We start from the raw sequence: 42661 nt of genomic DNA, 5'->3' as shown, positions 1-42661 counted from the left end.
GCCGGCGAGGAAGCGGCAGGCACCTCGCGATCCCGGATCCTGCACCGGGTCGGCCGCACGCCCCGGAGGCCATCCCGGCCGCGCGTCCGCCGCGCCGCCGGGGACCGCGGTCCCATGGCGGGGCTTCCCCCGCCTCGCAGACCTCGCGGAAGGCGCCCGCCTTGCAACGCCGCAGGCGCACACTTGTGGGCAACTTCAAGAGGGCGAGGGCTCCATCGCCTTGGCGGCGAGGGCGATGAACTGGTGGTATTCCTCTTCGTCGAGCCCGGGCAGGATCTCGCGCTGCAGGTCGAGCACGACCGGCAGGACCGCGGCGAGCACCGCCTCGCCCTGCTCCGTCAGGGTGAGCGCCTTGGCCCGGCGGTCCCGGGGATTGGGCACGCGAGCGACGAGCCCCTTCTGCGCCAGGCGGTCGGCCACCGCGCCTATCGTCGCCTTGTCCTTGGCTACCGCCTCGGCCAGCCCGGCCTGGTCGATCCCCGGATGGCCGGCCAGCGCATCGAGCGCGGCGAACTGGACCGGCGTCAGGTCATGCCCGGCCTCCTGCACCCGCTGGGTGAAGACCTGGGTGGATATCTGGTGCAGCCGCCGGATCAGATGTCCGGGCATCTCTGCGCTTGCCCGCATCGTGCGCTCCTTCTTGCCTGGCGGATCCGGCATAGCGCAGCCGCCGCTTGGTGGAAATGGGCGTCATGCCCGGCTTCCCGTCCGGGCCGGGGGCAGGACCAGATCAGGGCGCCGGGGCGAGCCGGGCCAGGAGCGCGTCCTCCTCCAGCCCGGGGAGCGATCCCGCCAGCCGGCCGCGCGGGGCCTCCAGCCGCGCCGCGGCGAAGGCCCGGGCGATCCCGCCGGCGCATGGCGCAGCAGCACCGAAGCCGAAAGCAGCAGGGCTGTGTGCTCGGCGAAGGCCCGGGCGTCGGCTTCGCCCGGCAGGTCAGGCCAGTCCCGCACCCAGCCGTCCAGCGCCGCCCGATAGCCCGGGTCGAGCGCCCGCCCGGCCTCCAACTCCGCCCGGAGCTGCGCCGCCGCCAGCGGCACCCTGGCCAGCGTGCGCAGGATGTGGAGGCAGATGACGTTGCCCGAGCCTTCCCGGATGCCGTTCAGCGGCGCCTCGCGCCAAAGCATCGGCAAGGGCCCGTCCTCGACATAGCCGCTGCCGCCCAGTACCTCCATCGCCTCGCTGACCACCAGGGGACACAGCTTGTTCGACAGGGACTTCGCGAGCGCCACGCCGATCCGGGCGAAGGCGCGGTCCTGCTCCGCCGTGCCGTCGAAGACGCGCCACATGCAGCCCGAGTGCAAGGCTTCCCTCCAGGTCGAGCGCCAGATCGGCCAGCACCCGGCGCATCAGCGGCTGGTCGATCAGCCGCCGCTGGAAGGTGCTGCGGTGGACTGTCCAGTGATGTGCCTCCGCCAGCGCGGCGCGCGCCAGCCCGGCCGGGGCCATCGCGGTGTCAAGCCGCGTGTGGTGGATCATCTCGATGATCGCCTGCAACCCGCGCCCCTCCCCGCCGACCATCCAGGCCAGCGCGGTCGTACTCGATTTCACAAGAGGCGTTGGAGCGGTTGCCGCGCTTGTCCTTAAGCCGCTGGATGCGGATGCCGTTGCGCGCCCCCTCCAGCCAGCGCGGCACCAGGAAGCAGCTCAGCCCGCGGGGCGCCCGGGCCAGAGCCAAGAAAACGTCCGACATCGGCGCGGGGCAGAACCACTTGTGCCCGGTCAGCCGCCAGGCGGGGCCGTCGCGCACGGCCAGCGTCTCGTTCGTCCGCACGTCGGAGCCGCCCTGTCTCTCGGTCAGCGCCATGCCCAGCGTCGCGCCCGCCTTTTCCGCCAGCGGCGCCACCGCCGGATCATGGCGGCGCGACATCAGCTTGGCGCGCCAGTCCTCCAGCCCCTCGGCCCCGGCCAGTGCCGGGATGGCCGCACAGGTCATGGTCATCGGACAGCGATGGCCGGGCTCCGCCTGGCTTGCCATGTAGATCGTCGCGGCACGGGCCAGATGTCCGCCGGGCGTGCCTTCCCAGGGCAGGGCGGCATAGCCCGCGCCCTGCGACAGTGCCATGAACCGGTGATGGGCCGGGTGGAAGCGCACCTCGTCGATACGCCGGCCCGCGCGGTCGAACTGTGCCAGTTCCGGCGGATGGCGATGGGCATCGCGGCAGGCGACGGCCATTTCGGCCGTGCCGAGCGCCCGGCCATGTGCTGACAGCGCCGCCCGGTGCGTTTCCCTTGCGCCCTCGAGATGGCCCGACAGAGCCGCATCGGAGCCGAAGAGGTCGATATCTCCGCGCGGCGGTGGCTGGTTCGCGACCCGGTGGGTGCCGAGCGCGCTTTCCCCGGGAAGCCGGGTCACGCCGCACCCTCCGGGCACGGAGGGAGGGGGCCGGTCGCTCCGACAGTGCGGGCGGAGGCAGCGCTTCTGGGCGGGGAGATGCGGGTTCCGCCGTCCGGCACGTAGGATTCCGTGCCTGTCTGGCGCGGCCTTTCCGCTTCGGCGGTCAGGCTCTGGCGGCGGGGAGGGAGCAGCATCACGGGGGGCGCCAATCCGCAATCGATGTCTATCTGCATCGCCGGTTCGGGGTACGCCTGGGCCGCGCTGTCATGGCAGGCCCTGCGCCTCTGCAAATGCCCCCGCGACTTCAGGCGAGGCATCGAGGTTCTGCCGTGCGGCAATGCAACAGCGGTTTCGGCGCCTCCGGCCGTGCTGGGCCGGCCTCAGGGCAGTCCCGCGCTTGTGCCGCCCCTCTTCCTTGCCGGTGGCGCGCACGCCGCGGCTGATGATTGCCGCCACGCGCCAAGGGGCGCTGCTTGGGATGGCTGCGCACGGGGCGGGCGGAAGATGGCAAAATGTTCCGATACCGGAGCTTCGGTCACGTCGCGCCTGTCCGCGGCCAAGTCCCGGGTGCGCGGCTGGCCGGGGACGCGCCCCGACAGCTCGGCGTGGCGCCGGCCGAGGCGCACCGGCTGCGCGAGTGCGCCGCGCCTGAACCGGAAAGCGGCCGCGGTCGGCATCCGCACGTCCATCTCGATGGCCGCTCTCCAGCGGGGCGCCTTGCAGGCCGAGGCTTTCCTGCTGCTGCCGCGGGCGGCACGGGCCGGACGGGCATCCCCGAGGGCGACAGCGAAGCGGACCACGGCATCGGCGAGCGGCGGGTCCGTCTCCGGTCGGTCTCCCACAGTTGCCAAGGGCAGCCGGCAGCCGGAACGCGGCAGGCGGCGCCAGTTCGGGCCGAGCGCGCGGCGGGTCTCGGCGATGAACCGGGCCAGGCTGTTCAGGGTTGCAGCGGGTTCATCCCGGATTGCGGCAGCCAATTGCGGGGCCTTCGGCGGACGTCAAAGCTCTGCCGGCAGCCGCCCGGTCCGGACGCCCGGGCGATGTTCTCCGCCCGTGCCGAGGCACGGAAGGCCGTCATCGCTGTCGCAGGCAGCGGGATCGATCATGGCGTCGCACCCTCCTCCTCAGGGGCGGCCGGGCGAGCTTGGGGGCTCAGGGCTCCGGCAGGAATGGCCGCGCGGCGGGGTCCCGGTCGGAGTCTAGGGAAAGGGCCTTGGCCGCTCCACGGAAACCTGCCGGCAGGCCCTGCGCCGGGTTCAGTTGCTGCCGTCCGCGAAGATGCCGGACAGCGTGCTGGGCGCAGGGCTGCGGCTGCCGAAATCGACCTCGTTCTCGATATGGCGCAGATGGTCAGCGAGCAGCGCGCAGGCCCGCCCGGCATCGCCCTCCTCGAGCGCGTCGACGATCTCGCCGTGCTCGCCGGAGGCGCAGAGCTGCGCCCGTCGCGACCCGTAGCAGCCGAGGATCAGCGAGCTGCGCAGCGTCAGTTCCCCGAGGTATTTCGCCAGCACGCCGTTGCCGCCGATTTCGGCCAGCATCATGTGGAAGCGCCGCGACAGCTGCAGTGCCTGGGCGCGGCTCGCGGTGCCCGCAGCGGCCTCTTCGGCCAGATGCGCCCGCAGCCGCGCGATGTCGGCCTTGCCCGCCCGGGCCGCGGCCCTGCGGCAGATCGTGTCCTCGACGGCGCGGCGCGCCTCGAAGACCTCGCGGGCCTCGGTTTCTCCGGGCATCGACACGAAGGCGCCGCGGTTGCGCACCAGCTCGATCACGCCGTAGCCGGTGAGCATCGCCAGGGCGCGGCGGATCGGCGCGCGGTTGCAGGAAAAGACCTCGGCCAGCTCCTGCTCGCCCAGCTTGGTGCCGGCGGGGAGCTTCTGGTGCGCGATGGCGTCGAGGACGTGCTGGATGATCTTCTGTTCGGTCGTAAGCGGCATCGGTACTGGTTTGCTGGTCCGGCGAAAGGGAGTGGAATGAAACTGCGGTTCGAAATTGGGTGCTGCGCCGCGGGCGCGGCGCGGGAGGCAGCAGGCGGGCGGAAGGGCTGAACCCGGCCGCCCGCCTGCGGGCTATTCGATGCTGTCCTCCATCTGGTGGAGCAGGCCGTATCCCGGCGCCAGTCCGGCGCCCGGCGGGAAATCCCCGCCGAAGCCGCGGCCCGCGACCGCGGCATCGCCGTCCATGTCCGCTGCCTCGTAGATGACCTGGCCCTCCTTGATCGTGGCCAGCACCTCGAGCTGTGCGAGGCTTTCCGGCGGGATCGCCGCCGGGTCCGCCGACAGAACGATCAGATCCGCCAGCTTGCCCGGGGCGATCGAGCCCTTGGCGTCCTCCTCGAAATGCTGCCAGGCGGGCCAGATGGTCATCGCCTTGAGCGCGGTCATGACGTCGACCCGCTGGTCGGGGCCGAGGATGTCGCCCGAGCGGGTCCGCCGGGTCACGGTCGCGCTGAGCACCCGCATGCTGTCGGGCAGCGCCACCGGCGCGTCGTGATGGGTGCCGAAGATCATGCCCCGCTGCCGCACCCAGCCGGTGGGCGAGATGTTGTCGGCGTTCACCGGCCCGACCGTGTGGTCGCGGTGCCAGTCGCCCCAGTAGAAGGTGTGCATCGGGAAGAGCGAGGGAAAGATGTCCAGCGCCTTGATCATGTCGACCTGGTCCTCGCGCAGGAACTGGCCGTGGATCAGCACCGGGCGGCGGTCGGCCGGGTCATGGGTTTCCTCCGCCGCCTTGACGGCGGCAAGCAGCATGTCCGAGGCGCCCTCGCCATTGGCATGGGTCAGGATCTGTATGTTGTTGTCGAAGGCCCAGTTCACGGCATCTGCGACCTGCTCCATGTCGGCGGCGGAATAGCCCTTGTACCCCGGGGGATAGTCTCCGACCGGATCGTAATAGGGCCGGTCGCGAAGGGCGGTGAAGCCCTGCGGAGAACCGTCGATGGTCAGCTTTGCGCCCGCCACGCGGACATGGCCCTCGTAGCTGTCCGACACGTTGTCGAGGATCGCCTGCCGGTCGATCAGGACGTCGGGATAGACCGCGACATCGATCGGAAAGAGCCCCTGGGCGCCTGCCGCCTGCGCGGCGGCCAGCACCGCGGGCGAAGCGCGGCCCTCCTGCGCGGTGGTGTAGCCGTAGCTCGCCCAGAGCTTCGATCCCGCTTCGGCAAAGGCCATCATCGCATCGGCGCCGAGCTTGGAGAACAGCCCGCCCGCGCCCAGGTAGAAGGCGTTCTCCTCCAGCACGCCGTTCGGGCTGCCGTCGGGCGCGCGGCGGATCACTCCGCCGGCCGGATCGGGCGTGTCGGCCGCGAAGCCCGCGCGCTGCAGCGCGACGCTGTTCATCGAGGCAAGATGGCCGGACTGGTGGATGATCAGCACCGGAACCTCGGCGGAGACCTTGTCCAGATCCTCGCGCGTCGGATGGCGCTGTTCGGCCAGCTGCGACTGGTCGTAGCCGAAGCCGACGATGAGATCGATCTTGGCGACCTCCTCCGCATGCTCCTCCGCCCAGCCGGACAGCGTGGCCGCCAGCCCGGCGATGTCGGTGACATCCCCGTCGGGCGGCGCCAGCAGGTTGGCCGAGAGCGCCTGCAGCCCGCCGAGTATGACATGGCCGTGGCTGTCGAAGAATCCCGGCAGCAGCGCGCGCCCGCCGAGATCGATCATCCGGGTGGTATCGCCGCGATGCGCCATCACCGCCTCTTCGGTGCCGACGGCGAGGATGCGCCCGTCCAGCACGGCGACGGCCTCGGCCCGCGGCTGGCTGTCCTCCATGGTCAGCACCGGGCCGCCCGACAGGATCGTGTCGGCGGTCTCCTGCGCCGCGGCTGGCAGGGACAGGGCGGCAGATGACAGCAGCAGGGCCAGAAGGCCGGGGCGGGACACAGGCTGGGGTGTCATGCGGTTTTCTCCGTCGAACGATGTGCGCAGTGCCGGCTCCGGCGTCCGCCGACCGTTCCGATGGACGGCAGTGGCGGGGAATATCTGGAGTGCCGTGCAGTGCGCTATCCGACATTAGGAGTTCCGGGAAATTGCGCAACCCGGCCGTGTAGGGCGACGGCAAAAGGACCGCCGGCAGGGCCGCGGTCCTTCAGGGGGGCGTGCCCCGGGCGGCGCGCCTCAGGCGGCGCCATGCACCGGGAACGGATGCCAGGGACCAGGTTCTTCGGCCGGGGCGTCGGCGTCCTGTGCGGCCGCCGACGGGGCAGGCTTTGCCGCTGCTGCGGGCGGCGCCGGATCGACGAGCTTCAGCACGCCGTCCTCGGGGCGGCGCCGGTGCTCGACGGCAATGCTGGCCTGGAGGAACTGGAGGACGTTTTGCATGGTCGTCTCCCTTTCTGCAGGGCTGTGCATCCGCCTCCCTGCCACCAGTATATGGGGTCGAAACCGCTTGTTTTCAATGCTGTGGCATGAATGCCGCATGGATTCTCCGGGGGCGCGCCCGGCTCAGTAGCCGAGCCGTCCGGGAAGCCAGGTGACGACGCCCGGCACCAGCATGCACAGGAGCAGAACCGCATACATTGCCGCGATGAAGGGCCAGCTTTCGCGCACCAGATCGCCCATCTTCACCCCGGTGATCCCGGTCACCACGAAGAGCACGACGCCCACCGGAGGGGTCAGCATGCCGATCACCAGGTTCAGCACGAAGAGGAAGCCGAAATGCAGCGGGTCGATGCCGTATTGCAGCGCGATCGGGTGGAACAGCGGCACCAGCATGATGTAGGCGGCGTTCGATTCCAGGAACATCCCCACAACCAGAAGCATCACCGCGACGAGGCAGAGGAAGAGGAACGGGCTCTCGGTCAGTCCCTGCATCAGCGCGGCCAGCTTCATCGGCAGCATGTCGATGGTGAAGAGGAAGGTCACCGTCGAGGCGAAGGCGATCATCGCGCCGACCACGGCCGAGGTCTTGGCGGCGGTCAGCAGCACATGCGGCAGGTCGGCGACGGTCAGCTTTCGGGTCACGAAGAAGCCCAGGACCAGCGCGTAGCAGACGCCGATCGCCGCGCCCTCGGTCGGGGTGAAGGCGCCGATCACGATGCCGCCGATCACCACCACAGGCATCAGGAAGACGAGGAAGCTGCGGCGCAGCTCGTGCAGGATGCGGGACAGGCTGACCGGCTCGCCCGCCAGCGGATAGTTGCGGCGCTTCGCGATGACCCGGCAGAGCAGCATGAACAGCGCGAAGAGGATCAGCCCCGGCACCACGCCCGACATGAACATCCCGCCGACCGAGACGCTGGACCCGGCCATGAAGGCATAGACGATCATGGCGCCCGAGGGCGGGATGATCGGGCCCAGATTGGCCGCCGCCGCGACGATGCCGGTGGAGAAGCCCAGCCCGTACTGCTTTCTCAGCGAGGGGACGAGCGTGGAGGACAGCGCCGAGGCATCCGCGACGGCGGCGCCCGAGACCGAGGCAAGCCCCGCGCCGGAGATCACGGCGACCTGTGCCAGACCGCCATGGACGCGGCCGATGAAGGCATTGGCGAAATCGACCAGCCGCTCCATGATCCCGCCCTTCAGCATCAGTTCGCCCGCGATCATGAAGAGCGGGATAGACATCAGCGGGAAGGAATTGACCGAATTCATCAGCCGCGGCGGCAGCACCAGCAGGTCGAAGCCCGACAGCCAAAGCCCCGCCAGCGCCGAGACGCCCAGCGAGAAGGCAAGCGGCATCCCCAGAAAGGCGAGGACGAGGAAACACACGATGACGAAAAGGCTCATTGCGCAGGGTCCCGGGGGTTGAGGGCAAGGTCGATCAGATGCAGCGCGCCATGGGCGGCGCCCAGGATGACCGGCAGGAAGAACACGCTGGATGTCAGGTCGACCGAGCCCAGCCGCTCGGACCAGGTCATCTGCGCGACCCGGACGGAGGTGACGCAGACCACAGCCAGCATCAGCGCCGCGAGCCCGTTCATGACGCGCGCCAGAAGCCGCTGGATCCGCGGCGGAAAGCGGCGGACCAGAAGCTCGATGCCGACATGGCTGCCGTCGCGGATGCCCAGCGGGATGGCCAGGAAGATCGTCCAGACGAAGGCGATGCGGCTGGCCTCGTCGGCCCAGTCGAAGGAGCCGTTGAAGACGTAGCGCATCACCACCTGGGCGGAGACCACGGCGACCATCAGGGCGGCCCCCGCCATCACGAGAAGGCGCGCGCCCTGGTCGGCGCGCGCGAGGATCCTGGAGAGGGCGGGAGCCATCGGCTTACATGCCGATCTTGGCGGTTTCCGCGTCGAGCAGCTCGACCAGCTCCGGGTCGAGGCGCGCCTTGGTCTCGGCTGCCACGCCCGCGGTGGCGTCGCGCAGCGCCTGGGCGAATTCCGGCGAGACCGGGCTGTAGGTCATGCCGGCGTCCTCCAGCTTGGCGAGGCCCGCCGCATCCTGCTCGGCGGCCAGCTCGCGCTGGTAGGCAATCGCGGTGGCCATGGCCTCGCGCACCATCGCCTGCTTGTCCGCGTCGAGCTTGTCGAACCACTTCTTGTTGGAGACGACCGAGATGAAATCGAAGAAATGCCCGGTGTTGGAGATGTATTTCTGCACCTCGGCATAGCCTGCCACGTTGATGATCGCGAAGGGGTTCTCCTGGCCGTCGATCACGCCCTGCTCCAGCGCGGAATAGAGCTCCTTGACGTCCATCGCGACCGGGTTGGCGCCGAGCGCGCGGAAAGTGGCCAGGTGGGTCTCGTTCGGCTGCAGGCGGATCTTCAGCCCGGCGATGTCCCCGACCGACTCGACCGGGTGCTTGGAGTTGGTCAGCTGGCGGAAGCCCAGCTCCATGTAGCCCATCGAGGTCATGCCCTCGCCGGCCAGCTTCGCGTCCAGCGCCGCGCCCACCGGGCCGTCGACGATGGCGAAGGCGGTCTCGCGGTCGGGGAACTGGAAGGGCAGGCCGATGATCTCCAGCTCCGGCACGGTGCGGGTGAGGTAGGCGGTGCCGACCCACATCATCTCGATCGCGCCGATCTTGACGGCCTGGACGTTCTCGGCGGCGCCGCCGAGCTGCTGGGCGGGGAAGATGTTGACGTCGATCTCGCCGCCGGAGAGCCGCTCCAGCTCTTCCTCGAACTTCGCCATGGCCAGCGAGGAGGAATGTTCGGTGGCGAAGTTGCCGGCCACGCGGATCGTGTCCTTGGCCTGGGCGGAGGCTGCGGCGAGGGCGAGCACGGAGGTGGCGACAAGGGTCTTTGCGAAGGTCATTGGGCTTGCTCCCTGGGAGTGTTGGACGGGGTTGCGGTCTTGTTGGCGGCAGCGGCGCCGAAGGCTTCGGCGGCGCGGGACCGGATCACCGAGGCGATCTCGGCCAGGGTGGAGGCATGTTCCTCCAGAGGCGTGGCCCGGAGGCGGCGTTCGAAGATGTCGAACAAGGCTCCGAGGTCGGGAATGCGGTGCAGCGCGAGGATGAAGGGATGGCCGAAGCGCGCGGCATAGGCGGCGTTGAGGCGGCCGAGCCGCGCGGCATCGGCGGCCGACAGCGACAGCAGGCCCAGGCGGCCCTGTTCGCAGGTGGATTCCGCGGTCATGCTGCCTTCGGCGGCTTCCCGCCCGGCCAGCGCCGGATGGGCGCGGAACAGCGCGATGCGGGTCTCGCGGGAACTGGACAGGATCGCCTCCACCAGCGCGCGGGCCAGTGCCTCGTCGCTCTCGAAGGGACGGGCGCCAAGTGCTGCCTCGGCCACCCAGGGCGAGCGCTCGGCCAGCGGCGCGATCATCGCGAGCGCCTCTGCGCGCGGCGCGTCATTGAGGATGTCGAGGGCGGTGGTCATGTCGGTTTCCTTGCTTGCTGAAAGGACCTTAGCCCGCGATGACCATTGCCATCCATGACATTGTGAGCAATTATCCATTCTGGAAATTAGGATGGAATGGGACATGGCGCTGCATCTGGTTCCGAAGGCGCTTCTCTATGTCGAGGCGGTGGCGGAGCACGGCTCCATCCAGGCGGCCTCGCGCGCGACCGGCATCGCGGCTTCGGCCATCGACCGGCAGGTCAAGCTGCTGGAGGACCGGCTGGGCGTGCTGCTGTTCGACCGCCAGACGCGCGGCATGGCGCTGTCCGCGGCAGGCGAGATGTTCGTGCTGCTGGCGCAGCGCTGGCGCGCGGACGAGGCGCGGATCGTCTCGGACGTGAAGCAGATGCAGGGGGTGGATCTGGGCCATATCCGGCTGGCGACGATGGACAGCCTGGTCAACGGGCTGGTGCCGCGCTTCCTGGCCGAGATCGCGGCGCGCTATCCGCGGGTGCGGGTCGATGTCGAGGTGGCGACGCCCGACGATGCCGCCGCCCAGCTGGAGGAGGGCCTGTGCGACATGGTGCTGTGCTTCAACCTGCGGCCGCACCGCGATTTCCACGTGCTCTGGTCGGCCGAGCTGCCGCTGTGCTGCGTGGCGGCGCCGTCGCATCCGCTGGCTTCGCTGGGCGCGGTCTCGCTGAAGGAGGTGCGCGAGCATGCCATCGTGGTGCAGAGCCGAGCGCTGGCCATCCGGCGGATACTCGAGGCGCGGCATTCCTGGATCTTCTCCGACGGCCCGCCGCCGGTCGTCACTAACTCGCTGCAGCTGCTCAAGCAGCTGGTCATCTCGGGCAGCCATGTCGCCCTGACATCCGAAATGGACGCCGCGCCCGAGCTGCTTTCCGGCAGGGCCGTCGCGCTGCCGGTCGAGGGGCCGAAGATTGCCGCGCAGAGCATTTCGATGGCGATCAACGCCAGGCGCAGCCTGCCGCGCATCGCCGGGAAGGTTGCGGAATGCCTGGCCTCGGAGGCACAGGACACGCTGGAAACGCTTCGCGGCACGCGGCCCGGCTAGGGGCCGCGCAGCTGGGAAGGATCAGCCGAGGCGGAAATCCCGGACGTGATCGGGCAACTCGACCCCGGGCAGGTTGCGCGCATCGGGCTCGGGCGTGCCGATCACGGTCGTCACCGGGATCACCCCGGCCCATATCGGCAGGGCATAGTCCTCTTCCTCGTCGCCCGGCCCGCCGGTGCGGACCTTGGCGGCGCCCTCCGCGATCTTCATGCCCAGCACGGTCGTCGCCTTCAGGTCCTGCGCATGGTCGGGGCGCAGCGTGCCGTAGCGGCCCGGGAACAGGCCGTCGACGAAGCGGATCAGCTTGGCCAGCTTCTCCTCGGGGTCCTCGACCTTGAAGGCGGTGCCGAACAGCGTGACCGAGCGCGAATTGACCGAATGGTGGAAGCCCGAGCGCGCCAGCACGAAACCGTCGAGGATCGAGACGCTGAGGCAGACCTCGGCATCATTCCCCGCGCGCAGCGCCCGGCTGGCCGAGGAGCCGTGCCAATAGACATGGTCGCCCTCGCGCCATTGCAGTGTCGGCGTGACGTATGGTTTCCCGTCCATGACATATCCGACGCTGCACAGCGGCTGGGCATCGAGGATCGCATTGACCGTCTCTCGGTCGAAGGCGCCGCGGGCATGGGCGCGGCGCAGGCGGGAACGGTCGGTGGCGGCGAGGCTGTCGCTCATGGCGGAACTCCTTCAAACTCTGGACGGACGCGGGATATCGGCTTATTGGCCATGGAGACATGGCCAATACCGGAAAAAATAATCGATCCAATTTTCAGGCCGCCCTGTTCGGTCTGGGGCTCGACCGGGACAGTGCGGTGCCCCTGCACCTGCAGCTGGCCGGGGCATTGCGGGGCCTGCTGATCGGCGGCGGTTTCGCGGGCGAGCGCCTGCCGCCCAGCCGGGCGATGGCGGGCGAGCTGGGCGTGTCGCGGATGACGGTGACGACGGCCTATGACCAGCTGGCCGCCGAGGGCTATCTCTCGGCGCGGCAGGGGTCCGGGACCTTCGTCGCCGCGCATCTGCCGCATCTCGCTCCGCCCGCCGCGCCGCGCGCGGCCCTGCCCGCGCCGCCGCAGATGCCCCATCCGTTCCATCCCGGCATGCCCGACCAGGCGCTTTTCCCCCACCGGCTCTGGGCGCGGCATCTGGAACGCGCCTGGCGCAGCCCCGAGCCCGCGCTGCTGGCCGCCCGGCCCGATCCCTTCGGCTGGGCGCCGCTGCGCGCGGCCATCGCGGAGCATCTGGCCGCCTGGCGCGGGCTCGGCTGTTCGCCGGAGCAGGTGGTGGTCACCGCCGGGGCCTGGGACGCGATCGACATCCTGCGCGGCGCAGCGCTGCCGCCCGGGGCGCGGCTGGCGGTGGAAGACCCCGGCTGGCCGGTGCTGCAGCGGCTGCTGGAGCGCGCCGGGCTGGTGCCGGAGCCGGTCAGGATCGACGGCGACGGGCTGGATCCCGCGCATCTGCCTGCCGGGCTCGCTGCAGCGATGGTCACGCCCTCGCGGCACTACCCGACCGGGGCGGCGCTGCCGCTGGCGCGGCGGCTGGCGCTGCTGGCCTGGGCGGAGCGCAGGGATGCGCTGGTGATCGAGGACGATTACGACAGCGAATTCCGCTATCAGGGCCAGCCCTTGCCGTCGCTTGCCGGACTCGACGGGCTCAGGCGCACCATCTATATGGGCAGCTTTTCCAAGCTGCTGAGCCCGGGGCTGCGCATCGGCTATCTGGTGCTGCCGCGGCCGCTTCTGGACCCGGTTCGGGCGCATCTCGAGGTCACCGGCACGCGGGTCTCGCTGCTGCCGCAGCCCGCGCTCGCGGCCTTCATGTCCTCGGGAGAATTCGCCACCCATCTGCGGCGGATGCGGCGCATCTATGCAAGACGGCAGGCTTTCCTGCTGCAGGCACTGGAACCTGCCGCCGGTCTGCTGGAGCTGCGGCCCGATCCATCGGGGATGCATCTGGTGCTGCGCCTCGGCCCGGCACTGGCCGGGCGCGCCACCGACCGGGAGATTGCCGCGATGGCGGAGGCGGAGGGCCTGCTGGTGCGCGCGCTCTCCGCCCATGCCCGCCTGCCCGATCCGCCGCAGGGACTGATCCTCGGCTATGCGGGCTTCGGTGAAGACCGGCTGGGACGCGCGGCGGAACGGCTGGTGGCCGTCCTGCGCCGCGCGGCAGGCTAGGGCGTCACTCGGCGGCGAGAACCGGCGAGGCGCCGTCCACGTACTCCTCCTCGCCGTTCTCGGCGAAGAGCTGCAGCATGCGCTTGCGCATGATCATGCCGGGGCGGTCGGTGACCATGTGCAGCTCGGTGCGGTGCTTGAGATCCAGCACCACCTCCGGGTCGGTGGTTTCCAGCACGTCCTTGTCCTCGCGCACGATGGCCTCGTCCCAGGCGACCAGATCGGCCGCGGGGCAGTCTTCCTCGGTGTCGTTGCGGAACAGGATCTGCGTCAGCTGCATGTTGCCGTCGTCGATCGGCGTCGCGCAGTTGAAGATGATGTGGCGAAGCCCCGAAGGGTACTCGATGTCGAGCCGCCGGTAGAACGGCACGTACCACTTGTTGACCATGTTGCGCATGGTCTTGCCCTCGGGCTCGCCGGTGATCTTCCGCGCGTGGGCCGGGTTCACGACCTCCTGCCGCACCGAGGCGGTGAAACCCTCCGCGGTTTCCTCGATCTTGTACTGCTCGGGCACCGGATCGTTGATGTCGCCGAAGGTGTTGCGGTGGACGAAGGCGATATGCGCGGCGTCGAAGGAGTTCTCCATCAGCCGGAAGGGCGAGGTCTTCCAGTGCTCGTAGAACTGGTGGATGCGGCGGAAATCGGCATCCTCCTCCTCGGGCACCTCCGGGATGTCGGCGATCGGATCGTCGAGCGCCACCCAGACATGGCCATAGCGTTCCTGTGCATGGAACCCGCGGGTGCGCGCGTTCGGGACCGCCTGGCGTTCGGGGAATTGCGGCACCATCACCAGCTTGCCGGTGCGGTCGTATTCCCAGCCGTGATAGCCGCAGACGATGTTGCCATCCTTGCACCAGCCGGTCGACAGCTTCGCCGTGCGGTGGCAGCAGCGGTCCTCCAGCGCGGCCGGCTTCCCCTCGCCGTCGAGGAACAGCACGATGTTCTCGCCGAGCAGGGTGAAGGGCTTCGGCCCGTCGGCGAGATGCTCCACAGGCATGATCGCGTACCAGAAGCGGCGCAGGGTTTTCTGTTTGGTGTTCAGCATGGTCTCAGCCTTCGGTGCCGCTGGCGTCGAGGAACTCCAGCGTGTAGGAATTGGTTTCGTCGAAATCCGCAGGCAGCAGGCCCTGGGATTTCAGCATGTCGGCATGGGCCTTCCAGGCCCCGGCACTCATCTGGCCGATCTCGGACGGATCGCTTTCGTAGAGCAGGTGTTCGCTGACCATCTTCCCGATGGCGAAATCCATCTGGCCGTCCGTCTGGTTCGGGTCGCGCTCGGCGATGCGCGCCTTGGCCGGGGCCGGGTCCTCGATGAAGTCCTGCCAGCCCTTGATCGAGGCGCTGACGAGGCACTGCACCGCGTCGGGCTTCTCCTCGATCAGCTTGTCGGAGACCACCACCAGCGAGCCGAGCGAGACATAGCCCATGTCGGCGATCAGGAAGTAGCTGGCATCCTCGCCGGTCTCCTGCTTGTAGCGGTAGGGTTCGGAGGAGACGAAGCCCTGCTGGATGGCGTCGGGGTTCGACATCCAGACTGCGATCTGGCCGTTATAGGCGCGCAGATCCGCGTCATCGAGCCCGTATTTCGCCTTCAGGAACGGCCAGATCGTGACCCGGTTCGACTGCGACAGCAGCATCGGGTGGCCTGCCATGTCCTCGGGCGTCTCGATGCCCTCGCCCTCGTGATACATCAGGATCTGCGGGATCTTCTTGAAGGACGACATCACCGCCTTTGCCGGGAAGCCCGCCTCGTTCAGCCGCATCACCCCGTCATTCTGCGACACCAGCGCGATGTCGACCGCGCCGGTGGTCAGGAGCTGCGCGGTGTCCATGCCGGGGCCGCCGTCGCGGATCGTCATGTCGACGCCGCACTCCTCGTAATAGCCGCGGGCAACCGCCTGGTGATAGCCGCCATGTTCGGCCTGCGCCTTCCAGCTCATCTGGAAGGTCAGCGGCACGAGGTCCTGCGCCATGGCCGGGGCGGCCAGCGCGGCGAGGACCGCAAGGGTCGATGCGTGGATGCGGAAGATCAAAGCCTTGCCTTTCTCCTGTCGGGGATGGGTTTTGTCATTGGGGGCAGGGGGCCCTTCCGCGGTTGCGGAGGGAGGCGGGCACCGGGTCCTCCGGGCGCTTTGGCGGACCGGCCGAGCCCCGCCAATGGCGGGCCAGCATGGCCGGTGCGCTACCTGTCCGGGAGGTTCCGGGGCGCTGTCATCTTGCCCCATGGATCGAGACTGGCACGAAGGCAGGGGCCGGAAAACCATCAAATTTGGCTGTCACCATTGCCTTTCGGGCAACGTTTGCGCGGGACTTGCCGCGGCGCGGAACCCTCCGGCCGGGCCGCGGGTTCTCTTCCCGCAGCCCGGCCGCAGCGCCGGGCCTGCCGCAGTTTTCAACGGTACAGGACGTTCAGCATGGCCGAAGCCCCAGGCGGCGAAAGCCCCGTCACGATCATCGGCGCCATCGTGGCCAACCTTGTCATCGCCGTCGCGAAGTTCGCGGCCGCGATCTTCACCGGCAGCTCCTCGATGCTGGCCGAGGCGATGCATTCGGTGGTCGATACCGGCAACGAGGGGCTTCTGCTGCTCGGCGTGCGCCGCAGCCGGAAGCCCGCCGACGAAATGCACCCGTTCGGCTACGGGCAGGAGCTGTATTTCTGGTCGCTGGTCGTGGCGATGGCGCTTTTCGCCATTGGCGGCGGCCTGTCCTTCTACGAAGGCGTCGCGCATCTGCGCCATCCCGAACCGATCGAGGCGCCGGTCTGGAACTACGCGGTGCTGGCCGTCGCCTTCCTGGCCGAGGGCGCCTCGTGGTTCATTGCGCTCAAGGCGCTGCGCAAGGCGCGCAAGAACGGCGAGAGCCATTTCCGCGCGTTCCGCCGCAGCAAGGACCCCTCGGTCTACATCGTTCTCGCGGAGGACTCGGCGGCGCTGGTCGGCATCGTCGCGGCCGCGGCGGGCGTCTGGCTGTCGGTGACCTTCGACAAGCCGTATTTCGACGGGCTGGCCTCGATGGTGATCGGCGTCGTGCTGATCGCGGTGGCGGCCCTGCTGGTCTACGAGACGCGCTCGCTGATCATGGGCGAGGCGGCCGATCCGGAGGTCGTGGCCTCGGTCCGCAGGATCGCGATGGAGGAAGAGGCCGTCGCCGGGGTCGCGCATCTGCTGACCATGCATTTCGCGCCCGACCAGGTGCTCCTGAACCTTGAGCTGCGGTTCCGGCCCGGCGTGCCGGCAGAGAAGATCTTTTCCACCGTCGAGCGGGTCGAGGCGCGCATCCGCAGGGTGCATCCGCAGATCGGCCGCATCTTCGTCGAGGCCGAGGCCTTCCGGCGGGGCGATCCCCAGTCGCTGCCGCAGGCGGGCTGAGCGAACGGAAAAAGCCCCCGGATATCCGGGGGCTTTCGCTTTGCGGGGATGGGACGGCTCAGGTCGCGACCGGTTCCGGAGTTGCGTTCTGGCGCGAGGTGGCAAGGCCGAAGACCATCATCGCGATCGCGCAGACCACGGCTGGGATGGCGAAGAGCAGGAAGTTCTGCTGCAGCGGATATTGCTGCGCCAGCAGCAGCCCGCCGAAGGTCGGCCCGACGATGGCGCCGATCCGGCCCACGCCCGAGGCCCAGCCGAGCCCGGTGGAGCGCACCGAGAGCGGATAGAGCTGCGCGACCGAGGCGTAGAGCAGGATCTGCGTGCCGATGGTGGTGGCGCCTGCAACGAAGACCAGCGCGAAGAGCACGAGGTCCGGCGGGGTCGAGCCGATCAGCGCGATGGACGCTGCTGCGGCGATGAAGAAGCCGACCACGACTTTCGGCAGCCCGAACCGGTCGCCCAGCCGCCCGCCGAGGATCGCCCCGGCCATGCCGCCGAAGTTCAGCCCGAAGAGGTTGAGAAGGCTCGCACGCTCCGCATAGCCCGCTTCCTGGAGCACCTTGGGCAGCCAGGAGGACAGCAGGTAGACCAGCAGCAGGCAGCAGAAGAACGACACCCAGAGCATCGCCGTCGGCAGCAGGCGGCGGTTGCGGAAGAGCTCTGCCATGGAGGTCGAGCCGCCCTTGGCTTCGTGATAGCTCAGCTCGTCGGCGGCGCGCAGGTCAAGCGAGGGGTCGACCTTGGCGAGGATGGCGCGGGCCTTGTCCTGATGGCCTTCGCGGATCAGGAAGCCGAGCGACTCGGGCAGCTTCCACAGGATCACCGGCAGCGCGATCAGCGGCAGGATGGCGACGAAGAACATCGGCTGCCAGCCATGCACGGGGATCACCCAGATGCCGAGGATCGCGGCGACCATGCCGCCGACCGAATAGCCCGAGAACATCAGCGCCACCATGGTGGAGCGCAGCCGCTTCGGTGCGTATTCGTTCATCAGCGCCACGGCATTCGGCATCAGCCCGCCGCAGCCGAGCCCGGCGATGAAGCGGAAGACCTTGAACTGGGCGGGCGTCTCGGCAAAGCCGGTGAACAGGGTCGAGACGGTGAAGAGGAGGAAGCTGATCGCGATGCCCTTCTTGCGGCCGACCCGGTCGGCGAGCGGGCCGAGGATCAGCGCGCCGAACATCATCCCGAAGAGTGCCCAGGCCTGCAGCGCGCCGGCCTCGGGCTTGGTCAGCCCCCATTCCTGGATCAGCCGCGGCAGCACCGTGCCCGCGACGAACACGTCATAGCCGTCGACGATCAGCAGCAGCGCGCAGAGCGCCACCACCATCCATTGGAACCGGCCGAAGGGTATCTTGTCGATGTGATCCGTCACGTCGATCTTGCGCATGGGGTCTCCTCCCTGATGAGTCGTTCGCGCTTGGAGAATTCTGTGGCGCAGGCCGCCTCCCGCGGCCTGCAGCGGAGCGTCAGCCGGTGTCTCCGCCCGCGACGGGCAGGACCGAGCCGGTGATGTAGGAGGCCTCGTCGGAGGCCAGGAACAGGATCGGCGCGACCTGCTCGGCAAGCGTGCCGTAGCGCTTCATCAGCGCCGAGCCGGTCACCTGATCGACCACCTCGGCCATCCAGGCCTGCTCGGCGGCGTTGTCGCCGGCGGCATTGCGGGGCACGCGGCGCGCGGGCGCCTCGGTGCCGCCGGGCGCGGTGGCGACGACGCGGATGTTCCTCGGCGCCAGTTCCATCGCCAGCGACTGGGTGATCGCGTTGACGCCGCCCTTCGCCGCCGAATATGGCACGCGGTGGATGCCGCGGGTGGCGTTCGAGCTGACATTCACGATCGTGCCGCGGCCGCGCGCGAACAGATGCGGCAGCACCGCGTGGCAGCAGTTCAGCGTCGGCATGAGCGAGCGGCGGATCTCGGCCTCGATCTGGGCGGGCTCGAATTCGGCGAAGGGCCGCATCCGGATCGCGCCGCCGACATTGTTGATCAGGATGTCGATGCCGCCGAATTCCTCCGCGGCAAAGGCCATCGCTGCGGCCGCGCCCTCGTGGGTTTCGAGGTCCGCCTCGAATGCGCGGGCCTCGGGCCCGGCCTCGGCGGCGATCTCGGCCACGAACTCCGCGCGGTCGACGAACAGCACCTGTCCGCCTTCGCGGGCGGCGCGCAGCGCCACCTCGCGGCCGATGCCCTGCGCGGCCCCGGTGATCACCATGGCCTTGCCCGCGAACCGGCCCTCGAAGGCCGGGGCGGGTTTCGGGGGGGCGAAGGGCGCGGTCATGCCGTGGCCTTCAGCACGGCGTTGGGCGTGAACTTCTCGTAATGGAAGCTCGCGGGCTGGATGCCGCTTTCCGAGAACCAGCTGCGGACTGCGTCGACCATCGGCGGCGGGCCGCAGAGATAGGCGTCGAATTCGCCCGGCTTCAGCATCTCTCCGGGCATGTGCTGGGTGACCCAGCCCTTGCGTTCGTGCGTCGAGCTGTCCTCGGCCACGACGGTGGCGAAGGTGAAGCCCGGCAGTTTCGCGGCATAGGCCTCCAGCGCCTCGACCAGCACGAGGTCGAGATCGCGGGTGACGCCGTAGACCAGGTGGATGCGCTGCTCGGACCCCTTGTGCGCCAGCACCTCCAGCATCGACAGGAAGGGCGCGAGCCCGGTGCCGCCGGCCAGGAACAGCAGCGGGCGCTCGTCTCCGCGCAGGTAGAAGCTGCCCATCGGGCCGGTGACGTTCAGCACGTCGCCGGTCCTGGCGCGCGACAGCCAGGTGCCCATGACACCGTCGGGGATCTTCTTGATCAGGAACTGCATCCGTCCCTCGCCCGGCGCCGAGCTGAAGGAGTAGCTGCGCGCAAGGCCCGAGCCCGGCACGTCGATGTTCACGTACTGCCCCGGCAGGAAGTCGGGCGCGGCCTCCGCATCCAGCTCCAGCACGACGGCGGCGTCCTCATGCGGCTCGATCGCGGCGACGGTGGCCTCGAAGGCCTGCGGCGCGATCTTGCAGGCGGTCGACGCCACCGGCACCGACAGCACGCAGTCGCTTTCGGCGACCATCTGGCAGGTAAGAACCAGCCCCTCGGCGGCCTCGTCCTCGGTCAGGGCCTCGTCGATATAGTCGTCGCCCATCTCGAAGCTGCCCGACTCGGCGCGGCACTTGCAGGTGCCGCAGACCCCGTCGGAGCAGTCCATCGGCAGGTTGACCTTCTGGCGGAAGGCGGCGTCGAGCACCGTCTCCCCTTCGTTTGCCTCGACGAACCGGGTCACCCCGTCCTCGAAATTCAGCGCGATGCGGTAGGCCATGCGCGTCTCCTTTTCTGGGCTTGGGGGTCAGACGTGATAGACGTCGATGACCTGGCGGATGTAGTCGTTCTTCAGCACGATCTTCTTGGCGCAGATCAGCGGGCCGTCGGCAGTGACGCGGATCGTGGCGAAGATGGTGCCGAAGAACGTGTCCGTGACCTTGTAGCGGTGGTTCAGCGTCTGGAAGTTGTAGCGCAGGTCGATCTCCTCGCCGCGGTCCTCGACGATCTCCACGTTCTGCACGGCGTGGCTGGTGCGCGGCTCCGGCGTCGAGGCGCCCGAGCGCTCGGTCTTGATCCGGAACACCCGGTCCTCCAGCCCGCCGCGGTCGGGATAGTAGATCAGCGAGATCTGCGACTGCGGATCCTCGGTGATGCGGTCGTCGTCGTCCCAGGCCGGCATCCAGTAGCTGCAATCCTCGGCATAGCAGGTCAGCCATTCGTCCCACTGGCGGTCGTCCAGGAGACGCGCCTCGCGGTAGAGGAATGCGCAGATCGCGTCATGGGCGATGGCGGGGCGGTGCACGATGGTCATCGGATGTCTCCTTATTCGGCGGCGAGCGCGGCGGCGGAACCGGCGGTTTCCTCGGCCAGCGCCTTCTTCATGGTCTCGACCCAATGGGCGTGCTGGCGCACGAACAGGCCCTCGTCCTCGCTGCGCTCGCCCGAAAGAGCCGGATTCAGCCCCATGCCCTTCGCGTTCTCGTCCGGGCCGTCGATCCACAGCGGCGCGCCTCGGCTCATGTCGTTCCACTGCGCCGAGATGCCGGCATAGCCTTCCTGGCAGGCGCGGAATTCCTCGAGGTCGTCGGAGGTGCCCATGCCGGAGACGTTGAAGAAGTCCTCGTACTGGCGGATGCGGGTGGCGCGGTCCTCGGCGCTCTCGCCCTTCGGCGCGAAGCAGAAGATGGTGATCTCGGTCTTGTCGACGGCGATCGGCCGGGTGACGCGGATCTGGGTGGAGAACTGGTCCATCAGGAACACGTTGGGATAGAGGCAGAGGTTGCGCGTCTGGCGGGTGATGTATTCCGCGCGGGTCTCGCCGTAGCGCTCGATCAGGTCGTCGCGGCGGTTCCAGACCGGGCGCACCTCGGGGTTCATCGAGTTGGTCCAGAGCATGATATGGCCGTTCTCGAAGCCGTAGACGCCGGCGACCGACTTGCTCCAGCCGTTGGCGTCCACCGCCTTGGTGCCTTCTTCCTTGCGGCGGCCCATCGTGGCGGCATAGTTCCAGTGGACCGAGCTGACATGGTAGCCGTCGCAGCCGTTCTCCATCTGCAGCTTCCAGTTGCCGTCATAGATGTAGGAGGAGTTGCCGCGCAGCACCTCGATCCCTTCGGGCGCCTGGTCGACGATCTGGTCGATGATCACCTTGGTCTCGCCCAGATAGTCCTCCAGCGGACCGACATCCGGCGACAGGCTGCCGAAGAGGAAGCCGCGGTAGTTGCCGAAGCGCGCCACGCGGGTCAGGTCGTGCGAGCCGTCCTTGTTGAAGGCTTCGGGATATTGCGTGGTCTTCTGGTCCTTCACCTTCAGGAGCTTGCCCGCATTGGAGAAGGTCCAGCCGTGGAACGGGCAGGTGAAGCTGCCCTTGTTGCCGTGCTTGCGGCGGCAGAGCATCGCGCCCTTGTGCGCGCAGGCATTGATGACGGCGTGCAGCTCGCCCTTCTTGTCGCGGGTGACGATCACCGGCTGCCGGCCGATATGGGTGGTGTAGTAGTCGTTCGGCTCCGGCACCTGGCTTTCATGCGCCAGATAGACCCAGTTCCTGCCGAAGATGTGCTTCATCTCCAGCTCGAACAGGTCCTCGTTGGTGAAGATGTCGCGGCGGCAGCGGAAGATGCCCGCCTCCTTGTCGTCCTGGACGGCGTTGTCGAGGATCTCGCCCAGTGCGCGGGCCTTGTCGATGCTTGCGGACATGCGGGTCTCCTTCGGGGACCTGCGCGGCGGCTCGGTCCCCGTCATCTGGATTGCGGGAAAGGGAATGCGCGCGGCGGCGCGGGATCAGGCTGCCGGTCTGCGGATGTGCGGCGGCGCGGTCCGGGGGACCGGACGGATCTGTCTGCTGGCACGCATGGCTGGCTCCTCCTCTGTCATGCGCTGTCCGGGCGTTCCGGGGTGCCCCCCTCCAGGGGCTTCCGCCGGTGTCCGGTCCTCCTCTGCCGTTCCTGCGCCCGGTGGCGCGGAGGTTCGGCCTTGCAAGGGGAGGTTGCGCCGGAAGCTGGGAGGAAGTCCAAGACCGTTTCAGTCGCAAACTATACTTTCAGGGTATGATAGCGCGAAAATACCCCTTGAATCACGTGTTTTCGCACTGCAGCATACCTCTGAGGAAGGTGTGATGCATCATTTCCGGGGAGGGGAAACCATGGATTTGCGCCAGTTCCGCTATTTTGCCGCCGTGGCGGAGGAGCGGAACTTCACCCGCGCGGCGGAGAAGCTCAACATCGCGCAGCCGCCGCTCAGCCGCCAGATCCAGCTGCTGGAAGAAGAGCTTGGCACCGTGCTGATCCAGCGCGGTTCGCGGCCGCTGCGGCTGACCGATGCCGGGCGGCTGTTCCACGAGCAGGCGCTGCAGGTGCTGGGCCGGGTCGAACAGATGGCCGAGGCGACGCGCCGGGTCGGACGCAACCAGAACAGCGTGGTGAAGATCGGCTTCGTGCCCTCGACGCTCTATGGCGGGCTGCCCTCGCTGGTCCGGAAGATGCGCCAGGCGGCGCCGGGGCTGGACATCCGGCTGGTGGAGATGGTCTCGCTGCATCAGGTCCACGCGCTGAAGGAGGGCCGGATCGACCTGGGCTTCGGCCGGCTGCGCCACAGCGATCCGGTGGTGACCGGGCTCGTGCTGCGCGAGGAGCGGCTGGCCGTGGCGATCCCCGAGGGCCATCCGCTTGCGGCCTCGCCCGAGTCCCTGCCGGTCTCTGCGCTTGGCGGGGAAAAGCTTATCGTCTACCCGAAGGAGCCGCGGCCGAGCTATGCCGACCACGTCCTGCGGCTCCTGAACGGGCATGGCGTGCGCCCCGGCGAACTGGAGGAGGTCAGCGAATTGCAGACCGCGCTGGGGCTGGTCTCGGCCGAGGTCGGGCTCTGCATCGTGCCCTCCTCGTCGCGGCGTCTGCGCGACGACATCCGCTACCGCATCCTGGAGGGCGAGCGCGCGACCTCGCCGGTGGTGCTCAGCTACCGCGCCTCCGACACCTCCGCCTATGTCGGGCTGGTCAGGGAGCTGATCGAGGAGATGTATGCCGAGAATCCGCCCTGGCTGACGACCGAGCACAACCTGTCGGTGAGGGGCGCGGCGCCGGAGTGACGCCGCGCGCGGGTCTCAGGCCAGGGCCGGGGCGGCGGCGAAGCGTTCCGCGGCCAGCGCGATCATCGCCAGGTCGCTGCCTGCCGGGCCGACCAGCGACAGGCCCAGCGGCGCACCGTCGATCACCGCCAGCGGCATGGTGATCTGCGGCAGCCCGGCATGGCCGGCGATGCTGAGCATGCGGATCGCGGCATTGCGGTAGCGGTCCATTTCCTCGCCCGAAGTGTTCAGCAGCGGCGCGGCCCCCGGCGCGGTCGGGATGACGAGGATGCCGTCCTTGCCCAGCACGCCGCGCACATGGGCGCGGATCGCGGCGCGGGCAGCCTCGGCTTCGGCGATCTCCTGCGCACTCAGCGACATGGCGCCGTCGAAGCGTTCGCGCACGCCGGGGCCGAACTCCGGCGCGGTTTCGCGGATCCAATCGCCGAAGGTCGCGGCGATTTCCCGGCCCTGCGCCACGCGGAAGACCGGCTGCAGCCGCTCCAGCGTCTCGGGGTCGAAAAGCGGCGCGGTCTCCGCCTCGGGCACGAACGGGCGCAGCGCGGCCGCGGTCGCCTCGGGCACCTGCGCCCAGAGATCGGACGGGGCGAGATAGCGCGGCGCGGCCAGGTCGGCATCCGGCGCGAGGATCGCGGCGGCGAGCAGCAGGGTCTCGGCATCGCGGGCGAAGAGCCCCGGCACGTCGTAGCTGGCCGCCAGCGCCTGCATGCCGCCATGCGGCAGCAGCCCGTGGGTCGGGCGCCAGCCCCAGAGCCCGCAGAAGGAGGCAGGCAGGCGCACCGAGCCGCCGGTATCCGTGCCGATGCCGAGATCGGCCAGCCCCTGCGCCACGGCCGAGGCCGAGCCGGAGGAGGAACCGCCCGGCACGCGGCCGGGGGCCGCAGGGTTCAGCGGCGTGCCGTAATGCGCGTTCTCGCCCATCAGCGAATAGGCCAGCTCGTCCATGTGGGTCTTGCCCACGATCTGCGCCCCGGCCGCGGCCAGCATCCGCACCACCGGCGCGGTCTCCGCGGCTGGCTGCCGGATCGAGGCCCAGCCGGGATGGCCGGAGCCGGTGACATGGCCCGCGATGTCGAGATTGTCCTTCACCGCGAGGCGCAGACCCGACAGCGGGCCGTCCCGCTCGGGGAAGGCATCCTCGGCAAAGGTCGTCACGAACGGATCGATACTCATCTCAACTCTCCATGGCGCGCGTCAGCAGCGCGCTCACTTCGCGGCAATGCGCCGCGTAATCCGGGCTCAGGCGGAAGCTTGCATCGCGCGGATAGGGCGCGTCCACCCCGATCTCGCCGATGATCCGGCCCGGACGCGCCGCCATGACGACGATGCGGTTCGACAGGAAGACGCTCTCGAACACCGAATGGGTCACGAAGATCACCGTCGATCCGGTCGCCTGCCACAGCTGCAGCAGGTCCTGCGAGATCTTGTTGCGGGTGATCTCGTCGAGCGCGGCGAAAGGCTCGTCCATCAAGAGGAGCTTCGGCTTGGTCACCAGCGCGCGGGAGATCGAGACGCGCATCTTCATGCCGCCCGACAGCTCGCGCGGATAGCTGGCGGCGAAACCCGCCAGCCCGACGGTTTCGAGGATCGCCTCGACCTGCGGCGCGGCGTCGGCGCGGGACATCCCGGCCAGCTTCAGCGGCAGGAACACGTTGTCGAAGACCGGCAGCCAGGGCATCAGGTTCGGCTCCTGGAAGACGAAGCCGATATCGCCTGCCTTGGCGCGGATGCCCTTGACCTCGTCCTCGCCCGGGCGCTGGATGCGGCCCGCCGAATGCTCGGCCAGCCCGGCCGCGATTTTCAGCGCGGTGGACTTGCCGCAGCCCGAGGGGCCAAGGAGCGAGACGAACTCGCCGGGATGGACGTCGAGAAACAGGTTCTTCAGCGCGACCGTGCCGTTGGGATAGACCTTGTCGAGGTTCTGCATCCGCATGACGGGCTGCGTCGCGGGGCTCATGTCGGTCATCTCAGCGCTCTCCGCCCATTTCGCTTTCGTGCCAGCGGCTCAGAAGCCGCGCCTGCACCATCGAGGTCAGCCACCAGATGGCGAGGCCGAAGACCGACAGGATGAAAAGCGCGGCGAACATCCGCGGCACGTCGAGCATGGTGCCCGATTCCACGATCACCCAGGCCAGTCCGGTGGAGGCGCCGGAGCCCGCGACGAATTCCGCGACCACGCCGCCGATCACGGCAAGCGAGGACGAGATCCGCGCGCCGGTCAGGATATAGGGCAGGGCGGCGGGCAGCTGCAGGTGGCGGAACCGCTGCCAGCGCGACGCCTGGTAGAGCGTCATCACGTCCTGCAGCCCGCGGTCCGCAGATTTCAGCCCCTGCACGGTATTGGCCAGCATCGGGAAGAAGGCGACCAGCCAGGCGAGGATCATCAGCCCCAGCCAGACCCGGTCGAGCCCGACCCAGATGATCACCAAGGGCGCGATGGCCACCATCGGCGTCACCTGCAGCGCGATCGCATAGGGCCAGAGCATCCGCTCGACATCGCGGTGCAGCGTCAGCAGCAGCCCGCCGAGAATGCCCGACACCACGGCGGCGGCGAAGGCCGCGATGGTGATCCCGGCGGTGAAGGCCAGCGCATGCATCAGGTAGGGGAAGTCGGCGATCATCGAGACGACGATCATCGAGGGCGGCGGCAGCACGAATTTCGAGATGCCGAAAGTGTGCACCGCGAGTTCCCAGAGAGCGATGAAGGCGAGGCCGGCCGCGACGGTCGGGCCGGTCTCGCGCAGGACTGTCGTCAGGCGGCTGGGCCGCTCGGCGAGGCGTTTGGTTTCGGGGTGGGCAAGCGGAACGCTTTCATCGGCCAAACCGGGTCTCCTCGGCTCTTGCATCAGCGGAGCTGCAGCACGCCGTCGGCGACCGGCAGGTCGAGGCGGCTGTCTTCTCCCAGGGCCAGATGCAATGTGGTGATCAGCGCCGAGGCAAGCGGCGCGGCGACGGGATCCGCTCCGGTGCCGGGATTGACGGCATGGGCGGGGAAGGCGGCGGCGGCGATCGACAGGCGCAGCGCTTCGCCGGGGGCGAGGGTCACGCAGGTCGCGCCCAGATCGAGCGAGACCGGCCCCTCCGGGCGGGCGCGCAGATGCAGGTAGCTCTCGGCGATGGCATGGGCGCGGCCGTCGGCGCGTAGGATCGACAGCGTGGCCGACACGTCGAAGCTCGGCCGGTCGGCGGAGATGTCCAGATGCAGCCGCAGGGGGCCCTCGACGGTGACCGGGGCGGCCTGCGGCAGGCTGGCGAAGGTCATCACGTCGGAGCGCTCGTCAGTCGCGCGGCGGTCCACCGGACCCGCGCCTGGACCGGCGGAGGGCGCGGCGCGCCAGGGGTCGTGGACCATCAGCTCGGTGCCCGGGGCGGGCCCATCGGCAAGGGTGCCGTCGCCGATCCGGGTGGCGGCGCGGCCCGAGCCCGCCAGGAAGGCGGGGGCGGCGGTTTCCGGCATGGCGCCGTGGCTGCGCCAGGTCCGCTGCCCGAGATCGAAGAGCTGGACGCGGTCCTCCGCTGCCAGCGTGCCCTTGCCCTTCAGCACTGCATCGAGGAAGGCCACCTGCGCGCGGTCGGTATCGGCGGCCGCCTCGGGGCCGAAATCGACGCCCGCGGCGCGGCGTTCCCAGGGGAAGTGGATCCAGGGGCCGACCATCAGCCTCATCGTCGGGTCGTCCGCGCGGTCGAGCGCCGCGAAGGCTTCCAGCGTCGAATGCAGGTGCCCGTCGAACCAGCCGCCGATGAAGAACATCGGCAGCCTGCGCTCGCGCAGCCGTGCCAGCGAGGCGGCGGGAGAGATCGATTGCCAGTAGGGATCGTCCGCGCCGCGCGACACCCAGCCGGGGTAGTGGCCGAACTCGCCCGAAGCCATCAGCTCTGCTGGGTGGCCGGGCACCTCGCCAGAAAACAGGCTCGCTGCCCCGGCCTTCAGGCGGGCATAGGCGGCGGCGTCTCCGGCGCGGCGGGCGCCCTCGACGGTGATCTGCGTGCCCCAGCCCGCCATCTGGCCCAGCTTGAAGGCGCCGCCTCCGAAGATCCAGGTCCGGGCCGGATCCCACGGCCCCATGGCCGGGATCAGCGCGGCGAGCGACGGGCTGTCGGCCGTGGCGGCCAGCAGCTGGTCATAGGCCTGGTAGGAAAACCCGTACATTGCCACGCGCCCGTCCGAGCCGGGGAGCCGTGCCGCCCATTCGACCGCCTCGGCCCCGTCCGCCGCCTCGTGCTGGCCGGGCCAGAAACGTCCTTCGGAGGTGCCCCGGCCGCGCACGTCCTGCACCACGACCATGTAGCCCTGCGCCGCGTACCAGGCGGGATGGGCATAGCAGATGGTGCAGCCGATGCGCCGCCCGTAGGCCTGGCGCTGCAGCAGCACCGGCCAGGGGCCGTCGCCCTCGGGGCGCCATATGTCGGCATCCAGGCGCGTGCCGTCGGCGGTGGCCATCGACAGCGTCTCGACCGGCTGCACGCCGGCGGCGGGGGGCAGCTCTGCCGGGGCCATGTGCGGGTCGAAGGCGGGGGTCAGGTCGAGGGTCATCCGAGCCTCCGGTCCCATTTGTCGGTGGGCAGCTCGACGGCGGAGACGGCGGCGTCATCCGCCTCGTCCACCTCGAACCGTCCGGGGTTCAGCAGGCCATGCGGGTCGACCATGCGCTTGAAGGCGAGATCTGCATCGGTGATCTCCTTCTTGCCGACCGCGCGCACGTTGGAGGTATGCGAGTTCGACACGACCGCGCCGGCCTCCTGCATGTCGCGCACCATCTGCGCCATCTGCTCGGGGGATTCGAAGACGAAATAGGGCGAGCCCGAGCCGACGATCTGCCCGCCGATGCGCAGCAGCTCCATCCGCAGCGGCCCGTAATGCTTCACCTTCTCGTGCACCCGGTCGATCAGGCCGACAAGGTCGTCGGCGCGGAAGAAGCCCTCGATCACCGAGCGTTCGGGATGGGACTTCTGGATCTGGAACAGCATGTGGCCGAAGATGAATTCCCAGAGCGGCTGGCCGTAGGGGCCCTCGCCCTCGCGCGATTGGGTGACGATCGTGCCGCCCGCGCGCTCGGCCATCTGGGCGAAGCTCTCCCAGCTCTGGTCGGCGATCATCGTCATCAGGATCGACTTGCCCTCGGGCACGATCTTCTGGAACGGCTTCACGAAGCTGGGCGTCGGCCATTCATGGACCGAGACGAATTTCCGCGTGATCCCGGCGCTGTCGGCCAGCGTCACGCCGAAGCGCACCGCGTCCATGTAGTCGTCGAAGGTGACGATCGCCTCGTTCCAGGCCCAAGCGGGCGCGAGGGGCAGCTCCATCTCGGTGATGATGCCGGTGGCGCCGTAGGTGTGGTGCGCGAATTGCGCGTCGAGACCGCGGAGTTCCAGGAGCCGCGGTTCCTCCTCCATGGTCATCACGGTGCAGGAGATCACGTTGCCCGGATCGCGCCATGTGCCGTAGACGGTGGAGCCGGGACCGCCCTGGCCGCCGGCGAAATGGCCCGCGACCGTGGCGATGCGCGCGGTGGTCGGGGGAAAGCGCAGCTCCTTGCCGTGCTTCCTGAGCTCCGCGTCGAGCTCGGCGCAGATCATGCCGCCGCGGACCCGCACGCGGTCGTCCTTCAGCTCGACGATGCCGGTCAGCCCGAGGCAGTCGAGGACGATCCCGCCCTTCAGGGGCACCGACTGGCCGTAATTCGCCGAGCCTGCCGCGCGCACCGTCACCGGGATGCGGTGGCGCACGGCAGCCGACAGGACCCGCCTGAGTTCGTCATCCGTCTTCGGCGAGACCACGATATCGGCGGTCTTTCCGGCGAGCGCCTCCTTCAGGATGGGGCTGACGGCATAGCGGTCCCGGCTCTTCACGCGGATGCGTTTGGGGTCGGTGGTGTGCTCGATGCCGTCGATCTCGGCCGAGTAGGCTTCGAGCGGATAGGCGGGGCGGGTCATGTCGTTCATTGGGCAGGCCTCACGCGTAGGAGGGCGATTTTTCCAGTTCGGCAAGGTCGAAGGCGGAGATCTCGCCGATGAGCTTGATCAGCCCCTCGACGGCGCGGTCGAAGACGATCCGGCCGCGGTCGGCATCAGCCGAGGCCGCATCGCCCGCCGCGCCCGAAGGATGCAGATCCTGCGCCTGCCAGCCGAAGCCGACCGCGCCCTCGGGGGTCAGCATGCCGCCCTTCTGCGCGAGCGCGACGGAGAGCGGCTCGAAATTCCGGGCATGCTCCATGTCCACGAGCTCGGGGAAGAGATGCAGCATGACGCTGGTCTCCACCTCGCCGGCATGGATGCCGTGGGTGCGCTCGAACTCCGAGAACTGGTCGGCCATCTCGGTGAAGCGCGACCACATCGAGGACACGGCGAACATGCCCAGCTCGATGCGCAGGCGGCGGCAGACCATTTCCATCACCTGGGGCTGGCCGCCATGGGCGTTGAGGAACAGGATGCGGCGGCAGCCCGCGCGGTGCACGGACTTGGCGATCTCGAACCAGTAGTCTGCCAGCAGCGGGCCGGGGATGGTCAGCGTGCCGGGATAGCGCAGGTGCTCGTCGGACTTGCCCACGGCGCTGACCGGCAGGACGAGGGCCGGGAAGCCGGGGGCCATCTTCGCCACCGCGTCCTCGCAGATGGACTGGGCGATGGAATAGTCCACCTTCACCGGCAGGTGCGGGCCGTGCTGCTCGGTCGCGCCGACCGGGAAGACGGCGACCATCTCCGACATGTCGAGGGTCTTGAAGTCGAGCGCGGTGAGATCGGTCCACCAGTGGGATTTCAGCGTCATGGGAGGTCTTTCGTGATAAGGGGCTGCCGGGACGCAAGGGGCATCCGCCCCGGCAGCAAGGACTGTCCGCGAAGAGAGGGGGGAGCGGTCAGTCCAGGAACTGGAGCGTGTATGCGGACTTGTAGTCGAAATCCGCCGGGAACTGGCCGTACTTGACCAGCTCGCCGAAATGCGCGGCCCAGCGTTCATCGGTCATCGCGCCGATGCCATGGGCGGCGGTGTCGCCGTTCTCGATCAGGTTCAGCTCCTTCATCTTGCCGTAGGAATAGGCCATCAGCTCGTCGGAGTTTTCCGGGTTGGCCTCCTGCACGGCGGCGAAGCCGGCCTCGGGGTCGGCCATGAACTCGGTCCAGCCCTTGACCGAGCCGTCGACCAGGCACTGCACCTGCTCGGGATGGCCGTCGATCAGGGTCTGCGGCACGACGACGACGGAGGTGTAGGGGTCGTAGCCGTAATCGGCGAGCAGGAAGTAGGAGGCGTCGAACCCCGCCTGCTCCTTGATGCGGAAGGGTTCGTTGGTGACGATGCCCTGCTGGATCGAGTCCCCGTTCTGCATCCAGACCGCGATCTGGCCGTTGTAGCTGCGCAGCTGGTCGTCCGAGAGGCCCCACTTGTCTTTCATGAAGGGCCAGAAGGTCTGGCGGTTGCCCTGGGAGATCATCACCGGCTTGCCGGCCATGTCGGCGGGCTCGGAGATGCCCGCTTCGTCGTGATAGAGCAGGATGGTCGGCAGCTTCTGGAAGGCGGCCATCACGGCCTTCGACGGAAAGCCCGCCTGGTTCATACGCATCGCGCCGTCATTCTGGCTGACGAGGATCGCCTCGACCGCGCCGGTCACCAGCAGTTGGGTGGTGTCGATGCCCGGCCCGCCCGAGCGGACGGTGACGTCCAGCCCGCACTCCTCGTAATACCCTTCGGCAGCGGCCAGCCAGTAGCCGCCCTGTTCGGCCTGCGCCTTCCAGCTCATCTGGAAGGTCATCGGCACCAGGTCGGCGGCCATCGCGGTGCTGCCTGCCAGCGCGGCAACCAGGGCGGCGGAAACGGTCTTGATCATCGAGGTAGCTCCTGTTGGATGCGGGTCGCCCCGCTGCGCCCTTTGCGGGCTGTCATGTCAGCCGGCCTGGCGGTCGAGCCAGCCGTCGGTGTCGAGATGGCGGTCGATCACCGTGTCCGCGGCGCCCTCGGCCTCGAAGCGGCCGGGGTTCAGCAGGCCCTTGGGATCGACCGCGCGCTTGAAGGCGATTTCGCCGGGTCCGATGGTCTTCTTGCCGACGCCGCGCACATTGGAGGCATGCGGGTTGGCGACCTTCAGCCCCATCGAGCGCATCGCGGTGACCACCTCGTTCACCGCCGCCTCGTCGGTGAAGGTGACGAAGGTCGAGCCCGAGCCGACCAGATCGCCGCCCCAGCGGCGGATCTCGATCCGCATCGGGCCGGTGGCGCTGATCGCGTCATGCACCTCGAGGATCCGCGCGGCGAGGTCGGGGGCGGTGAAGAACCCCTCGATCTCGGTGATGTCGGGGCGGGTCTTCTGAGCCTGCAGCGTCGTGTGGCCGAAAGCGAATTCCCAGATCGGGCGGCCATAGGGGGCGTGTCCCTCGGGGCCGCCCGCGACGATCTCGCCGCCGGCCTCCGCCACCATCTGGCGGAAAAGCGGCATCGAGGCAGCCTCGATCATCGCGATCACGATGGACTGGCCTTCCGGCACGAAGGGCGCGAAGGGCTTCAGCCACTCGCCGACCGGCCATTCATAGGCGGAGGCGAGCTTCTTCTCCAGCCCCGGCTCCCTGCCGATGGCGACGGCGAGGCGCACGGCGGACGGATAGTCGGGCAGGGCGACCAGGCATTCCTCCCAGTCGCGCAGCGGCGCCAGCGGCATCTCAACCTCGGTCACGATGCCGAGCGTGCCATAGCTGTGCTGGACGATGCGGGTTTCCATGCCGGTCAGCTCGATCTCGCGCGGGGTCTCCTCGACGGTGACGACGCGGGCGGCGCGGACATTGCCGTGATCGCGCAGCACGCCGTAATTGATCGATCCGACCCCGCCGGTGCCCCCCGTCACGAAGCCGCCGATCGTGGCCTGCTTCTTGGTGGTCGGGAAGAAGCGCAGCTCCTGCCCGGTGGCGGCGGCGGCGGATTCCAGGTCGGCGATGCGCGTCCCGGCATAGGCGCGGATGAAGCCGCTGCCGACCGCGATCACGCCGGACAGCTTCGACAGGTCCAGCATCGCTCCGCCATGGAGCGGAACCGACTGGCCGTAATTCGCCGTGCCGGTGCCGCGCGGCGTCAGCGCGACATCATGGGCATAGGCCGCGGCGGCGACGGCGCGGACCTCTTCGGCGCTTTTCGGCGTCACCACGGCATCGGCCACGAGACCGTCCAGCGTCTTCGACAGGAGCGGCGAGATGAAGTGCCAGTCGCGGCTCTTCGCCTTGACCAGCTTCGGCTCGGTGGTGGCCTCGATCGGGCCGAGCGCGGAGAGGAACGCGTCGAGCGGCATCAGTGGGTCTCCGCCATCAGCGAGACATGCGCCGCGACGACCTTCCAGCCGTCGGGCGTCTTCAGCCAGGTCTGGCTCTGCCGCCCGGTCTTCGTGCCGCCCTCGCGGCGGAACTCCAGGTTGCAGGTGCCCATCGCCTCGCCGTAGGTGACGATCTCGCGCCGGATCACCTGTCGCTGCGGCGAGCCGCCGGGGCGCGCCTTGCGGAAGTCGCGGATCTCGTCGATGCCGTAGAGGTTCTCGCCCACGCCGTAGCGCAAAGTCAGCGGGCTTTCCCAGAAGAGCGCGTCCATCGCGTCGAGGTCGTTGGTCATCAGCGCGGCCTCGTAGGCGTCGCAGGCGGCGGTCAGTTCGGCCACCGGTCCGGGCAGGTTGAGCTCGGGGGTCATGCCTGTGCCTCCAGCTGCGTCTTCAGCTCGGCGCCGTCGCAGACGAAGCCGTAGCATTGCCGCACGTTGTAGAGCGTCGCCTCCATGCAGAAGGACGGCGAGGAGGTGGCCGAGCAGTCCTCCAGCAGCACCGCGTCGAAGCCCTTGGCGACCGCGTCGGTCAGCGTGTTCAGCACGCACTGGTCGGCATTCACGCCGGCAAAGAGCACGGTGGTGACGTCGAGATTGCGCAGGACCGTTTCCAGCTCGGTGTCCTGGAAGCCGGTCATGCGGTATTTCGAGACCGCGATGTCGCCGTCTTCGGGGGCCAGCTCGTCGACCACGGCGGCAGCCCAGCTGCCTTCCTCCAGCACATGCGCGCCGTTGCCGGGAAGCGGCTTGCCGATGCCGGTCGACCGGCCGTCCGGATCGTAGACATGCAGCACGGAGGGCGGCAGGTTGGCGCGGTCCGGGCGGTTGCCCCAGTTCAGCCAGATCACCGGCAGGTCATGGGCGCGCAGGGTCGGCAGCAGGGACTGCAGGGGGCCGATCGGCGCGCGGCAGGGGGAGACATCGACCCCGATCGAGGCCAGCCAGCCCTCGGGGTGGCAGAAGTCGTTCTGCATGTCGACGACGATGATGGCGGTGCGGCGGGCGTCGATCACGACCTTGCGGCCGCGGTCCGAAAGCGTCACCGGGCGGGCTTCCTCGCGGGCGCGCACCAGGCTGACCTCGGCGGCGCTGACCTGCCAGGCGTTGCGCGGAGTGGCCCCGAGCGGGAGCAGGTCGCGATCCGTCATGCCGTCCATCACGCTGCCTTCCCGGTCAGGATCGCCAGATCCTCGTCGTCCAGCGCGACGCGCTCGCCCGCGCGGATCAGCTCGGAAAACTCCTGGTTCGGGACCATGACGGTCAGGGTATAGAGCTTCGACGCGCCGGTGTTCTTCACGATGTGGACCGAGCCCGGTTCGAGCAGCAGCGCGTCGCCCTTGGCGATCGGCAGCTCGTCGCCGTCGGAAGAGGCAATTCCTTCGCCGTGCAGCACGTAGAAGAATTCATGCGCTGTCGAATGGCTGTTCGGAGGCGTGGCGCCGCCGACGGTGAAAATCTCGATCACGAAGATGGAATTGGTGGAGGAATTCGCCGGGTCGAAGAGGATCGCGAAGTAATTCGTGTCGTCCGGAGCGATCTTGAACACCTCGGCCTTTCGAAGTTGCTCGTACGTAAAGGATTTCTGCATCCGCTCTGCTCCGTAGGTCGTCATCTGCGGGGCGCGGCTTCTGCAGGCGCCGCCCCTCTTGCGATCAAGGAAGACGATTGACGCGTGAGATAAAAGCATCAAATTTGCACGGTAACGTTCCAAATTTGGCAATACAGTCCCATGCATGCACGCATCCTGCGCTATCTCGACGAGGTGGTCCGCTCCGGCTCGATCCGCGCCGCGTCCGAGAAGCTCCACGTCGCACCTTCGGCCATCAGCCGCCAGATCAAGACCCTCGAGGAACAGGTCGGTGCGCCGATTTTCCATAGGGGAGCCAGGGACATGACCCTCACGGCCGCAGGCGAATTGCTGATGGTGCATGTCCGCGAGACGCTGCGCGAGGAAAGCCGGACGCTGGCGCAGATCGAGGACCTGAAGGGGCTGCGCCGCGGCGAGGTCTCGCTGGCGATCATGAGCGGCCTCGCCGGAAACGTGATCCCCCGCAGCCTTGCTGCCTTCCGGAAGGCGAATCCCCGCGTTTCGCTGAAGGTTCAGCTTCTGCCTACCGGAGAGGCGATCATGGAGAGCGTTGCCTCAGGAGACGCCGATTTCGGAATCGGCTTCGATTTTCCGGAACGGTTCGGGCTGAGAATCCACACCACCTCGCTGGCGCAGCTGGGCGCCGTGATGGCGGCCGGCCATCCGCTGGCGGCGCGCTCCAGCCTACGGCTGAGCGACTGCATCGCCTATCCGCTGATCCTTGCCGACCAGTCGATGGTGATCCGGCCCTATCTCGACCATTGGCTCGCCCCCCTGCGCAGCAGTCCCGAGATCCTCGCCGAGACGAACTCCATCGAGGTGATGCGCGAGATGGCCTCCGGCAGCGACGGCATCACCTTCCTCACCCGCTTCGATGTCGAACGCGACGTGGCCGCGGGCCGGCTGGTGCTGGTGCCCGTCCAGGAATTCGCCGACCGCACGCAGAAGCTGATGGTGGTCGGCTCCGAGCGCTATGCCAATGCCATGGCCAATGTCTATCTCGAGACGCTGAAGCCGATGCTCGCCGGGGGCTGATGTGCAAGAGGGTGTACATGTAATGCTGACATGTATACAAGTGGCGCGAGTCCAGGGAGCGCCGCCATGTCCGAAGGGTCCGCCGCCAAGATCCATGCCGCGCTGATCGCGCGGATCGCCGGGGGCAGCCTGCCGCCCGGCACGCCTCTGGCCGAGACCGCGCTGGCCGAGGAATTCGGCGTGTCGCGCACGCCGGTGCGCGAGGCCCTGCAGGAGCTGGCCCGGGACGGGCTGGCCGAGCGCGGCACGCGCCGCGCCTTCGCCATCCGCAGGCCGGACCCGGCAGAGATGGCCGGCGTCTTCGAGGCCGTGGGCGAGATCGAGGGCGCGATTGCCGCGCTGGCCGCGCACCGCATGAGCGCCGTGGAACGGGCGGCGCTGGAGGTGCTGCTGGCCGCAGGGGCAGGGCTGCCGCCTGCGGAGTATTCCGCGCATAACCTGCGGTTCCACGCCGCGATCCGCGAGGGCGCGAAGAGCCCGGTGCTGGCGGAGACGCTGGCGCGGCTCGAGCTGCAGACCCTGCCCTGGCGGGCGCTCAACTTCTCCCGCGATGCCGGGCGCACGGATCTGTCCCGCGCCGAGCACCGCGCCATCGCCGCCGCGATCCTTGCCCGCGATGCCGATGCCGCCCGCGCGGCGATGCAGGCCCATGTCGCGGGTGCCTTCCTGGCGCTGTCGCGCCCCCTTCCCGAGTAGCAACCGACCGGAGTTCCCATGTCCGACCCGTCCCTCCTCCTTCTCATGCTGGCGCTGCTGGCCTTCATCGGCGCCTTTGCCGGCGTGCTCGCCGGCCTTCTCGGCGTCGGCGGCGGCATCGTTCTGGTGCCCGCCTTCTTCTACGCCTTCTCGACGCTGGGCTATGGCGGCCCGCAGCTGATGCAGGTCTGCCTCGCCACGTCGCTGGCCACGATCGTCGTCACCTCGGTGCGCTCGGTCATGAGCCACAACAAGAAGGGCGCTGTCGACTGGGAGATCCTCAAGGGCTGGGCGCCCGGCATCGTCATCGGCGCCATCGTCGGCGTGCTGGTGGCGGCGAGCCTGCGCTCGATCGTGCTTCAGGCGATCTTCGGCGGACTGGCGCTGGTGATCGGCCTCTACATGGGGCTCGGCAAGCAGCACTGGCGGCTGGCCGAGGCGATGCCGGAGGGGGTCAAGCGCGCGGTCTATTCGCCGGTCGTGGGCTTCCTGTCGGTGCTGATGGGGATCGGCGGCGGCAGCTTCGGCGTGCCGCTGATGAGCCTCCATGCCGTTCCGATCCACCGCGCGGTGGCCACGGCGGCGGGTTTCGGCGTGCTGATCGCCGCGCCCTCGACCATCGGCTTCCTGACCGTGGGCATCGACCCGGCGACGCGGCCGCCCTTCACGCTCGGCGCGGTGAACATCCCGGCCTTCCTGATCGTGATCGCGATGACGCTGCTGACCGCGCCCCTGGGCGTGAAGCTGGCTCACTCGCTCGATCCGAAGCCCTTGAAGCGGGTCTTCGCGGTGTTCCTGATCCTTGTCGCGCTCAACATGCTGCGCAAGGTCTTCCTCGCCTGAAACGCGAAGGGCCGGGGTGTTCCCCCGGCCCTCTTTCCTTGCCTGAATGCAACGCCTACCGGGAATAGAGCCGGTCGAGCCGCACGAATTTCCCCAGCACCCCGAGCGCGATGATCGTCACCCCGATCAGCAGGGCCGAGATCGCATGCGCGGTCGGCTCCAGCGCGAAGGTCGCCTCGGAATAGATCCGCACCGGCAGGGTGGTCAGACGTGCCGTGGTCAGGAAGGCCGTCACCGTCACCTCGCCGAAGCTCATCAGGAATCCGACGAGCCCGGCCGCGAAGAGGCCCGGCGCCAGCACCGGAAGCGTCACGTGCAGGAAGGTGCGCGGCGCACTGGCACCGAGGCTGGCCGAGGCCTCCTCCAGCGCCGGGTCGAGCGCCAGCACCGAGGTAGTGAGCAGCGTGATCATGAAGGGCAGGATCACGACGACATGCACCGCCATCAGCCCGAGGAAGGGCGGAACGGCCAGGTAGATCTGCAGCAGCTTCAGCATCCCCACCGCGATGGCGATGCCCGGCAGCGACAGCGGCAGCATCCAGAAGGCCAAGAGCAGGCTGCGCCCCCGGAACGGATGCCGCGCCAGCGCGAAGCCCGCGGGCAGCGCCAGGACCAGGCCCGTGACGACCGAGGCCAGCGCCAGCTTCACCGAGATCCAGAAGTTCGCGGTATAGTCGCCCGCGATCAGCACCCGGCGGTACCATTCCAGCGTGAAGCCCTTGAAGCCTGCGGCGGTGGCCAGCGGCACGTCGTTGAAGCTCTGCACCACCACAAGCCCGAGCGGCAGCAGCAGGAGGCCGATCGCGCAGCCGAGCGCCAGCTTCGACAGGAGCGGCCCGGCCAGATCGACGGCCCGCGCCAGCGGCACCGGGATGTCCATCGGCGAGGACGGCGTGCCCTTGCGCCAGGCCATGAACCGGCCTAGCGCGACCGTCACGAGCGCGATGAAGGCCAGCCCCACCACGGTCATTACCAGCGACAGGGCCGAGGCCATGGTGGCGTTCAGGTTCTGGATCGCCTCCTGCATGACCAGCATGCCGATGGTCCAGACCTTCTTGCCGCCCAGAAGCGTGGCCGAGACATAGGAGGTCACGGTCATCAGGAAAACGACGATGATGCCCGAGCGCAGCCCCGGCAGCGACAGAGGGAAATCCACGGTCAGGAAGCGGATCGCGGGCGAGGCGCCGAGGCTTTCGGCGGCTTCGTGTATGCGCGGCGAGGTGTTCTGGAGGTTGTCGTAGAGCGCCAGCACCATGAAGGGCATGAAGACCTGCGCCAGCGCCACGATCACCGCGCCATGGGTGAAGAGCATGCCGTTGAACGGCCCCAGCCCGACCAGCGCCGCGGCGGAATTCAGCAGCCCCTTGGGCGACAGCAGCAGGATGATCCCCAGCGAGCGGACGACCACGTTGGTCAGCAGCGGGATCAGGATCACCGCGAAGGCCATCGCCCGCCAGCGCCCCGGCATCCGCGCCAGCCAATGGGCCAGCGGATAGCCGAGGATCGCCGAGACCACCGTGACGGCGAGGCCCAGCCCCACCGTCTCGGCGATGATCGACAGGTAGAACCCGTCCGACAGGATCGTCCGGAACTGCACCAGCGACGGATGCACGAGCACCGGGCCGAAGGGGCTCGGATACTCGTGCAGCGACAGAAGGACCACGACCCCGAGGGGCGCGGCGAAGGCCATGAGCAGCCACGCCGTCACCGGCGTGGCAAGGACCGGCCCGATCCAGCGTCTCATCCGGCAAGCACCCGGTCGAACTTGGCCTGCCACTCGGCGCGGTGGGCGTTGATGTAGTCCCAGTCGAAATCGACGAGATCGTTGACCTGGCCGCCGGTGATGACCTTGCCCTTGACGTCGTCCGGCATTTCCACGTCCTTGACGGTCGGCGAGTAGTAGACCTCGCGGGCATAGGCGATCATCACCTCGGGCGAGAGGTGCAGGTTGATCCATTCCTCGGCCAGCTTCTGGTTCTTGGTGCCTTCGGTGATGCAGGCGACGTTCATGGTCACGGCCATGCCTTCCTCGGGCTCGGCGATGACGCAGTCGGGGTTGCGGGTCTCGGCGTATTTCCGGGTGAAGGAGGCGAATTCCACCGACAGGTCGGCCACATCCTGGTCGAACATGTCGTAGAGCTGCGCCTGCGAGGACTGGATGCCGGCGAAGGGCTTCAGCTCGGCGACCTTCTCGAGGACCTTGTCGAACTCTGTGATGTCGTAGCCGAAGGACTTGGCGGTCATCATCAGCGCCGAGATGCCCTCTGCGCCCAGGCCGTTCGGCCAGGCGATGCGGCCTTTCCATTCCGGGTTCCACATGTCCTTCCAGGACTTGACCGGCGTCTTGGCAGCAGTGCCGTCATAGACCACGGTGCAGGGGTTGAACGCGACGCCGTAGCCGCCCTTCTGCGCCAGCGGATAGAGCTGGTCGAAGCGTTCCACGGCCGCGGTCGGCGCCTGGGTCACGCCGTCGGCCACCGCCTGGCGGCTTTCGTAGATGTTGAGGTAGAGCACGTCGAAGCTCGGGCGGCCGCGCTCGGCATAGGCGCGGGCGCGGCGGTCGGTGGTGCCGCCCAGCACGTAGCTGATCTTGCAGCCGTATTTCTCGACGAGCTGCGGCTCGATGTACTGCTTGACGATCTTCTCCTGCGCGCCGCCCCAGATGCCGACGACCAGCTCGTCTCCGGGTTTCGGTTGCGCATGGGCGGGACGGATGATGCTTGCGGGGGCGGCAAGCGCGGCAAGGCCGAGGCCGGTGAACTGGCGGCGGTTCAGCTTCATGGGGAGTCTCCTGTCGGGATCGTTTCTGGTTCAGATGAAGGTGACGGCGCCGGGCAGCGCCTCCACCGAGACGGTCTGGCCCGGGGCGGGGGGCGGCAGGTCCGAGGGGATCACCATCCGGACGGGTCCGGAGGCGGCGGCGAGGTCGATCTCGAAGCTCTCGCCGAGATAGCTGACGGTGCTGACGGTTCCTGCCAGCGCCAGCGGGCCGGTGGCCTCTGCTGCCGGGCGCAGGCGCGAGGCGCGCAGCACCATCTGCGTGGCGCCCTCGGGCGCGCCCGCGCAGGACGTGCCCTTGGCACGGAAGGTGCCGCCCTCGACCTGGCCGTCGATCACGGTGCGGGCGCCCAGGAACCCGGCGGTGAAGGCCGAGCGCGGCGCATCGCAGAGCTGACGCGGCGTGCCCAGCTCGGTCACGAGCCCGTCCTTCATCACCGCGATCCGGTCGGACATGGCCAGCGCTTCCTGCTGGTCATGGGTGACGAACAGCGTGGTGATGCCCAGCCGCTGCTGCAGCGCGCGGATCTCGTCGCGCATCTCGGCGCGCAGGTTGGCATCGAGGTTCGACAGCGGCTCGTCGAGGAGCAGGATTTCCGGTTCGATGACCAGCGCGCGGGCCAGGGCGACGCGCTGCTGCTGGCCGCCCGAAAGGTTGCCGGGCAGGCGGGCGGCAAAGGCGCCGAGGCCGACGGTTTCCAGCGCTGCCTTTGCGCGCTCCAGCCGGTCGGTCTTGGCGACGTTGCGCATCCTCAGCCCGTAGCCGACGTTTTCCAGCGCCGAGAGATGCGGGAAGAGCGCGTAGGACTGGAAGACGACGCCGATATTGCGCTTGTGCGGCGGCTTGCGGGTGATCTCGCGGCCGTTCAGCATGACATGGCCCGAGACAGGCGGCACGAAGCCTGCGATCATCCTCAGCGTCGTCGACTTGCCGCAGCCCGAAGGCCCCAGAAGCGACAGCAGCTCGCCCTCGCCCAGCTCCAGCGTCAGGCTGTCCACTGCCACCGACTTGCCGTAGGCGATGGTGACGTTGTCGAGCAGCAGGCAGCCCCGCTTATCCATCGCGCCGCTCCGTGGCGCCGGCGGTTTCGGGGACGGTGCGGGGACGGGAGGACATGGGACTCGGATTCCTTGCGGCGGGATTTCTCGGCGCCATGCAGTCACCATTTGCATCCAGGAAAAAGCATCGTTTTTTGCAGTATCCGTTGCCAAAAAGGGCACGATTGCAGGGCAATGACCCTGCCGGGACCAGAAAACCCGGGGTGCAAGCATCCGTTATGCCGGTTTGACGGCCGATCTGACGCAAATCAGGGCGGGAAGCCACGTCATGCGCTAGACAGGGCCATGTGCTGCGTTTCCGGGCGGGTCGCCCGGAATTTCAGCACTTCCGGAAAGGAGGCCGACATGAGCGCCCATGGCACCCATCCCGCCGGGCATGGCCACCCGGATCTGCGCCTTCACGGGGCCGTCGCTGCCGCGGCGGTGCTGTGGTGGCTTGTCTACCGCCAGCTTTCGGGCCTCGCCGAGGCCGCGGTCGCAGCGCTGCCCGTCGACCGGCACAGCCATGCCGGCGAGGCGCTGGCCTTCTTCTTCTACGACGTGCCGAAGGTGATGCTGCTGCTCCTGCTCGTGGTCTTCGCCATGGGCGTGCTGCGCAGCTACTTCTCGGCGGAACGCACCCGCGCGCTGCTGTCCGGCCGCGCCCAGGGGATCGGCAACGTGCTGGCGGCCGGCCTGGGCATCGTGACGCCCTTCTGCTCCTGCTCGGCGGTGCCGATCTTCATCGGCTTCGTTTCGGCGGGGGTGCCGCTCGGCGTCACCTTCTCCTTCCTGATCGCCGCGCCGATGGTCAACGAGGTGGCACTGGTCATGCTTTTCGGCCTGGTCGGATGGGAGGTGGCGGCGGTCTATCTGGGTTTCGGCCTCGGCCTCGCCATCGTCGCGGGCTTCGTCATCGGCAAGCTGAACCTGGAGCATTGGCTGCAGGACTGGGTCCGCGAGATCCAGGCCGGGGCGGCGGCGCCCGAGCGGGCGGACCGCAGGATGGCCGACCGCTACCGCGAGGGGCTGCAATCGGTGAAGGAGATCTTCGGCCGGGTCTGGATCTGGATCCTGCTCGGCATCGCGCTCGGCGCGCTGATTCACGGCTATGTCCCCGAGGACCTGATGGTGCGCATCATGGGTTCGGGCGCCTGGTGGTCGGTCCCGGCCGCGGTGGTGCTGGGCATCCCGATGTACACCAATGCCGCAGGCGTCATCCCGGTGGTCGAGGCGCTTCTCGGCAAGGGCGCGGCGCTCGGCACGGTCCTGGCCTTCATGATGAGCGTGATCGCTCTGAGCCTGCCGGAAATGATCATCCTGCGCCAGGTCCTGACGCTCCGGCTGATCGCCGTCTTCATCGGCGTGGTCGGCAGCGGCATCCTGGCCGTCGGCTATCTGTTCAACCTGCTCTTCTGAAAGGAGGGAGCCCATGAAAAGCGTCAAGGTCTTCGGTCCCGGCTGCCGCCGCTGCGACAGCGCGGTGGCGATGGTCCGCGACACCGCGACCGCGCTCGGCATCGATGTCGAGGTCGAGAAGGTGGTGGACCCGAAAAGCATCGCCCAGGCCGGGGTGATGGCGACGCCCGGCATCGCGGTGGACGGCAAGCTGGTGCATTCCGGCGGTCTGCCCGATCCGGAAAAGCTGCAGTCCTGGCTCAGGGGCTGAGCCAGGACTCCGGCCACGGAACATGCGGTCCGGCCGCCCCTGTGAGGGGGCGGCCGTTGCTGCCGCGGCATCCGCGGCGGGAAGGGCTGCCAACGGTGCCGCTCCGTTCGGCCTGCGGTGGGCGGGCCGCGCCTTGGCCCCGCCTCCGGCGGGGCGGCCGCAGGAGGCATGCCGTCCCGAGGCCCGTGCCTTCCGCCGGGCTTCCGGGCATTTTCTTCAGGCGCAGGAGCCGTTGCAGCCCGTGCCCTCTTGAAGTTGCCCACAAGTGCCCGCCTGCGGCGTTGCAAGGCGGGCACCTTCCGCGAGGTCTGCGAGGCGGGGGAAGCCCCGCCATGGGACCGCGGTCCCCGGCGGCGCGGCGGACGCGCGGCCGGGATGGCCTCCGGGGCGCGCGGCCGCCCCGGTGCAGGATCCGGGATCGCGAGGTGCCTGCCGCTTCCTCGCCGGC

At 68.8% G+C, this 42661-nt stretch carries 39 protein-coding genes and 1 pseudogene; 9 read left to right on the top strand and 31 right to left on the bottom strand.

The window, feature by feature from the left end; translation table 11 throughout:
• Positions 1–195: 195 nt before the first annotated feature.
• The 9 genes and pseudogenes from HCC78_RS23115 to uraD all read right to left on the bottom strand — a co-directional run bounded on the left by HCC78_RS23115 (position 196) and on the right by uraD (position 10098).
• Entirely contained in the window at positions 196–627 is a 432-nt protein-coding gene (locus HCC78_RS23115) for a MarR family winged helix-turn-helix transcriptional regulator (protein ID WP_172331152.1), read from the bottom strand.
• A gap of 103 nt (positions 628–730) precedes the next feature.
• A pseudogene (locus HCC78_RS34610) lies at positions 731–2354 on the bottom strand (acyl-CoA dehydrogenase family protein).
• A gap of 1238 nt (positions 2355–3592) precedes the next feature.
• Positions 3593–4270 (bottom strand): GntR family transcriptional regulator, encoded by a 678-nt coding sequence (locus HCC78_RS23105; protein WP_172331151.1) that lies wholly within the window; start codon positions 4268–4270, stop codon positions 3593–3595.
• 132 nt (positions 4271–4402) lie between these two features.
• Positions 4403–6232, bottom strand: coding sequence for an amidohydrolase (locus HCC78_RS23100; protein ID WP_172331150.1), 1830 nt, complete (start codon positions 6230–6232; stop codon positions 4403–4405).
• Between the two features lie 219 nt (positions 6233–6451).
• A complete protein-coding gene (locus HCC78_RS23095; RefSeq protein ID WP_172331149.1) occupies positions 6452–6655 on the bottom strand; it encodes a hypothetical protein in 204 nt (67 codons plus the stop codon).
• 123 nt (positions 6656–6778) lie between these two features.
• The gene (locus HCC78_RS23090; RefSeq protein ID WP_172331148.1) at positions 6779–8059 is read right to left on the bottom strand and encodes a TRAP transporter large permease; all 1281 of its coding nucleotides are present in this window, start codon (positions 8057–8059) and stop codon (positions 6779–6781) included.
• Entirely contained in the window at positions 8056–8535 is a 480-nt protein-coding gene (locus HCC78_RS23085) for a TRAP transporter small permease (protein WP_172331147.1), read from the bottom strand. The genes HCC78_RS23090 and HCC78_RS23085 overlap by 4 nt, the downstream gene beginning before the upstream one ends.
• Before the next feature lie 4 nt (positions 8536–8539).
• Positions 8540–9532 (bottom strand): DctP family TRAP transporter solute-binding subunit, encoded by a 993-nt coding sequence (locus HCC78_RS23080; protein ID WP_172331146.1) that lies wholly within the window; start codon positions 9530–9532, stop codon positions 8540–8542.
• Positions 9529–10098 carry a 2-oxo-4-hydroxy-4-carboxy-5-ureidoimidazoline decarboxylase gene (gene uraD / locus HCC78_RS23075; RefSeq protein ID WP_172331145.1) on the bottom strand — a complete coding sequence of 190 codons (570 nt, stop codon included), beginning with the start codon at positions 10096–10098 and terminating at the stop codon, positions 9529–9531. Before uraD ends, HCC78_RS23080 begins: the two co-directional genes overlap by 4 nt.
• Before the next feature lie 91 nt (positions 10099–10189).
• Between uraD and HCC78_RS23070 the strand changes: the two genes are divergently transcribed.
• Complete coding sequence (locus HCC78_RS23070; protein ID WP_172331144.1) at positions 10190–11137, top strand: LysR family transcriptional regulator; 948 nt, start codon at positions 10190–10192, stop codon at positions 11135–11137.
• Positions 11138–11158: 21 nt separating this feature from the next.
• Here HCC78_RS23070 and HCC78_RS23065 read toward each other — a convergent pair whose 3' ends face one another.
• Positions 11159–11812, bottom strand: a complete 654-nt coding sequence (locus tag HCC78_RS23065) for a pyridoxamine 5'-phosphate oxidase family protein (RefSeq protein ID WP_172331143.1) — start codon at positions 11810–11812, stop codon at positions 11159–11161.
• A 137-nt stretch (positions 11813–11949) separates the two neighbouring features.
• Here HCC78_RS23065 and HCC78_RS23060 point away from each other — a divergent pair, with 137 nt between their 5' ends.
• Positions 11950–13311: a PLP-dependent aminotransferase family protein gene (locus tag HCC78_RS23060; protein WP_371743914.1), complete on the top strand. Its 1362-nt coding sequence runs from the start codon at positions 11950–11952 to the stop codon at positions 13309–13311.
• A gap of 4 nt (positions 13312–13315) precedes the next feature.
• On the opposite strand, the gene HCC78_RS23055 is transcribed toward HCC78_RS23060, so the two are convergent.
• Together HCC78_RS23055 and HCC78_RS23050 are read right to left on the bottom strand one after the other, a co-directional pair.
• Positions 13316–14356 carry a Rieske 2Fe-2S domain-containing protein gene (locus tag HCC78_RS23055; RefSeq protein ID WP_172331141.1) on the bottom strand — a complete coding sequence of 347 codons (1041 nt, stop codon included), beginning with the start codon at positions 14354–14356 and terminating at the stop codon, positions 13316–13318.
• A gap of 4 nt (positions 14357–14360) precedes the next feature.
• The gene (locus HCC78_RS23050; RefSeq protein ID WP_172331140.1) at positions 14361–15344 is read right to left on the bottom strand and encodes an ABC transporter substrate-binding protein; all 984 of its coding nucleotides are present in this window, start codon (positions 15342–15344) and stop codon (positions 14361–14363) included.
• A 381-nt stretch (positions 15345–15725) separates the two neighbouring features.
• Here HCC78_RS23050 and HCC78_RS23045 point away from each other — a divergent pair, with 381 nt between their 5' ends.
• Positions 15726–16679, top strand: coding sequence for a cation diffusion facilitator family transporter (locus HCC78_RS23045; RefSeq protein ID WP_172331139.1), 954 nt, complete (start codon positions 15726–15728; stop codon positions 16677–16679).
• Between the two features lie 58 nt (positions 16680–16737).
• Here HCC78_RS23045 and HCC78_RS23040 read toward each other — a convergent pair whose 3' ends face one another.
• The 5 genes from HCC78_RS23040 to HCC78_RS23020 all read right to left on the bottom strand — a co-directional run bounded on the left by HCC78_RS23040 (position 16738) and on the right by HCC78_RS23020 (position 21893).
• A complete protein-coding gene (locus HCC78_RS23040) occupies positions 16738–18069 on the bottom strand; it encodes an MFS transporter (protein ID WP_172331138.1) in 1332 nt (443 codons plus the stop codon).
• Positions 18070–18148: 79 nt separating this feature from the next.
• Entirely contained in the window at positions 18149–18958 is an 810-nt protein-coding gene (gene benD / locus HCC78_RS23035; RefSeq protein ID WP_172331137.1) for a benzoate diol dehydrogenase BenD, read from the bottom strand.
• A complete protein-coding gene (benC, locus tag HCC78_RS23030; RefSeq protein ID WP_172331136.1) occupies positions 18955–19974 on the bottom strand; it encodes a benzoate 1,2-dioxygenase electron transfer component BenC in 1020 nt (339 codons plus the stop codon). Before benC ends, benD begins: the two co-directional genes overlap by 4 nt.
• A 27-nt stretch (positions 19975–20001) precedes the next feature.
• On the bottom strand, positions 20002–20508 hold the full coding sequence (gene benB, locus HCC78_RS23025; protein WP_172331135.1) for a benzoate 1,2-dioxygenase small subunit: 507 nt from the start codon (positions 20506–20508) through the stop codon (positions 20002–20004).
• A gap of 11 nt (positions 20509–20519) precedes the next feature.
• On the bottom strand, positions 20520–21893 hold the full coding sequence (locus tag HCC78_RS23020; RefSeq protein ID WP_172331134.1) for a Rieske 2Fe-2S domain-containing protein: 1374 nt from the start codon (positions 21891–21893) through the stop codon (positions 20520–20522).
• 445 nt (positions 21894–22338) lie between these two features.
• Here HCC78_RS23020 and HCC78_RS23015 point away from each other — a divergent pair, with 445 nt between their 5' ends.
• Positions 22339–23280, top strand: a complete 942-nt coding sequence (locus HCC78_RS23015; protein WP_172331133.1) for a LysR family transcriptional regulator — start codon at positions 22339–22341, stop codon at positions 23278–23280.
• Between the two features lie 15 nt (positions 23281–23295).
• Here the strand turns inward: HCC78_RS23015 and HCC78_RS23010 are convergent, their stop codons facing one another.
• The 11 genes from HCC78_RS23010 to HCC78_RS22960 form a co-directional block, all read right to left on the bottom strand.
• On the bottom strand, positions 23296–24453 hold the full coding sequence (locus HCC78_RS23010) for an amidase (protein ID WP_172331132.1): 1158 nt from the start codon (positions 24451–24453) through the stop codon (positions 23296–23298).
• Position 24454: 1 nt separating this feature from the next.
• Positions 24455–25246, bottom strand: coding sequence for an ABC transporter ATP-binding protein (locus HCC78_RS23005; RefSeq protein ID WP_172331131.1), 792 nt, complete (start codon positions 25244–25246; stop codon positions 24455–24457).
• A 1-nt stretch (position 25247) separates the two neighbouring features.
• Complete coding sequence (locus HCC78_RS23000) at positions 25248–26102, bottom strand: ABC transporter permease (RefSeq protein ID WP_216671267.1); 855 nt, start codon at positions 26100–26102, stop codon at positions 25248–25250.
• A gap of 23 nt (positions 26103–26125) precedes the next feature.
• Positions 26126–27814 (bottom strand): CocE/NonD family hydrolase, encoded by a 1689-nt coding sequence (locus HCC78_RS22995; RefSeq protein WP_172331129.1) that lies wholly within the window; start codon positions 27812–27814, stop codon positions 26126–26128.
• On the bottom strand, positions 27811–29223 hold the full coding sequence (locus tag HCC78_RS22990; protein WP_172331128.1) for an FAD-binding oxidoreductase: 1413 nt from the start codon (positions 29221–29223) through the stop codon (positions 27811–27813). Before HCC78_RS22990 ends, HCC78_RS22995 begins: the two co-directional genes overlap by 4 nt.
• A 10-nt stretch (positions 29224–29233) precedes the next feature.
• Positions 29234–30046 carry a creatininase family protein gene (locus HCC78_RS22985; RefSeq protein WP_172331127.1) on the bottom strand — a complete coding sequence of 271 codons (813 nt, stop codon included), beginning with the start codon at positions 30044–30046 and terminating at the stop codon, positions 29234–29236.
• An 88-nt stretch (positions 30047–30134) separates the two neighbouring features.
• Positions 30135–31100, bottom strand: coding sequence for an ABC transporter substrate-binding protein (locus HCC78_RS22980; RefSeq protein ID WP_172331126.1), 966 nt, complete (start codon positions 31098–31100; stop codon positions 30135–30137).
• A gap of 57 nt (positions 31101–31157) precedes the next feature.
• Positions 31158–32546: an FAD-binding oxidoreductase gene (locus HCC78_RS22975; RefSeq protein ID WP_172331125.1), complete on the bottom strand. Its 1389-nt coding sequence runs from the start codon at positions 32544–32546 to the stop codon at positions 31158–31160.
• On the bottom strand, positions 32546–32935 hold the full coding sequence (gene hpxZ, locus HCC78_RS22970) for an oxalurate catabolism protein HpxZ (protein ID WP_172331124.1): 390 nt from the start codon (positions 32933–32935) through the stop codon (positions 32546–32548). Before hpxZ ends, HCC78_RS22975 begins: the two co-directional genes overlap by 1 nt.
• Positions 32932–33723 carry a cysteine hydrolase family protein gene (locus HCC78_RS22965; RefSeq protein ID WP_216671266.1) on the bottom strand — a complete coding sequence of 264 codons (792 nt, stop codon included), beginning with the start codon at positions 33721–33723 and terminating at the stop codon, positions 32932–32934. Before HCC78_RS22965 ends, hpxZ begins: the two co-directional genes overlap by 4 nt.
• On the bottom strand, positions 33723–34178 hold the full coding sequence (locus HCC78_RS22960) for a cupin domain-containing protein (protein WP_216671265.1): 456 nt from the start codon (positions 34176–34178) through the stop codon (positions 33723–33725). Before HCC78_RS22960 ends, HCC78_RS22965 begins: the two co-directional genes overlap by 1 nt.
• Positions 34179–34295: 117 nt before the next feature.
• On the opposite strand from HCC78_RS22960, the gene HCC78_RS22955 reads away from it, so the two are divergent.
• The 3 genes from HCC78_RS22955 to HCC78_RS22945 all read left to right on the top strand — a co-directional run bounded on the left by HCC78_RS22955 (position 34296) and on the right by HCC78_RS22945 (position 36728).
• Positions 34296–35189 (top strand): LysR family transcriptional regulator, encoded by an 894-nt coding sequence (locus HCC78_RS22955; protein ID WP_172331123.1) that lies wholly within the window; start codon positions 34296–34298, stop codon positions 35187–35189.
• A gap of 66 nt (positions 35190–35255) precedes the next feature.
• Complete coding sequence (locus HCC78_RS22950; RefSeq protein ID WP_172331122.1) at positions 35256–35885, top strand: GntR family transcriptional regulator; 630 nt, start codon at positions 35256–35258, stop codon at positions 35883–35885.
• Positions 35886–35903: 18 nt separating this feature from the next.
• Positions 35904–36728 (top strand): sulfite exporter TauE/SafE family protein, encoded by an 825-nt coding sequence (locus tag HCC78_RS22945; protein WP_172331121.1) that lies wholly within the window; start codon positions 35904–35906, stop codon positions 36726–36728.
• A gap of 55 nt (positions 36729–36783) precedes the next feature.
• Here HCC78_RS22945 and HCC78_RS22940 read toward each other — a convergent pair whose 3' ends face one another.
• The 3 genes from HCC78_RS22940 to HCC78_RS22930 are packed head-to-tail and all read right to left on the bottom strand — an operon-like array spanning position 36784 to position 40568.
• Positions 36784–38472 carry an ABC transporter permease subunit gene (locus HCC78_RS22940; protein ID WP_172331120.1) on the bottom strand — a complete coding sequence of 563 codons (1689 nt, stop codon included), beginning with the start codon at positions 38470–38472 and terminating at the stop codon, positions 36784–36786.
• The gene (locus HCC78_RS22935) at positions 38469–39509 is read right to left on the bottom strand and encodes a PotD/PotF family extracellular solute-binding protein (protein ID WP_172331119.1); all 1041 of its coding nucleotides are present in this window, start codon (positions 39507–39509) and stop codon (positions 38469–38471) included. The genes HCC78_RS22940 and HCC78_RS22935 overlap by 4 nt, the downstream gene beginning before the upstream one ends.
• A gap of 30 nt (positions 39510–39539) precedes the next feature.
• Positions 39540–40568, bottom strand: coding sequence for an ABC transporter ATP-binding protein (locus HCC78_RS22930; RefSeq protein ID WP_172331118.1), 1029 nt, complete (start codon positions 40566–40568; stop codon positions 39540–39542).
• 342 nt (positions 40569–40910) lie between these two features.
• Between HCC78_RS22930 and HCC78_RS22925 the strand changes: the two genes are divergently transcribed.
• Entirely contained in the window at positions 40911–41963 is a 1053-nt protein-coding gene (locus tag HCC78_RS22925; RefSeq protein WP_172331117.1) for a permease, read from the top strand.
• 13 nt (positions 41964–41976) lie between these two features.
• The gene (locus tag HCC78_RS22920; protein ID WP_172331116.1) at positions 41977–42213 is read left to right on the top strand and encodes a thioredoxin family protein; all 237 of its coding nucleotides are present in this window, start codon (positions 41977–41979) and stop codon (positions 42211–42213) included.
• Positions 42214–42661: the final 448 nt, after the last annotated feature.

It is taken from the genome of Mangrovicoccus sp. HB161399 (genome assembly GCF_013184745.1).
Classification (GTDB): domain Bacteria; phylum Pseudomonadota; class Alphaproteobacteria; order Rhodobacterales; family Rhodobacteraceae; genus Mangrovicoccus.
This window is presented reverse-complemented; position numbering and strand designations above follow the sequence as displayed.

Coding starts and splice junctions, on each gene's coding strand:
- HCC78_RS23115 (WP_172331152.1), bottom strand. CDS start 627: ATGCGGGCAAGCGCAGAGATGCCCGGACATCTGATCCGGCGGCTGCAC.
- HCC78_RS23105 (WP_172331151.1), bottom strand. CDS start 4,270: ATGCCGCTTACGACCGAACAGAAGATCATCCAGCACGTCCTCGACGCC.
- HCC78_RS23100 (WP_172331150.1), bottom strand. CDS start 6,232: ATGACACCCCAGCCTGTGTCCCGCCCCGGCCTTCTGGCCCTGCTGCTG.
- HCC78_RS23095 (WP_172331149.1), bottom strand. CDS start 6,655: ATGCAAAACGTCCTCCAGTTCCTCCAGGCCAGCATTGCCGTCGAGCAC.
- HCC78_RS23090 (WP_172331148.1), bottom strand. CDS start 8,059: ATGAGCCTTTTCGTCATCGTGTGTTTCCTCGTCCTCGCCTTTCTGGGG.
- HCC78_RS23085 (WP_172331147.1), bottom strand. CDS start 8,535: ATGGCTCCCGCCCTCTCCAGGATCCTCGCGCGCGCCGACCAGGGCGCG.
- HCC78_RS23080 (WP_172331146.1), bottom strand. CDS start 9,532: ATGACCTTCGCAAAGACCCTTGTCGCCACCTCCGTGCTCGCCCTCGCC.
- uraD (WP_172331145.1), bottom strand. CDS start 10,098: ATGACCACCGCCCTCGACATCCTCAATGACGCGCCGCGCGCAGAGGCG.
- HCC78_RS23070 (WP_172331144.1), top strand. CDS start 10,190: ATGGAATGGGACATGGCGCTGCATCTGGTTCCGAAGGCGCTTCTCTAT.
- HCC78_RS23065 (WP_172331143.1), bottom strand. CDS start 11,812: ATGAGCGACAGCCTCGCCGCCACCGACCGTTCCCGCCTGCGCCGCGCC.
- HCC78_RS23055 (WP_172331141.1), bottom strand. CDS start 14,356: ATGCTGAACACCAAACAGAAAACCCTGCGCCGCTTCTGGTACGCGATC.
- HCC78_RS23045 (WP_172331139.1), top strand. CDS start 15,726: ATGGCCGAAGCCCCAGGCGGCGAAAGCCCCGTCACGATCATCGGCGCC.
- HCC78_RS23040 (WP_172331138.1), bottom strand. CDS start 18,069: ATGCGCAAGATCGACGTGACGGATCACATCGACAAGATACCCTTCGGC.
- benD (WP_172331137.1), bottom strand. CDS start 18,958: ATGACCGCGCCCTTCGCCCCCCCGAAACCCGCCCCGGCCTTCGAGGGC.
- benC (WP_172331136.1), bottom strand. CDS start 19,974: ATGGCCTACCGCATCGCGCTGAATTTCGAGGACGGGGTGACCCGGTTC.
- benB (WP_172331135.1), bottom strand. CDS start 20,508: ATGACCATCGTGCACCGCCCCGCCATCGCCCATGACGCGATCTGCGCA.
- HCC78_RS23020 (WP_172331134.1), bottom strand. CDS start 21,893: ATGTCCGCAAGCATCGACAAGGCCCGCGCACTGGGCGAGATCCTCGAC.
- HCC78_RS23015 (WP_172331133.1), top strand. CDS start 22,339: ATGGATTTGCGCCAGTTCCGCTATTTTGCCGCCGTGGCGGAGGAGCGG.
- HCC78_RS23010 (WP_172331132.1), bottom strand. CDS start 24,453: ATGAGTATCGATCCGTTCGTGACGACCTTTGCCGAGGATGCCTTCCCC.
- HCC78_RS23005 (WP_172331131.1), bottom strand. CDS start 25,246: ATGACCGACATGAGCCCCGCGACGCAGCCCGTCATGCGGATGCAGAAC.
- HCC78_RS22995 (WP_172331129.1), bottom strand. CDS start 27,814: ATGACCCTCGACCTGACCCCCGCCTTCGACCCGCACATGGCCCCGGCA.
- HCC78_RS22990 (WP_172331128.1), bottom strand. CDS start 29,223: ATGAACGACATGACCCGCCCCGCCTATCCGCTCGAAGCCTACTCGGCC.
- HCC78_RS22985 (WP_172331127.1), bottom strand. CDS start 30,046: ATGACGCTGAAATCCCACTGGTGGACCGATCTCACCGCGCTCGACTTC.
- HCC78_RS22980 (WP_172331126.1), bottom strand. CDS start 31,100: ATGATCAAGACCGTTTCCGCCGCCCTGGTTGCCGCGCTGGCAGGCAGC.
- HCC78_RS22975 (WP_172331125.1), bottom strand. CDS start 32,546: ATGCCGCTCGACGCGTTCCTCTCCGCGCTCGGCCCGATCGAGGCCACC.
- hpxZ (WP_172331124.1), bottom strand. CDS start 32,935: ATGACCCCCGAGCTCAACCTGCCCGGACCGGTGGCCGAACTGACCGCC.
- HCC78_RS22965 (WP_216671266.1), bottom strand. CDS start 33,723: ATGGACGGCATGACGGATCGCGACCTGCTCCCGCTCGGGGCCACTCCG.
- HCC78_RS22960 (WP_216671265.1), bottom strand. CDS start 34,178: ATGACGACCTACGGAGCAGAGCGGATGCAGAAATCCTTTACGTACGAG.
- HCC78_RS22955 (WP_172331123.1), top strand. CDS start 34,296: ATGCATGCACGCATCCTGCGCTATCTCGACGAGGTGGTCCGCTCCGGC.
- HCC78_RS22950 (WP_172331122.1), top strand. CDS start 35,256: ATGTCCGAAGGGTCCGCCGCCAAGATCCATGCCGCGCTGATCGCGCGG.
- HCC78_RS22945 (WP_172331121.1), top strand. CDS start 35,904: ATGTCCGACCCGTCCCTCCTCCTTCTCATGCTGGCGCTGCTGGCCTTC.
- HCC78_RS22940 (WP_172331120.1), bottom strand. CDS start 38,472: ATGAGACGCTGGATCGGGCCGGTCCTTGCCACGCCGGTGACGGCGTGG.
- HCC78_RS22935 (WP_172331119.1), bottom strand. CDS start 39,509: ATGAAGCTGAACCGCCGCCAGTTCACCGGCCTCGGCCTTGCCGCGCTT.
- HCC78_RS22930 (WP_172331118.1), bottom strand. CDS start 40,568: ATGGATAAGCGGGGCTGCCTGCTGCTCGACAACGTCACCATCGCCTAC.
- HCC78_RS22925 (WP_172331117.1), top strand. CDS start 40,911: ATGAGCGCCCATGGCACCCATCCCGCCGGGCATGGCCACCCGGATCTG.
- HCC78_RS22920 (WP_172331116.1), top strand. CDS start 41,977: ATGAAAAGCGTCAAGGTCTTCGGTCCCGGCTGCCGCCGCTGCGACAGC.